The sequence below is a fragment of the Burkholderia sola genome, assembly GCF_905400185.1.
Lineage (GTDB): Bacteria > Pseudomonadota > Gammaproteobacteria > Burkholderiales > Burkholderiaceae > Burkholderia > Burkholderia sola.
Genome location: NZ_FR989676.1, coordinates 2,626,777 through 2,684,447, shown reverse-complemented (window position 1 = coordinate 2,684,447; position 57,671 = coordinate 2,626,777). Strand labels below are relative to the sequence as shown.

Genomic DNA, 57,671 nt, shown 5'->3' with positions numbered 1-57,671 from the left:
CCGAGCTGCTGAAGAATACCCAGCGTTTGCCGTCGCCCGCATCCGCCACGCCGATGCCGTGCATGAAGCGCCGCGGGTCGCCGGTGTCCTGCGGCGACGGGGCGCTCGACACGGTGACCGTATGCACGGCCGGCGCGCCGGCGAGGGCCGGCGAGCCTGCGCCGACGCCGCCCGCGCCGCAGAGCACGGTCGCGGCCAGCCGCATGACCGCCTGTCCCGCGCGCGTTCGCCGCGTCATTCGACGGTCACCGATTTCGCGAGGTTGCGCGGCTTGTCGACGTCGGCGCCGCGCGCGCAGCCGACGTGATACGCGAGCAGTTGCAGCGGGATCACGTTGACGATCGGCGACAGCAGGTCGCCCGATTCGCGCACGCGGATCAGGTGCGTGTCGCGGTCGGCGTCGATCTCGAGCTGATTGCCGGCCAGCACGTAGAGCCGGCCGCCGCGCGCGCGCACCTCGGCCATGTTGGACTTCAGCTTCTGGAACAGGCGGTCGTCCGGCGCGATCGTGACGACCGGCATCGCGCTCGTGACGAGCGCGAGCGGCCCGTGCTTCAGCTCGCCGGCCGCATAGCCTTCCGCGTGGATGTACGACACTTCCTTGAGCTTCAGCGCGCCTTCCAGCGCGATCGGGAAATGGATGCCGCGGCCGAGGAACAGCGCATTCTCGGTGCGCGCGAATTTCGCGGCCCAGCCCATGATCTGCGTTTCCAGCGCGAGCGCGTGGCCGATGCGGTCCGGTAGCGCGCGCAACTGCTTCAGGTGCGCCGCGACTTGCGCGGCATCGAGCCGGCCGCGCAGTTGCGCGAGCGTCAGCGTCAGCACGAACAGCGCGACGAGCTGCGTGGTGAACGCCTTGGTCGACGCGACGCCGAGTTCGATGCCGGCCCGCGTCAGGAACCGCAGCGGCGCGTTGCGCGCGATCGTGCTGGTCGCGACGTTGCAGATCGCCAACGACAGTGCCTGGCCCATCGCGCGTGCCTGTTCGATCGCGCCGATGGTGTCGGCCGTTTCGCCCGACTGCGAGATGCCGACGACGAGCGTGCGCGGATCGGCCACCGTATCGCGGTAGCGGAATTCGCTGGCGATCTCGACCTGGGCGGGCACGCCCGCGATGCTTTCCAGCCAGTATTTCGCGGTCAGGCCCGCGTAGTAGCTGGTGCCGCAGCCGAGCAGCAGCACGCTTCTGACCCGCGACAGCAGCGCACGCGTGCCTTCCGTCGCGTCGAACAGCGCCGGCGAGATCGTGTCGATGCCGTCGAGCGTGCTGTCGATCGCCTTCGGCTGCTCGAAGATTTCCTTCTGCATGAAATGCTGGTACGGGCCGAGCGCGGCGTCGTCCGCGCGCGCCTTCACTTCGCACAGCGGGCGCCGCGCGTCCTGCCCGCCCGCGTCGACCACGGCGATGCGCTCCGGCGTGATCAGCGCGACGTCGCCGTCCTCCAGGTACACGAAGCGGTCGGTCAGGTCGCCGAGCGCCGCGCAGTCGGACGCGAGGTAGTTCTGCTCGGCGCCGATGCCGATCACGAGCGGCGAGCCGGCGCGCGCGGCGACGAGGCGCTGCGGCTCGCGCGCGCCGAGCACTGCGATCGCGTACGCGCCGTGCAGCCGTTTGACGGCGCGCACCACCGCGTCGAACAGGTCGTCGCGATAGAAACTGTGGATCAGGTGCGCGATGACCTCGGTGTCGGTCTGTCCGCGAAACGTGTAGCCGCGTTGCTTCAGTTCGGCGCGTAGCGTGTCGTGGTTCTCGATGATTCCGTTGTGCACGACGGCGATCGTGTCGCCCGACATGATCGGGTGTGCGTTCATTTCAGACGGCGCGCCGTGCGTCGCCCAGCGCGTATGCGCGATGCAGGTCTGTGCTTCGAGACCGAGCGTCAGCACGCGATCCTGCAGATCCGTCACGCGTCGCAGCGTGCGTTCGCTGCGCAGGCGGCCGTCGCCCTGCACGGCGATGCCGCACGAATCGTAGCCGCGATATTCGAGCCGGCTCAGCGCATTGACCAGTTGCGGCACCTGATTGTTCAGGCCGCTTGCTCCGACGATTCCGCACATGATTCACCTCGTCTCCATGAAGTTTTCCGGCTGGCGCGCGACGCGCGCCGGCGCGATGTCAGAAGCGGCGCCGCGTCGCGCGGCAGGCGTCGCGCCCGGCGCGGCACGTCTCCGGCGGGCTATTCGCGGGGCTGCGGCCCGGCATGGGCGACCCATTCGATGCCCGAAATCGACCCGTTCGCATCGTGCGACGCGACGAGAATGCGCGTCGTGCGCCGCGCGCCGCGCCGGCGCTCGCTCGCGAACGCGGTCGGCGGCACGGAGCGCACCTTCACGCTGGCCGAGCGCCGCATCATCTTCGATACGCGTAACCGATAGGCGAATGGATGCACGACGCGTCCCGCGATCAGCCACATGACGATCGTGCCGGCGATCAGCGCGATGCTCGTCACGTAGAACACGATCTGTTCGATCGGCATCTCGGCCTCGTTGAACGGCAACAGGTAGCGATACGTGTAGATGCAGATCGATGCCCATACGCCCCCGACCAGCGCGGGCCGCACGAGGCGGAACCACGCGACGAGCACGGGCCCGACGATGCTGCCGCGTTCGGCGATCATGTCGCGCGGTGCGCGCAGGGAAAGGTCAATAATCGGCGCGTTCTTCATGTTGAATGCCTCGGTCGGGACTGACCCAAACGGCGCGCTTGCCGCGGCCCCGCAGTACGACGGCGGGCAGGGCGACGACAGTGGTGATCATGCTGATCAGCCAGAACGCGACGGGGTACCAGATGGTGTCAAGGAAGTACATCAGGAGTTTTTCGTCGTAACGACGGTCGATCATGCTGCCGATGATCAGCTGCAGGATGCAGGTCGCGACCAGCAGCATCCCGTGCCAGTGCGGCACCACGGACACATGCCAGTTCGGCGGAAGCGGGTAGACGACGTCGATCAGCGCGAGCAGCAGGATGAACGACATCGAGTACGCCCATGCGATGCCGATCAGGTACTCGACGAACAGCGGCCACATCATCATTTGCGTCGGCCGCATCAGCGTGCCCGCGTACTTGAGCAGCACCTGGATGCCGCCCTTCGACCAGCGCAGCCGCTGCCGGTAGAGCCCCTTGATCGTCTCGGGCATCAGGATCCAGCTGAGCGCGTGCGGCTCGTACACGACGCGCCAGTCGCGGCACTGCAGCTTCCAGCTGATGTCGATGTCCTCGGTCAGCATGTCCGAGCTCCAGTAGCCGACGTCGGCGAGCGCGGTCTTGCGGAACATCGTGATCACGCCCGACACCGTGAAGATGCGGCCGTACACCTGCTGCGTGCGCTTGATCAGCCCGACGATCGACGAGAACTCGCCGACCTGCATGCGGCCGAGCAGCGACGTGCGCGTGCGGATGCGCGGGTTGCCGGTCACCGCGCCGACGCCCGGGTCGGTCAGGAAGTGCTCGAGCATCCAGCCGATCGCGTCGTGCGCGAGCAGCGCGTCGCCGTCGATGCACAGCAGGTACTCCGCGTTCGACACGGCCGCCGCGGTCGTGAGCCCGACCGCCTTGCCTTCGTTGCGCGCGTGATGGATCACGAGCAGCCGCGGAATCTCGACGGCCAGCTCGTTGAGGATCTCGCCGGTGCGATCCTTGCTGCCGTCGTTGACCGCGATGATGTCGTAGTTCGGATACTGCATCCCGTTCAGATGCGCGATCACGCTGCGCGCGTTCGCGGCTTCGTTGAAGCAGGGCACGACGATCGAGACCTTCGGGATGCCACTCGACGCGATCGTGCGCGTCGACAGCTCGCGGCCCTCCTCGAGCAGGAAGTAGTGCACGACGCCGCCGATCATCCACAGATACGACATGAAGAACGGATAGTAGAAGACGAAATCCTGCAGGCGCTGGATGAGGCTATGGGAGGTCATGGCGTCTTGGTTCCCTGCGCGTGCTGCATCTGCATCAGCGCGTTGATCGAGGTCGGGTCGAGGCGCGACTTCAGCGACATCACGTCGCGCATCGCGTCGAGCTCCGGCTGGCCGTTCAGGAAGTTGTCGGGGTAGTAGCCGAAATTCACGGCGCCCTCGCTGCGCAGCCGCCGCATCTGAGCAAGCAGCGTGCTGGCGGGCACGGCCTTCTGCGCGTGCCAGTCGTACGACTGCAGTTCGAACACGGTGCGCTGCAGCCCGCGCTGCTTCGTGCGCACCGCCTTCACGAGTTCGTCCAGCCAGCCTTCCGGGTCCTTCGCCTGCTCCATGTATGGCATCGCCATCAGCGCGACGTAGTCGTAGGCGGCGAGGAAATCGTCGTAGTTCTGCGCATACCATGCTTCCGATTCGGGCTTGAGCACCGGCATCGCGAAGATGTTGCGCGCGGTCAGCACGTCGCCGACGTTCTGGTGAGCCAGCACGATCTGCTCGAGCTGCCGGGTCATGTCGATCAGGTGGCGCGTCTTCTGGCGCGTCCAGCGCTTCATCAGGTCGGGGTTCTCGCGAATCTTGCCGACGTCGGCCGGCAGCCCCCATTGGGAATAGGTGCGCAGCGCATGCCGGCCCGCGTCCTCGTAATCGTCGAGCGCCGCGTCGTCGCCGAACAGGATGCCGCTGAACGACGCATGCTTGCTGAGATCCTCGTAGATCTGCTGGATCATCAGTCGCGCATCGGGATCGAACGGGCTCAGCCGGAACACGCGCGTGCCGTTCTCGCGGGCCGGCGCGCCGCCGAATGCCGTGACGGCCTCGAGGCTGCGCTGCTTGTCGGCAGGCGGCCGGAACGCGAGCACCGGCATCCATGCATACACCTGCACGTTGGCGCGCGTATTGAGTTGCCACGCGGCACGCGAGAACAGGTCGGAACGCATCGGCAGGTGCCGGTTCGGGAAATACACCGCTTCGGCCACGCCGGTGCCCTTCGGGTCCGCGTACGCCTGCAGGTACACCGATTTCGGCTGCATCCGGTAGATGCGCTCGATCAGCTTGCCGAGATTCGCTTCCTGTCGCGCTGGATCGGGATCGTAGACCTGGTCGAGGTCGACCTGCACGGTGCGCTCGGGCACGTCGACGTCGCCGCGGTTCGACGCCGGTTCGCGCATCGAGCGCTCGAACCCGCCGATGTCGACGTCGTACATCATCAGGATCCGTCTCAGCCGGTCGAGCGGCACGTCCGGCGTATTCGGGCCGGCGTCGAGGCTGAACTGGATGTCCATGCCGAGCGACGTCGAGATCTGGCGCACGGGCTGGTTTTCCGCGCCGTACGGCCACACCATCGAGCGTGCGACGATGCCGGTGCGTTCGCGGATCTGCCGCACGCACGTCTGCAGGTCGTCGTGCACGCGCGCGTGGAACTCGGCGTCGGTCTCATAGCGCTTCTGGTCTTGCAGATAGAGGTGCGACGTGGTCGCCGGCAACTCGTTGCCTTGCGGATTGGCGATCGCGCCGTGATGGAGATTGTGCGTGTGGCAGCCGAGCTCGACGAATTCCGACTGCCCGAGCTTCTTCACCTCGTCCCACGACAGGAAGTAGTCGCGCGGCACCTGAACCTTGTCGCTGATGCGGATCGGCGTATCCGGCGGCGTGTCGATCCATGCGGTGACGAGGCCCATCACGGCCGGATACTTGAAGCGCTCGAGCAGCGGCAGCACTTTCGTATAGTGGCTGCGGAAGCCGTCGTCGAACGTGAGCAGCACCGAGCGCGGCGGCAGCGGCTTGCCGCCGTGCCGCGACGCCTCGATCTGCTTGACCGTGATCGTGTGGTAGTTGTTGGTCTGCAGCCACGAGAAGATCGCGGTCAGCGTGCCGGTGTCGACCGCGAACGGATCGATGATGGCCGTCGGCGACGAAAACGACGCCATCAGGTTGTCGCGCACGTCGTGCATGCAGATCACGCGGAACGTCTTGCCGTCGGCCGGATCGGACGGCGGCAGCAGGTCGATCATCTTGGCGCCGGTCACGCCCGGAAACAGCGAACAGGCGGCAAACGTGCCGAGGCATCCGCACATGAAGGTCCGTCTGGATTGCAGCATTGCCCGATCTCCTTGCTAGAACGGCAGGTTGAGCGACAGGAAGCCGGTTTCGGAGCGCTCGCGCTGGCCGTCGTATGCGTGACTGCTGACCTCGACGCCGTAGCTCAGCGTGATGTCGTGCTTGAACGTCCACGCGTGCTCGAGGCGCGCGCTCCACAGCGGGCTGGTGCCGAAGCCGCGCTCGTTGTACACGCCGCCCGACACCGACACGCGCTGTTGCAGCCCCACGTCCCCCTTCTTGAACAGCGTCAGCTGATGCATCACGGTCGCGGCGGCCGCGTAGTCGCGACCGGGGCTGAAGTAGGGCGCGTCCCGGCGCGTGTTGCTGTCGGTACCGAGGTTCAGCGAGACGTTGACGAGCTGGTTCGCAGCCGTGTACACGCGCTGCGTGGCGGTCGCCGCGATCTCCTGGTGGAAGTTCGAATCGCTGTAGCGGCTCACGCCGTAGCTCAGCCTGACCTGGCGTCGGTCGTTCTGGCGATACACGACCTCGACGTTCGCGGAGCGGCCCCAGATGTGCGCGGCATACGCCTTCCACGGCAGCGAGTTGTCGTTGGTGTCGAGCCCGGCGCTGACCGTCCAGTAGTCGTTCAGCGCGTACGCGATCGTCCCGCGGCCGCCGGTTCGACCGTCCCCGCCCATCGAGCGCGTGACTTCGCCCAGCACCGTGAGCGGCCCATGCCGGTAGTCGCCGCCGATGCCCGTGCGCGTGCGGCTGAGGTTGCCGTCGTCGGTCTGCGCGAAACCGTAGAACGTGTGCGAAAACACGCGCCAGTTGTCGCCGAACGGTTGCGAATACACATAGCTGTCCGACGTGAAGCTGTTGTTGGCCAGTGCGCTGTTGCCGTGCTCGAAGCTCAGGTCGGTCGTGAACACCGGGCTGCGGTACGCTTTGTAGTCGCGCTTGAAGCCGCGCACGGCGCCGCTGTCCGGGAACGTGTTGCCGAGCGTCTGGTCGACGGTCTTCGCGGTCGCGTAGTCGTCCGCCACGAGCGACGCGCGGCCGAGGCCCGCGAGCATCTCGACGCTGTCCGGGTGATCGGTCAGCGACGCGCGATACATCGAGATCGCCTGGCGCGGATGCGACTGGCCCGATACGGCGTCGGCGTGCGCGGCGCGGATCTCCGCGTTGAACGGCACCTGCTTCTCGAGTTCTTCGAGCGCGGCAATCCCCTGGTCGACGTGTCCGGTGAAGATCAGGTACTGCGCGCGCAGCCGGTAGTAGCGCAGATAGTCGCTTTCTCCGGGACCGACGTTGGTCACCTGCTTGACCGGCGGCAGCGACTTCTCCATGTCGTCGAGCACCTGTTTCGCTTCGGGCGCACGCGCCTGGTCGACGTACGACCAGAACAGCCCTTCGCGCAGCTCGATCGGCTGCGTGCGGGCGCCGTACTGGAAGCCGCGGGTCGCGCGATCCGTCGGCGACGCGGTCGCCTGCTGCAGCGCACGCGCGTAGACGGCGTTCGCCTTGGCCGGCTCGCTCAGGTACAGGTAGGCGTCGCCGACGGCCGCCAGCGCGTCGATAGAGATCTCCGCATTCGACGGAATCGTCTCGAACGTCGCGACGGCCGGCTTCATGTCGCCGCGTGCCGCAAGGGCGACGACCCGATCGCCCGCGAGCGCCGTGCGGACCGGCGTGTACTCGGGTGTGGCCGGCATCCGCTTGTCGAGGTCGTCGGCCGCGCGCAGCGCGTTGTCGAGCCCGTCGAAGCGGTCCGAACTCGTCATCGAACGTGACTTGTCGCGTCCGCCGCGAACCTGCTGGCGAATCGACAGTTCTTCGAGTTGCGCGATGTCGACGGCGGAGAACGCATCGGGGCGGGCCTTCGCTTCGTCGAGCGCCTTGACCGCGCCGCCGCTCGTCGCGAGGCCGAACACGTCGTTGCGGACCGTCGCGACGTCGGCGGTGCGCAGATTCGGCGCCTGGACGTCGGGCCCTTGCGATCGCTGGATTGGCTCGCCGGGAAGTTGCGCGCCGGGTGACTGTGAATTCGGTTGCGGGGACGACGGCGGCTCGGCGCCGGATGGCTGGGTCATGGGCGTGGGCGAATTCGGCATCGGCGTGCCGGACGCCTGCGCGGTGAGCGTCGGCGTAGTCGGTGGCGTGGGCGGTGTGGGCGGTGCGGCGGTCGCGGTTTGGGCGGGCGGCTGCGGTGCATCCGACGTCTGCGCGCGTGGCGCCGACGTATCCGGCGGCGCGGTGTCGACGAATGCCTGCGCAAGCAGCATCGGCGCATTCGACGATGGCCCGCTCGGCTGCGGCGCGTCGGGGTCCACCACGACCGTGGTCGGCATCGCCGGGTTCGATCCCTGCGCGATCTGCATCGACGTATCCGACGCCTGCGCGATCGGCGTCGGCGCTTGAGGGGGCTGCGTACCGGAACCCTGGGCGACCTGCGGCTGCGCGTCGCCTTCGCCGGCAAGGCATGGGCCGGACGCGACGAGCAGGCACAGCAGCGGCGCATGCAGGAGGATCCTCCGGGTCGGCGGAACGACGGTGGTGCATTGTTGTTGACGATTGTTAGCCACGGTGTCTCCTCACTTTGAAACGATCACATCGGTTGCACGCCCGACGGCGCGCGTCGCCGGCCGTCATGCCGCCGGGCGGCAAGGCCCGGCGACATCCGGCCCGCTCACAAGCGGTTGCGGATCGCTTGTCCAAGCAGCGCGCGCGATTCGCTGTTCTTCGGATCGATGGCGAGTGCACGGCTCGCGTTTTGCTCCACACAGCTCCATTCGTCGATCTGTGCGCACCAGCGCGCCTTGGCCAGCGCGCGGGCGCCTTCCAGCTCTTCGTGTGTGACGCTGGTCGCTTCCATGTGCGACGTGCCGGCGAGATACGATTGCGGTTGCTGTTTCGGCACGGGGTCGGGGTGTTTTCTCGTGCGCGCCAGCGCCTGTGAACGGGATGTCCGGTGCGCGTCGCCGGCGCGCGCCGTGCGCCTGGCGGCCGACGCGGCGTGCGGCTCGGCCGCGAGCTTCGTCGCCGGCACATGCGCGGGGCGCATGGGTTTCACGTCGGAACGGGCCGTCGTTTGCGGCGGTACGGGCGGTTCGGCTGCGGCCGACATGGCCGGCGTCGCCGAGGCAGACGGCGGAATCGGCCCGGCCTGCGCGACCGTCGCCGTCGAGCCCGCGGGCGCCGCGGTGCCGGACGCGCCGCCCGTTGCCGCCACGATGAACTCGCGGTACTTGCCGGCGGCGTTTTCGATCACGCCGGCGATATCGTGCGTCACGCTCGCATGGCCGATCCTTGCGTCTCGCTCGACATACGCGAAGGCACCGAAGATCGCGGCAAATGCGGCGACGCTGAGCGCCGCATTCTTTCCCGGACCCCACGAGGGTTTCGGCTCACGGGCGGGCGAGTCGTCCGGTCGTTCTGCACGAGGCATTCAAGGCTCCTTGATTCGATACGTTCGACGAATGACGCGATCGGCGCGACGCTCACCATCGCAACTGCGTCGTGAGCGTGCCCGTCTCGACGATCGCGAACTGGGTTGCTCCCTGATAGGTTCCTTCGACCCGGTAGCTCGCATCCGGCACGCTGAACAGGCAGCGCGATCCCGATGCATTGAATTCGACGAGCACGCGCCCATGCCGGCGCAGGCGCACTTGCACGTTGGAGAGCGGCTGTCCGGTGCTCTCCGACAGGAAAGACACGCCCAGGTTGTACGGGCGTCCGTCAGGCGGAAGCGGCGCGGTACCGTCGATCCGCGCGTCACCGCAGATATACGAAATCACGTACCGGTTCGCCCCCGGCCCGGACGCCGGCGACGAAGCCGCCGGTGTCTGGGCCATGACGTTCATGCAGAGCGTGGAAAGCACGGCGCTCAGGAAAGGGCGAGCATGTTGTCGAAGCGAGGGTGACATTGCAATCTCCCGTCCAGACGCGATGACGCGCATCGACGCCGAGTCGAATTTGCCAACGTTCTTTTTGCGACACGCTATTGATACACGATGGTTTTTGAACCAACAACTGCGTGTGGCCCGAATGGGACGAAGGGAAAGATCCTATCTAAACAGGATAAGGACGGATTGGTGAGGATTTCTTAATTCTGAATAAAGTCGAGAATTCCGAACATGGAAATTGCTCGTCGGTAGCGATGATCGAGCACGCTTTGAATCACGTCGGAGGTATCGACTTTCGTGCCGAAAAATAACGACTGATAAAAGAAACTATTGCACCTGTATTCAAGGCGAATCGATGAAGGTCCGAGTACAGGTCGTGGATTGTGAAATGAGGGTGCGACGTTTTTGATCATCCCGGCAGTTACAGGTAAATGGAAACTTGTGTAACAAGGTATTTCTGTCTGGAAAATCTCGCTGAATATTCTTACTTAATACCGAAAACAGTAAAAAATACGATGTGAATTCGCAAACGTTTGCGCTTTTCCGCAGATCGATTACAGGTCTGCAAGGGATTTTATGGCGTCGGACGGGATTATCGATTGCTATTGAAACCACGCGCATTCGCGCCGTGGATGCTCACGGCGCGAATGCGCGATCAGCGGCTGCCGCCCGCGCTTCGCCGCGCGCTGCGCATCGCCGGCGCGGCCGCCTCTTCGGTGCCGATCGCGCCGTCGAGCGCCGTGCGCGGCCGGTTCATGATGTAGGCCCACAGCTGTTCGGCCGCGAGCCCGCGCTTGCGCGCCGATCGATACAGGCGGATTTCGAGTTCGGTGATCCAGTCGCCGGCGCCCGCGCACACGAGCGTGCCGTCCACGAGCTCCTTCGCGACACAGCTTTCCGGGAGCCAGCCGATGCCGTGCCCGGCCACGACCATGCCTTTCAGCGCCTCGGACATGTGCGTCTCGAAACACCGGTGCAGCACGTACGGCTCGGTCGCGTTCAGCAGCAGCATCTCGACGATGTTGCCGAGAAACGCGCCCGACGAATACGCGAGCAGCGGCAGCGGCGCGTCGGGCGTGCCGGGCAGCTGGAACACCGGCTTGCCGCGCGCATCGGGCGACGACACCGGCAGGATCCGCTCGACGCCGAGGCTGACGAACGGGAAGTGGTTCGGATCGAGCACGATCGGCAACTGCGGGTGGTGATAGCCGAGCAGCAGGTCGCATTCGCCTTCGACCAGTTGCTGCACGCCCTCCGGCACGTTCACCGCATTGACGCGGGCCGTGACGTGGCCGACCTCGCTATTGAGCTGCTTGAGCCATTCGGGAAACAGCGTGAACACGAGCGTGTGCGCGACGGCGAAGCGCACGACCTGGTCGCTCGCCGCGAACTGGTCGTAGCCGTTCACGAGATTGCGCGCCGCATACATGCTGCGCAGGATGTCCGCGGCGAGCCCACGGAACATCTGGCCGGCCGGCGTCAGCGCGACCGGGTTGATGCTCCGGTCGACCAGCTTCGCGTCCATCCAGGTTTCAAGCGCGGCGATTCGTCTGCTGAATGCCGACTGCGTCAGGTGCCGGTGACGCGCGGCCCGGGAAAAGCTCTTGGTATCCGCCAGGCTCAGGAAATCTTCCAGCCACTTTGCTTCCATTTCGATCTTCGCTTTTTATAGTCGGGCGCCTGAAAGGCGGCGCCGTCTGCTGCACCAACGTTCTAGCGTACCGCGCATCGCGCCGGTCGGGCCGATGTTTTTTTTCGATCGGTGTCAGTCGAAATATGCATGGGCGTTGTCGGCGGGATTACGGCTGCATAGCGTTGAGGGGCCGGACCGGTTAACCGGACAGTTCACCGCGTCGGACTGTCCCGGCCGCCCGGACGGCACTTCCCCAGGGCCGGCTGCGCCGTGTGCGTGCCGGCCCGCCCCGTTCACGGTCGTTCCGGGGGCCCGGCTCGCCGTTTTTGGTGCAGTGCAGATTGCACATTCGTGACACGCGGGGGAACTATGTTCGTCGGACGCGGCGCAGCATCGGCCGTGTGCGCTCGCGGCGCACCGCCAGCGCCCGTCGCGCCCGACGTTGCACCGTTATGGTGCGCAATGCCGCGCAGGCGTGCCTGCACGGCGCAAAACAGGGGGATATCGAAGGGATCGAGCAAGGCACGTTCCTTGCAAAGCAATCAGTACGCCGGTCCGGCATGCGCAATGCCGGGGAAAACGATCGATGGAGAGAAGATCGATGAAGCCATTCGATGAAATGCTGCAATCCGGCGACATGGTGAGGGCGCCTTACGCGCGCCTGAAACAATGGCTCGACACGCAGGATCCTGCGAGCCTCGCCCAGAAGGCCCACGACGCGGAAGGCGTGTTCCGCAAGACAGGCATCACGTTCGCCGTCTACGGCGACGCGGAAGCCGCCGAGCGGCTGATTCCGTTCGATATCGTCCCGCGCATCATCTCGGGTTCGGAATGGAGCCGGCTGTCGCTCGGCATCGAGCAGCGCGTGATGGCGCTGAACGCGTTCCTCGACGACATCTACCACCGCCAGGAAATCGTGCGCGCGGGCATCGTGCCGAAGCACCTGATCGCGCACAACGAGGCGTTCATCCCGGAGATGATCGACTTCCGGCCGCCCGGCAACGTTTACACGCACATCATCGGCGTCGACATCGTGCGCACCGGCGAGAACGCGTTCTACGTGCTGGAAGACAACGCGCGCACGCCGTCCGGCGTGTCGTACATGCTGGAAAATCGCGAAACGATGATGCAGCTTTTCCCCGAGCTGTTCCAGCAGGTGAAGGTGCGCCCGGTCGAAACCTATCCGCAGATGTTGCGCCAGTCGCTCGCGGCCGTGTGCCCGCCGGGCGGCAACGCCGACAACCCGACCATCGCGGTGCTCACGCCCGGCATCCACAATTCCGCGTACTACGAGCATTCGTTCCTCGCCGACCAGATGGGCGTGCACCTCGTCGAGGGCAGCGACCTGCAGGTGATCGACGGCCGCGTCGCGATGCGCACGACCGAAGGTTTCCAGCCGATCGACGTGCTGTACCGCCGCGTCGACGACGCGTTCCTCGATCCGCTCACGTTCCGCCCCGACTCGGTGCTCGGCGTGGCCGGCATCATGGACGTGTACCGCGCGGGCAACATCACGATCGCGAATGCGCCCGGCACCGGCATCGCCGACGACAAGGCGATCTACTCGTACATGCCGGAAATCGTCGAGTTCTACACGGGCCGCAAGGCGCTGCTGGAGAACGTGCCGACCTGGCGCTGCGGCGAGGCCGACAGCCTGAAGTACGTGCTCGCGCATCTCGACGAACTGGTCGTGAAGGAGGTGCACGGCTCGGGCGGCTACGGGATGCTGGTCGGGCCGTGCGCGTCGAAGGCCGAACTCGAGGCATTTTCCGCGAAGCTGCGCGCGCGTCCCGCGAACTACATCGCGCAACCGACGCTCGCACTGTCCACGACGCCGATCCTGACCGACGCCGGCCTCGCGCCGCGCCACGTCGACCTGCGACCGTTTGTGCTGGTGTCGGACCGGATCCGCATCACGCCCGGCGGGCTCACGCGCGTCGCGCTGCAGGAAGGATCGCTGGTCGTCAACTCGAGCCAGGGCGGCGGCACCAAGGACACCTGGGTGCTGGCCGACTGAGCCGGGCACGACCGCGCGCGCCGGAGTCGGCGCGCGAACCGAACGAAGACGGAGTGGACACGAGATGCTTCTGGGACGTACTGCAAGCGGTCTCTACTGGATGTACCGCTATATCGAGCGCGCGGAGAATATCGCGCGCATCGTCGATGCCGGGCTGCGGATGGCGCTCACGCGCACGGCCGACGCGCCGGCCGAATGGTCGTCGGTGCTCGTCAGCTCGGGCGCGGACGACGGCTATCGGGAGAAATACGACGCGTATGCGGCCGATACCGTGACCGACTACCTGCTGCGCGACCGCGACAACCCGTCGAGCGTGCTGTCGTGCATCGAGGCCGCGCGCTCGAACGCGCGGATGGTGCGCACGGCGCTCACGCGCGAGGCGTGGGAAAGCGTGAACGGCGCGTGGCTCGCGCTGCGCCGCGCGTTCGCGCAGCCGGTGCCGGAAAGCGAGCTGCCGGCCGTGCTCGACCAGGTGAAACGCGAAACCGCGCTGATTCTCGGCAGCTTCTACAGCACGATGCTGCGCAACGAGATCTTCGATTTCGCGCAGATCGGCGCATTCATCGAACGCGCGGACAACACCGCGCGGATCATCGACGTGAAATACCACCTGCTGCTGCCGTCGGTATCGCACGTCGGCACGATCCTCGACAACTACCAATGGGAGACGATCCTGCGCTGCGTGGCCGCGCATCGCTCGTACCGCTGGGTGTACGACGTGCAGTACAAGCCGCTGAACATTGCCGACTACCTGATCCTGAACGGCCGCATGCCGCGTTCGCTGCGCTATTGCTACGGGCGCGTCGTATCGAGCCTGAACCTGCTCGCGAAGGATTACGGCGTGACACACCCATGTCACGACACGGCCACGAAGATCCTGCAAATGCTGTCCGATACGTCGGTCGAGCGAATCTTCAAGAGCGGCCTGCACGAGTTCCTGACCGACTTCATCGGCCGTAACAACAGCCTCGGGCTCGAAATCGCCCAGGCTTACAACTTCGACTGAGACTTGCCATGCGACTCGCCATCCGACACATTTCGCGTTATCAGTTCGACGATCAGGCCACCCACGCGCTGCAACGGTTGCGGCTGCGCCCGCAGTCGGGCCCCGGGCAGACGGTGCGCGCGTGGCAGGTCACGATCGACGGCGTCGAGCCGACGCTGTCTTACGCCGACGGGCTCGGCAACCGGATCGACCTCGTGCGCCACGATCGCGGCGCGAAGGCCGAGATCGTCGTCGTGGCGGCCGGCGTCGTCGAGACGCAGGACCGCTCGGGCATTATCGGGAATCCTGAAGGCTATGCGCCGCCGTGGATCTTCGAGCGCGAAACAGTGCTCACGAAGGCCGGCGACACCGTGCGCGCGCTGACCGACGCGCTGCCGATCGAGCCGCACGGCCTCGACGCTTTGCACTGGCTGATGACGGAAGTGCACGGCCGCATCGCGTACGCGCCGAACCTGGCCGCCGACGCGCCCGTCGATGCGGAAACCGCGCTGCAAAGCGGCGAGGGCACGAGCCGCGACCATGCGCACGCGTTCATCGCGGCCGCCCGCGTGCTGAAGATCCCTGCGCGCTACATCTCGGGCTACGTGCTGGCCGACAGCGCGATGCAGCGCATCGCCGATGCGAAGCAGAATGGGACCGACGTCGAGGACGAGGAAGCGCTCGCGCTGCAGAGCGGCGACGGGATGCAGCAGGTGCTCGGCGCATCGCATGCCGCGCAATCGCAATCGCAAGGGCAATCGCAGTCGCAATCCCAGGGGCAGCCGCACGCGGCGCTCGGCGCGCAGCCGCAAGCCACGGCGCTGATGCAGCAGCCGGCCGGCCATGCGTGGGCGGAGGCCTATGTCGAAGGGCTCGGCTGGGTCGGTTTCGACCCGTTCATGAACCGTTGCCCGGACGAACGCTACGTGCGCATCGCGGTCGGCCTCGACCATCGCGACGCGCAGCCGGTGACGGGGCTCGGCGCGACGGCCGTCGGCGTCGAGATCAGCGTCGTGCAGACGCCGGAACTCGTCTGACCCGCGGCGCGCCTTCGCCGCATCCGCCATGCCGGGCCGCCGCGTCGCAAACGACGCGGCGTGCGCGGCCGGCCCAACCCGACTCGAGCTCCCATGTCCATCCACGTCGCGCTGCATCACACCACCCGCTATCGCTACGACCGGCTCGTCAACCTCGGCCCGCAGGTCGTGCGACTGCGGCCCGCGCCGCATTGCCGGACCCCGATCCTCGCGTATTCGATGACGGTCGAGCCCGCGCAGCACTTCATCAACTGGCAGCAGGATCCGTTCTCGAACTATCTCGCGCGGCTCGTGTTTCCGGAGCGCACCGAGCACTTCGAGATCACGATCGATCTCGTCGCCGAGATGTCGGTGTACAACCCGTTCGACTTCTTTCTCGAAGCGAGCGCGGAGCAATACCCGTTCAGCTATGACGACGCGCTGAAGACCGAACTCGCGCCGTATCTCGCGTGCGACCCGCAGACGAGCGCCGCGCCGCTGTTTCGCGCGTATCTCGACGGCGTCGACCGCACGCCGGCCGGCACCGTGAACTTCCTCGTCGCGCTGAACCAGCAGCTTCAGCGCGACATCGGTTATCTGGTGCGGATGGAGCCGGGCGTGCAGACGCCCGTGCAGACGCTCGAACTCGCGTCGGGCTCGTGCCGCGACAGCGCGTGGCTGCTCGTGCAGCTGTGCCGCCATCTCGGCATCGCCGCGCGCTTCGTGTCCGGCTACCTGATCCAACTGACCCCCGACGTGAAATCGCTCGACGGCCCGAGCGGCACGTCGGTCGATTTCACCGACCTGCATGCATGGTGCGAGGTCTATCTGCCGGGCGCCGGCTGGATCGGCTTCGATCCGACGTCGGGCCTGCTCGCCGGGGAAGGGCATATTCCGCTTGCGTGCACGCCGCAGCCGACGAGCGCCGCGCCGGTCGAAGGGCTGATCGACGAGTGCGAGGTGTCGTTCGAGCACGAGATGAGCGTGACGCGCGTGTACGAATCGCCGCGCGTGACGAAGCCGTACACCGAATCGCAGTGGGAGGCCGTGCTCGCGCTCGGCACGCAGGTCGACGGCGCGCTGGCCGCCGGCGACGTGCGGCTCACGCAGGGCGGCGAGCCGACCTTCGTGTCGATCGACGATCGCGACGGCGCCGAGTGGAACACCGACGCGCTCGGCCCGACCAAGCGCGGCTATGCGACCGAACTCGTGCAGCGGCTGCGCGCCGAATACGGCGACGGCGGCTTCCTGCATTTCGGGCAGGGCAAGTGGTACCCGGGCGAGCAACTGCCGCGCTGGGCGCTGTCGATCTTCTGGCGCGCAGACGGTCAGCCCGTGTGGCACGATCCGTCGCTGTTCGCCGACGAGCGCGAACCGTCGTCGTACACCACCGACGACGCGAAGCGCTTCATCGATGCACTCGCTGCGCGGTTGAGCCTGAGCGGCGAATTCATCCAGCCTGGCTACGAGGACGTCTGGTATTACTTGTGGCGCGAGCGCCGGCTGCCCGTCAACGTCGATCCGTTCGATGCGCGCCTCGACGACGAGCTCGAACGCGCGCGGCTGCGCAAGGTTTTCGAGCAGCAGCTCGACAGCGTGGTCGGCTACGTGCTGCCGGTCAAGCGCACGGACGACGCGCCGGGCCTCGACGGGCCGCGCTGGCAGACGGGCCCGTGGTTCTTCCGCGACGAGCGGATGTATCTCGTGCCGGGCGATTCGCCGATGGGCTATCGGCTGCCGCTCGATTCGCTGCCGTGGGCGGCGCGCGCCGACTATCCGTACCTTGTCGAGCGCGATCCGTTCGCGCCGCGCGACGTGCTGCCGGACGCCGCCGCCATTCGCGCCCGTTACGCGGGCCCGGCCGACGCGCCGCGCTATCTGGCCGGCGTGCATCGCGAAGCGTCCGCGCAGACCGTGATGCAGTGGCGCGACGACGGCACGGCCGCGAGCGGCCGACCGGACGCCGCGGATCCGCATCGCCGGCCCGAGCGCTTCGAATCGGCCGCGTGGATCACGCGCACCGCGCTGTGCGTCGAAGTGCGCAACGGCATCCTGTACCTGTTCATGCCGCCGCTCGCCGCGCTCGAGGATTATCTCGACCTGCTCGGCGCGATCGAGCTGACCGCCCACGCACTCGGCGTGAAGCTCGTGCTCGAAGGCTATCCGCCGCCGCGCGACGCACGGCTGAAGCTGCTGCAGGTGACACCGGATCCCGGCGTGATCGAGGTGAACATCCATCCGGCCGCGAGCTTCGACGAGCTCGTCGACCACACCGAATTCCTGTACGACGCCGCGTGGCAATCGCGGCTGTGCAGCGAGAAGTTCATGGTCGACGGGCGGCACGTCGGCACGGGCGGCGGCAACCACTTCGTGCTCGGCGGCGCGACGCCGGCCGACAGCCCGTTCCTGCGCCGCCCCGATCTGCTCGCGAGCCTGATCGCGTACTGGCACAACCATCCGTCGCTGTCGTACCTGTTCTCGGGGCTGTTCATCGGGCCGACGAGCCAGGCGCCGCGTGTCGACGAGGCGCGCAACGACCAGCTTTACGAGCTCGACATCGCGTTCGCGGAGATCCAGCGCAACAAGCTGCTGTTCGGGCAGGACATGCCGCCGTGGCTCGTCGACCGCGTGCTGCGCAACCTGCTGATCGACGTGACGGGCAACACGCACCGCAGCGAGTTCTGCATCGACAAGCTGTATTCGCCCGATTCGTCCACCGGCCGGCTCGGCCTGCTCGAACTGCGCGCGTTCGAGATGCCGCCGCATGCGCGGATGAGCATCGTGCAGCAACTGCTGCTGCGCGCGCTGGTCGCGCGCTTCTGGGCCGCGCCGTACACGACGCCGCTCACGCGCTGGGGCACCGCGATGCACGACCGGTTCATGCTGCCGGAATTTCTTCAGATGGATTTCGACGACGTGCTGGCCGAGCTGCGCGACGCCGGTTTCGCGTTCGATCCGGCGTGGTTCGCCCCGCACTTCGAATTCCGGTTTCCGCTGTTCGGGCAGATCGCGGTGAACGGGATGGAACTGTCGCTGCGCGGGGCGCTGGAACCGTGGCACGTGATGGGCGAGGAAGGCGCGCCCGGCGGCACGGTGCGCTACGTCGATTCGTCGGTCGAACGGCTCGAAGTGCGTGTGACGGGGCTGAACGACAACCGGCACGTCGTGACCGTCAACGGCCGCGCGCTGCCGCTGCAGCCGACCGGCACCGTCGGCGAATACGTCGCGGGCGTGCGCTACAAGGCGTGGTCGCCGCCGTCGGCGCTGCATCCGACCATCGGCGTGCACGCGCCGCTCACGTTCGACATCGTCGATACGTGGCTGCAACGCTCGCTCGGCGGCTGCCGGTATCACGTCGCGCATCCGGGCGGCCGCAACTACGCGACGTTCCCGATCAATGCGTACGAAGCGGAGAGCCGCCGGCTCGCACGCTTCGTCGAGATCGGGCACACGCCGGGGCGGATGGAGGTCGCGGCTGCCGCGCCGAGCCGCGAATTCCCGTTCACGCTCGACTTGCGGCGGCCGTGATCGATCGATGACAGGGCGGACGACGATGCGCGGTTCGCGACCGCCCGGCGCATCGGCCGGTCGCGGCCCCGCCGGAATGCTAGGATGCGGGCAGAATGCGGTTCCGCACTGCGGCTTGCCGCCTGAATGGCGGCGCGCATGCGCGGCCGCACCCTGACGACGGAACGACATCGTGCCGCCCATTGACCTCGACCATCTCGCCGCCCTCGACGCGATGCCCACGCTTTTCGATACCGGCGCGCAGCCGGACGCCGCCGAACTGGCCGCCGCGCTCGCGGCGCCGGCCGCCGCCGGCCGCTACGACGAACTGCGCGGCAGCGCGGCCGGCCTGCACGCGCCTGCGCTGGCGCCCGCGTGGCGCAGCTTCTTCACGTCGATCGGCAGCGACGGCGTGGCCGACCTCGACCGCCGCGCCGACGCGCTGCACCGGCGCATGCGCGAGAACGGCCTGTTCTACCAGTTGCACGAGCAGCGCGCCGGCGACGGCGCGGTCGGCCCGTGGTCGCTCGACCTGCTGCCGCTGATCGTCACGCCCGAGGACTGGGTCGGGATCGAGCGTGGCGTGCTGCAGCGCGTGCGGCTGCTCAATGCGACGCTGGCCGACCTGTACGGGCCGCAGACGATCCTGCAGCGCGGGCTGCTGCCGCCCGCGCTCGTGACCGGCCACCCCGGGTATCTGCGTGCGATGCGCGGCGCGCGCGTGCCGGGCGATACGTGGCTGCACGTCGTCGCGTTCGATCTCGCGCGCGGCCCGGACGGCCAATGGCGGATCGTCGCGCAGCACACGCAGGGCCCGGCCGGGCTCGGCTACCTGCTCGAGAACCGGCTGATCGTGTCGCGGCTCTTTCCGCGCGGGTTTCGCGGGCTGCGCGTGCAGCGGCTTGCGTCCGCGTACCGCGCGCTGCTGCAGAGCATGCAGTCGCTCAGCCCTGCCGCGAAGAGTTCGCGGATCGTGCTGCTGACGCCGGGGCCGCACAGCGCGACCTATTTCGAGCATGCGTATCTCGCGCGCTATCTCGGCCTCACGCTCGTCGAAGGCGGCGACCTGACCGCGCGCGACAACCGCGTGTTCCTGAAGACGCTGAGCGGGCTCGAACCGGTGCACGGCATCCTGCGGCGCGTCGACGATGCGTGGCTCGATCCGCTCGAACTGCGGCCCGATTCGATGCTCGGCGTGCCGGGGCTGTTGCAGGCCGTGCGCGCGGGCAACGTGCTGCTCGCGAACGCGCCGGGCTCGGGCTTCCTCGAGTCGCCGGCGATGCTCGGCTTCATGCCGCGTCTCGCGGAAGCGCTGCTCGGCGAAACGCTGACGCTGCCGGCCGTGCATTCGTGGTGGTGCGGCGAGGCGGCCGCGTGCGACGACGCGCTGCCGCAGCTCGCGCGCGGCATCGTGAAGGCATCCTATCCACCCGACGTGCAGGAAGGCGGTGCATTCGAACCGGTGATCGGCGCGCGGCTCACGCAGGCGCAACTGGCGGAATGGCGCGCGCGGATTCTCGCGCAGCCCGAACACTACACGGTGCAGGCCGACCTGCCGCTGTCGCAGGCGCCGACCTGGCCGCGGCCCGACGCGCCCGACGGCAACGACAGCGCGCGCATCGTGCCGAAGCCGCTGCTGCTGCGCGTGTTCGCGCTCGCCGACGGCGCGCAGCGCTGGCGGCTTCTGCCGGGCGGGCTGTCGCGGGTCGGCACGCGCGACGCGCTGTTCAACGCGCCGATGCCGCGCGGCGGCAGCACCGTCGACACGTGGGTGATGACCGAGGGCATCGTCGATTCGACGACGCTGCTGCAGACGCATCTCGGTCCCGACGACCTCGTCGAGCGGCCGCGCGCGATCGCGAGCCGCGCGGCCGAGAACCTGTTCTGGCTCGGCCGCTACACCGAGCGCGCGACCAACCTGATGCGCCTCGCGCGCGCCGCGCTCGAACGGCTGCGCGGCGAAGACGACGTCGACAGTCCCGCGCATCTGGAACTGATCGACACGTTGTGCCGGGACACCGGGCTGATCGCGGCCGATGCGCCGCACGCCGTCGATGCGCCGCGCGCGTTCCAGCATGAGCTGGCGACGTCGCTGACGCGCGGCGCCGACCGCACGTCGGGGATCGCGTCGTGCCTGTTCGGCATGCGCGGCGCGGCTGCCGCGATCCGCGAACGGCTGTCGAGCGATCAGTGGCGGCTGATCGACGACGCGACCCAACTGTTCGCCGACAGCGCAGGACAGCAGGAAGCGGAGGAGCAGGTCGGCAACGACGCGCTGCAGTTGCTCGAGCGCCTCGGCCTGCTGCTCGGCGCGATCACCGGTGCGCAGACCGACAACATGACGCGCGACGACGGCTGGCGATTGCTGTCGATCGGCCGGCAGATCGACCGGCTCGACTTCCTGTGCAGCGTACTGAAGTTCGCGTTCGACGAAGGCGCCGTGCATCGGCAGGACGGCTTCGAGCTCGTGCTCGAACTGTTCGACAGCACGATCACGTTCCGCTCGCGCTTCCAGCGCGGCTTCGACGTCGCGCCGCTGCTGTCGCTCGTCGTGCTCGATACCGACAACCCGCGCTCGCTCGGCTGGGTCGTGCAGGCGCTGCGCGGCCGGCTGACGAAGGTCGAACGCGGCGAAGGCTATGCGCTGTCGGAACTGGCCGAGACGGTTCCGGACATCCCCGCGTGGTCGCTGCACGAGCTGTGCGAGACCGCCGAAGACGGCCGACACGACAAGCTGCTCGCCGCGCTCGACACGACGGTAAAGACCGTCTGGGAGCTGTCGAACCGGATCGGCGAGCGCTATTTCAGCCACGTGCGCGAGGCGGGCAGGACGCTATGGTGACGACGAAAGGCGCACCGAAAACCCCGGCTGGTTCCGGCAACGCACGGCAGGCGCCGCCCTCGGCTCCGGCCGCGACGGGTGCGCCGGCCGCCGTCGCACCGGGCCGGTTGCTGCGTGTCACGCACGACACCGAATACCGTTATGCGGCGCGCGTCGAATCCGCGCAGCACCAGGCACGCCTGCAACCGCTCGCGACGCCGCGCCAGCAGGTGCTGTCGTTCTCGCTCGACATCGAACCCGCACCGGAATCGGTTTGTACCGAAGTCGACGCGTTCGGCAATGCACGTGCGTCGTTCGCGCTGAACCTGCCGCACGACACGTTGCTGGTGCGCAGCCGCAGCACCGTGCGCGTGACGCCGCCCGTGTGGTCGCTCGGCGCGCGCGGCGCGCCGCCGCCTGCGATCGCGAACCCGGACGCCGCGCATGCCACCGCATGGGAGGCCGTGCGCGACCGCCTGCGGTTTCGCGCGGGGCAGCCTTACGACCCGGCGAGCGAATTCGTGTTCGCGTCGCCGCACGTGGCGTGCGACCCGGAACTCGCCGCATACGCGGCCGCGAGCTTCACGTCGCAACGGCCGCTCGTGCAGGCGGCATGGGACCTGATGCGGCGCGTGCATGCCGATTTCGCGTACACGCCGAACAGCACCGACATCACGACGTCGGCGCTCGACGCGCTGCGGTTGCGCAAGGGCGTGTGCCAGGATTTCGCGCACGTGATGATCGGCGCGCTGCGCTCGCTCGGGCTGGCCGCGCGTTACGTCAGCGGCTACCTGCTCACGCAGCCGCCGCCGGGCCAGCCGCGGCTGATCGGCGCCGACGCTTCGCATGCGTGGGTCGAGGTTTACGACCCCGCGTGGCCCGAGGACAACGGATGGCTGCAACTCGATCCCACCAACGATCGTGCGCCCGGCGACGACTACGTGATGCTGTCGGTCGGCCGCGATTATGCCGACGTGACGCCGCTGCGCGGCGTGATCCGCGGCGGCGGCGCGGATCAGGAGCTGAAGGTCGGCGTGACGGTCGAGCCGCTCGATGCCGATTGACGCGGGTTCGCCGATCGGAGCGGTCGTTTGTTGATCGCGTGTCTGCAGACGCGTACGTTCGTGACGGCTGCGAACCGGACGGTCCATGCGCGCGGCTCGGAAGACACTTCGTACTCGACCGTGAGACATGACCGGAAAGTCACGTGTCATTCTGTTCGATTGAGTCGGACGAGTTCAATTCTGTAGGAAAAGAGAAAACTGCACTTGTGCGCTGGTGCCCGGATTTCCGATGATCCGGATCTGCGTTCACGTCGCGTCAGCCTGAACGGCTGGCGGCGGAACGGCAGCAAAACACCAAATCGCGCGCAGGAGCCAGGGTGACGCAGCTTTATCCGGATCATCGATCGGCGATGGATGAACCCGTCGCACGGTCGATCGATGCCACCGAGTCGGACAGCACCGGAACGCCACGCAAGCCTCCACCGATTGTCGTCGGCCGAGGCGACGGGGTGTCGATGTGGACGAAAGACACTCGGCTGATCTGCATCAAGCAAATGCCGTTGCCCGGTATCGTCATCTTCGTCCATGGCGTGAACTCCGAAGGCGAATGGTTCGAAGCCGCCGAGCAGGGGCTGTGCGATGGCCTGAATCGCCGGCTCGGCCGGCTGGACGATCAATTGATGTATCACGGCATCGACGCCGGGCAATTGGTGCCGGCGAAGTACACGGAAAGCGTGACGCCGGATGGGTTTGTGAATCCGAAGCTGCTTGCGGACAACTACGTCAAGCCTGATCCGTCGTTCTCGCCCGTCATTCATTTCCGATGGGGCTATCGGGCAACCGCCGCAGAGCTGAAAGAGTACGGCGACAAGATTTTCCTGAACGAGAAGGACTATTGGGGCGGTGGTCCGTTCACGAACGGCTGCGCGAGCCTGCCCGATCTCTGGCACGGCGGCCTCGACGACCGCGCGGCCGGGTGGCTGACCGTCCAGGGGATCAACCCGACCAACCGGCCGCTGTATCGCGCGCCGCCCCGCGCATATGGCGTGCTCGCGGCGTTGCGCCTTGCGAGGCTGATCGAGTCGATTCGCCGCATGCAGGCCGACGTGCCGATTACCGTCGTATGCCATAGCCAGGGCAACATCGTGGGCCTGACGGCGGCGTTCTTCGGCGATGCACTGCCCGATGTCGAAGATCCGTGGGGACGTAGCGGGCATTGCGTGGCGGATGCCTACGTACTGGCGAATGCGCCGTACAGCCTTGCGCGCGCAGACGGCCCGAATCCATCCGATACGTTCATGGATACCTGGTCGCAACGCGCGACCAGGGACGGCAGCGGTCGTCGCGGACGGCAGACCTACGCCGCGCGCACGAAAACGTTCGGCAAGTTTCTGTCGATCATCGGCACGCGCAAAACCTACGAACTGCCCGCCGGCAAGATCGATGAAGACATGGCCAACGAACGGGTATCACCGACCAGCAAGCGGTCTTATGCGGCACAAGAGGATCGGGCTCGCCACGGCCTGAACGAATCGACTTATGGTCGCGTCACCGCGTATTGCTGTCCACACGACCAGGTGATTTCGGCGGTCACGGTTCAAGGCATCGGCTGGCGCGGCATCGACGAGAACGAGCTGAACGATATCAGCGTCCCCGACGTGCTGACGCAGCGCGTCTTTGCCTCCGGCTTCCAGGTTGGCGTGCAGGAGCGCTATCACTATTGGGAAGATGACTGGCGGCATGGCAAAAAGGGAACGACGTCGGGATTTTGGTATCCGCCTTCGCCACCTGCCAAGTTCAACCTCATCGGTGCGCTCAAAGGGAACGAAAGTGTCTGGGGCGTGGCGGCTACGCTTGCAACCGCGCCGCTGATGTTTGTCGTGACCGGGTTCAGCTCGGCATTGAATATGTTCCGCGTGAACGCCGATCCGCCGGAGCGCTGGGCCGTGGTGGCGGACGCGCCGGCGCTCGACGAACCGTTCGCGCCGCAAGCGTTGCGTTTCGGCAAGCCCATCGAAACGAAGGACGGCAATGCGACAAGCGACTTCAACGAAGGCAACGATCCGCCGGCCGCATGGCGCGACGCAAGCAAGAGCGAGGCAGACAAGCGTGCGGACGATCCTTACGATCAGTACGAGGCGAAGAACGCGGACAGTGTCGCGCAAGGGACGGCAGAGAGCGAAGCCGGACAGCGTTACGAGGACCGCGCGCTGATGCGGATGGAGGCGCGGCGAACGCTGAATACGGAATGGCTCGATGGTAATGGCCACGTGATCGGCGAGGACGGCAAGAGCGAAATGCCGGAGGGCTACAAGGAATGGCGCGACAAGCAGATTGTCGATTGGCTCGATCGTGGCTCGACCAACAGCCCGACGAATCACTCCACGACGATGACCAATCCGAAGCACGCCGAAAAGGCGCTTGCGTACGATGTGGCGATCGGGGTTTCCTATCTGACGCCGGATCAACTCTACGACTTGCGGATCGAGGCGGATTGGCGGATGGGGGACGGCATTCCCAATGGCAATCCGAACAAGAAGTACTACGACTATTTTGCGTCAGGAACGCTCGATAGAACGCCCCTCGATGAATGGGTACGTGCCGAGAAAAGCGAAGGCAAGATTCCCTCCGCGATCGTGGACGAACGCGAAGGACAAGTCTATCTCAAGGTCGGGGGCGCGATTTGAAGATTCTGATTTCTACATGGCCTCGACGTGTCGCCGTTGCGGTCGCAGCGTGGATGATCGCAGCCGTACTGATGGCGCACGTTGAGCAACCCGACTCGACCCAATTCGAAATAGGAGATTGGATGAAGCGATTTGTAGTAGTGCCGAGTCTGATGGCACTCGTGGCGTTTCTGTTCACGACGGCCATGGTCCGTTCGGTGCATTCCGCACCCGCCCCTGAGCCGATAGCGAACGCAGTTCCCGCAGTCGAAGAGCCGGCGAAGCCATTCGTTGCGCAGGTAGTCGGCCTGATTTGGTTGAACCCGTTGCAACGCATGGACTACCCGACAGAATGGCAATTGCTGTGGACGCAAGGGCTTGCCGCACCGAACAAAAGCGATGACATGGTTCGAACCGATCCTAAATCCTTTGCGACGCTTCAATCAATTGGCGCACTGGTGTACGGTAATCGCGGTGAGGAGACATTCAAGGGATTCTATGCCAAGTACATTGATAAATTCATCCTGCTCATACGCACCCGTTATATTAGCAACGCAAAATATTTCTACACGGTGAAGCCCGAGAAGCAAATCGATTGGCGTGAACTCGCTGGTATCCGGGTCGAAATTGCCACTCCACTTCGCCTCGACGCGGCCTATGCCCGATCGCGCATGATCGATCGGATGATGAACTTCTTCGAGATCGGCCCGCCGTCACCCAAGACTTTGTGGAGCCGCGACACGCCTCCCGACGTACAAATCACGCAAGGCGGCCCCAACGCCGGCTTCACATCGCTGAACAACGCATTGGACTACTTGCAGGCGAATCCCGACAAGAGCGTCTGGGTGATGAACTGGGACGCACCCAACTTCCCGCCCACGGATGCACAGATCAACGAGAATCTGGTCGCGCTGTTCCTCGCCGGCCCAGCCTTCAAAACCGAGCGCGAACCGCTCGCCTGGATCGGCAAGGCCGCAACCGGCAATACGCATGATTTTCCGCAGAAGGTCGGCACGACCCGCGCCGTGCAGGCGTGGAAGGCGACCATCGACCAGGCGTCACGCAACGCAGGCGTCGCGGTCCCGGATCTCCATTACATCGTTCACGACGCAGGCAAGGGCAGCGATGCATCGTCGGCACGTCTTGCCTCGCTCTCCCGGACCTTGACCGAAACCCTCCCCGAATACGACCACTCGAAGCAGGCATTCAACACGGCCGCGCTACTCGGCGACATGGGAACCGGCAGCGCATTGACCGACGTCGCGCTCGCGATCGGTCGGATCAATCACTTCGGCGGCAATGCACTCGTCGCTGGCACGACCGATCCGGAGCATCCCGTCGCGGTCGTCGTCCTGCCGCCGTCGACGCTCACGCCGATCGATCCCGACAAGGACTGGTTCCGCGCACGCGGCGGCAACAATGCCTACTTGCCGTGGTGGGGGCGCCGACACGATACGAATTACGGCATGCAGGGCTATTCGTGGTGAGCTCCGCTTGTGCGACGACCGGCCGGTTTGGCACCCCCGATGCGCGTCCCACCAGGGCGCGAGACCCTGCCAACGCTTTAAGTCTTCGTTAATTCTGCACGCCTAGCATGGTGATGCCGGCGAACGGCTCGGACCCCGGTCCGGCGCGCCGGCGGCACGCGCGGGTGCGTCGACGTCACGGCGCCGCGCCGTCGCGCGTCGCCATTTCCCTGCAACGGCGGCAGATCATGATCAAAAACTTCGACTACACGCTCGGCAACGAGACGATCGAGCTTTGTGCGAGCTTCGGCGCGGGTCCGGCATTCCGCCGCGTGCTCGTGAGCCGTGCGGATTCGATGGAAACGCTCGTGGTGCTCGACGCGCGCGGGCTGTCGGGCCTGCTGAAGGTCGCGACCGAAGAACCGGAAGGGCTGCTCGACGACGCGATCCGCAAGGTCGGCGACGAACAGCTCGTCGAGCGGGCGATCAGCGGCCGGACGATCGTCGAAGCGGCGTTGTGATGGGGCGGCGCGTGAGCGTGCCGGCAGGCACGGCAACACGCGCCGCGTCGCGTGACGTCGCTCAGGCGGCGAACCGGTCCGTCGCCGCAACCAGCGCCTCCAGAATCCCCGGCTCGTTGTACGCGTGCCCGGCGCCGGGCACGATTTCGAACGTGGCGTCCGGCCACGCCTTCGACAACTCCCACGCGGTGCGCGCCGGCGTCGCGATGTCGTAGCGGCCCTGCACGATCACGCCAGGGATGCCGGCGAGACGATGCGCGTCGCGCAGCAACTGGCCTTCCTCGACGAAGCCCTTGTTCACGAAGTAGTGGTTTTCGATCCGCGCGAACGCGAGCGCATAGTGGCCGTCCGCGAAGTGCGCGGCGAGCGCGGAATCGGGCAGCAGCGTGATCGTGCGGCCCTCCCAGATGCTCCATGCGCGCGCGGCTTCGAGTTTCGCGGCTTCGTCGTCGCCGGTCAGCCGACGATGGTAGGCGGCCATCAGGTCGCCGCGCTCGGCTTCCGGAATCGGCGCGAGGAAGTCTTCCCAGTGATCGGGGAACAGCCACGACGCGCCGTCCTGGTAGTACCACAGCAATTCCGCGCGACGCATCGTGAAGATGCCGCGCACGATCAGCGCGCTCACGCGTTCCGGATGGGTTTCCGCATACGCGATCGCCAGTGCGCTGCCCCACGAGCCGCCGAACACGAGCCATTGATCGGCACCGACCATCTCGCGCAGGCGCTCGATATCGGCGACCAGATCCCACGTCGTGTTGTTCTCGAGGCTCGCGTGCGGCGTCGAGCGGCCGCAGCCGCGCTGATCGAACAGCAGGATGTCGTAGCGCTCGGGATCGAACAGGCGGCGATGGTCGGGACCGCAGCCGGCGCCGGGGCCGCCGTGCAGGAACACGGCGGGCTTGCCGGCCGGGTTGCCGCAGCGCTCCCAATAGATGCGATGGCCGTCGCCGGTGTCGAGGTGGCCGTGGGCGTAAGGTTCGATCGGTGGATACACAGGCAGACTCCGGGTGAGGGTCGACAGGAGGCGGACGAGGCGCGGACCGGTGCGCGGGCGGGGTACGGGACTGCGTGGATTGCTGCGCCGCAAAAGTCGTTGCGTGGGCATCGGACCGGCCGCCGCCGGACAAGGATTGTCATTATGCCCATTCGTCGCGCCGGACGTTGACCCGCCGGGAAGCAGCGTCGCCGGCGGTGTGAGTCACGCGGATTTTTGAAGTAATTTCATTCCGATATTTTTCATACAAAATCCGGCGACAGGTCGGCGGGCTGATCGGACGCCGACCCATTCCCGCTCCTTCACCGTGCCAACGGAAACCAGCCGATGAACCATCGCGTCACGCAGTTGACCGGGTTGCGCGCCGTCGCGGTCGCGATGGTCGTCGTCGGTCATGCCGAGCATGTGCTACCCGGCGGCTATACCGGCTGGTACGCGCCGTTGCGGCTGATCGCCGACGGCCGGCTCGGCGTGCTGATCTTCTTCGTGCTGAGCGGTTTCCTGATCACCAACGTGCTGCGCGCCGAGTTCGCGCGCACGGGCGGCATCGCGCTGACGTCGTTCTACGTGCGCCGTGCGCTGCGGATCTGGCCGGCCTGCTACGTGTATCTCGCGGCGGTGGCGATCGTCGCGTTCGCCGGCGGGTTCGATGTCGACCGCCGGCAGTGGCTCTATGCGGCGCTGCACCTGTGGAATTACTCGGCGTGGTTCGGGCTGACCGGGGACAACGCGCTGCATCCGGACGGCGCGTGGTACCTCGGCCATTTCTGGTCGCTCGCGCTCGAGGAGCAGTTCTACTGGTTCTGGCCGCTGCTGTTCGTGTTCGGCATCCGCCGCACCGGCACGCGCTGGCTGGCCGCGCTGATCCTGATCGTGCCGCTGGTCCGTGCGACCACGTATTTCCTCGCGCCCGCGCTGCGCGGCCAGCTCGGGATGATGCTGCATACGGGTATCGATCCGATCCTGATCGGCTGCTATGCGTCGCTCAACCGCGAACGGCTCGAAGCGTGGATCGGCTCGTGGCGCGGCGAGGCGCGCATCGTGACGGCGCTCGTGTTCGTCGTGCTGCTCGGCATGCCGCTCGCCGAACACCGGCTCGGCGGCTTCTGGAATGCGACGTACGGCGTGACGCTCGAAGCCGCGCTGATCGCGATCGTGATCGTCGTGCTGAATTTCCGCAGCGAGTTCTGGTGCGCGCGGTGGTTGCGCGCCGGGCCGGTGGTGTTCGTCGGCACGATCTCGTTCAGTCTTTATCTGTGGCAGCAGCCTTTTGCGAATCCGGATCTGCCGGTGCCGCATGGGTTTCCGCTGGGCATCGTATGGGCGCTGATTGCCGCGACCGCCAGCTATTTCCTCGTCGAAAAGCCGTTCCTGCGGCTGAAGGATCGCTATTCGGCGCGCGAGGCGCGACGCGTGCGGGACGACGCGTTGCGGAGGCCGGCGCCGACCGATGCGATCGGGCCGAAGGTGGTGGAATAGGTGGGCGGGGCGGTGATTCGCGTGGCCTTACTTGAAGCGCTTCTTCGAGGCGGGTGAATACCAGAAGTCGCGGAACATATCGATTCCATACGACTTGCCGTCGTATTTGACGATCGTGCGCATGGTACGTTTCCCGGTGGCCGAGCCATTGTCGTCGTCGCTTTCCATATCGGTGACGTGCGCCGTAATCGATAGATCCGCGAAACCGTTGTGAGACGTTTTCTCGACAGCAATCGTCATGTGCGCAGATTCACTACGCAAGTCGCTCGTGTCGGGGCCGCAAGCGGTGCCCGTGGTGGCTACCCAGCCATGGAGATTTGTACCGAACACCGGCCGGAGGCGGGCGCCGTCGCGAATCCACAGCGTCAGGTCGTTCTCGGGGTATGCGTCCACGCAACTTGGCCCGCGCGCGCTGCTGGTAAACACGACGCCGAACGCACGCACGTCGGGTGACAAACGGTAGGGCGCCGTGTCGATGCGGTAGCTGTTCTCGCCGATCTCAGTCGCCGCATCCTCTTCGACCACCGACCGATCGGCCGCCACGACCTTGCCGCCCTCGACGAGCGCGACGACCTGCAACTTGTCGCTTTCGTCCGGGTTCTTGCTCTTCGGAAGCGAATCGAACGCGACGGCCGCGATCGTCGTTTGCGGCGCGTTCGGCATGGCCTTGCACGACGACGCGACGACGAGCCGGTCCGCGTCGCGCGTGGCGATGCGTGCGCTCGCGATGCCGGCCCAGCGGGCGATGGCTGTGACGGTTTCGTCGCTGCAAGGCAGGCTGTCGGCGGCGTGGGCGAAGGGTGCGGCGGCGAGCGCCAGCAGCGGGGCGAAACGCAGAATTCTCATTGTCACGATCGGAAATGGTTCTTCGTAGATGTTCGTGGGTGTCGCCTACAGACTGCGGACATGGGCCTGTCAGAAATTTCGTGTTTAAGGCATAACATGCTCTCAAGGAGAGTGTATGCCTCGCAAACCGAAAGCCCAGCCGGTGGAGCTGCCGGCGATTCCGGCCGGATACAAATCCAATTTGTGAGGCGGCACAACCGCCCTCGCAGCGCCTCGGCCGCTCAATCAGTTCATGTCCCGTCGCGTTCGGCATTGCGAGGACGGGAAGGACCATCTGGTACCGCTACTGCTCGAACTCTCAGAGCCGCTCAAAGACAGGACCTGTCGCGTACGGTCTCCGATTATCCGTTAGGTCCGGTTCAGGCTAATACAAATGTCGCGGAGAGGAGCAAGGGCGACGCCTGCAGTGTGCGGTCGTCCTGACTTCCCGGGTCTCGTGACCTCGCATCGGCAAGATGCTTAGATTTCCCCCGCTTTTCTGCCGCTATGTAAAAGGAATGACTCTGACTTCGTAGCCAGCAGCCCCCCAAGTTTCCAATCACCGTCGCTGTTTCAAAGTTTCGAAAGATCAGGGGAAACCGAGAGAAGTCTACTTATGCGCCATGCCCGGCGGTATGCCGCGCACCAGAACTCGAAAACGAAATTTTTTGCGAAGTCATGCTGTTGCGCTGGCGGAATCGGCCGGGATGGGAGTCCTTGGATCATGTTCTCAATTACTGCTACCGCATGAACCATATTTGCGACTTCGCGCTTCCGACCAACGACAATCAACCAGGTCGAGCAACCAAACCAAAGCGCAAACAGTGTGGTGTTGCCGACCGTGGCGATCTGCGATCCATAGCGCTGGATGAATGACTGATGGCTGTTTTCTGAATCCAGATAGTGCTGATATGCGAACGGCCTAGCGGAGACGCCGGCAGCATTTGTTGAGACCATCACCTCGGGCGCCGAAGCCCCTTTGAAATAGAGAAGAAGCGTTCGCGAAGGCGCGAACGCTTCAGTGCGGTTGATGCTCTTCAGAGGAAGGGAGATTGAAAGCGTCCCATGCTTGACAGTCTGCGTGATATTCTTCTCGGCGTCGAAATCCTCCGCAGGACCATTTCCGATACGAAAGGTTTGTAGCACCGGCGGAGCGTCATCTCGCGCTGTCGCATCGATCTGAAGATCCACACTAGCGATATCGCGCGCGCTGAAATTCTGCAGATCGACTTTGACAAGGCTCAGAGCCTTAAGAGAGTTCCCCTTCTCATCTTTGTACAACAGCGTAACGCCAGGAATCTGAAAGAACCCCGTCACGTTGTTTTCTTTCACTATCTGGAAGTCAACATACCGCGTCGCTTGGTCACTCGCTGATGACGCTAGGTTCGCGTACATAGTCGAATAGTATGTGCCGATTGCGGCGAGCACGGCTGATAGGGCTATCGAGATCAGAAAAGTTGCCTTCGACTTCCATGAAGATGGCGCAACTGCGTTAGGCGTCGACATAACTGTCCCCAAACACGTTATTACGGCACGCCGCAAAAAATCTTTAGGGTGTTCCAACAGACGGCCTACTTGCGCCGGCTCGACTGTCGACGAATCACGGGTGGCTGTCGAACGTCCGCTTCTGGCAGCCGACTACCGGCAGCGTGTCCGGTGTCCCCCGAGATCTGCGAAGAATAAAAAAAGGCCCTCGCGGGCCTTTCGTCGACGAAGATGCGGACAACGCTTACCGCGTCAACTGGGTAAAACCATCCAGCAACCGCTCGACATCGGCCGCCTGAATCGCGCCCATCGTCGAGATCCGGAACAGTTCCTTCGACAGCCCGCCTTGCCCCGCATAAATCACGAAGCCACGCGCCTTCAGTCCGTCGTGCAGCGCTTCGTACGTTACACCTTGCGGCAGCCGATACGCACGCAGCACGACCGACGACGCACCTTCCGGCAGCACCAGCGGCATCCCGCGCGCCGCAAGCCCGGCCTGCGCCTGGTCGGCAAGCGCCTTGTAATGCGCATGCCGCGCGCGCCAGCCGCCAGCCTCGTCAAACTCGCGCAGCGCCTCGACGAGCGCGTAATACGCATGCACGGAAGGCGTAAACGGCGTATTCCGCTGATCCTGCAGCTTCGCAAGCCGCCCGAGATCGAGGTAGTAAGTCCGGCTCGCGGCTTTCACGAGCGCGCTGCGGCGCACGATCACGAACGCCGCGCCCGGCACGCCGTGCAGGCACTTGTTCGCGGTAGCGGCAACGGCGTCGATCACGCCACCGCCGAAATCGATCGCTTCCGCACCGAAGCTGCTGACGCCATCGACAAGCATCTTCACGCCACGCGCACGACAGACTTCGGCGATCGCATCGAGATCATTCAGCCGGCCGGTCGTCGTTTCATGATGAATCACGGCGACATGCGAGTACCCACCTGCATCGAGCTTCGCACCGATCTGCGCGAGATCCGGCGCCTGCATCCACTCATGCTTGAGCACGTCATGCGCGATGCCGTACTGCGTGGCGATCTGCGTGATCCGCTCGCCGTACACGCCGTTCTCGATCACGAGCAGCTTGCCGTCCTGCGGCACGAGCGCCGCGATCATGCTCTCGACGGCGGCCGTGCCTGAACCCGTCATCAGCACGGCAGCCCATTCGGCCGGATCGAGTTCGTACGCGGCGACGAGGCGCGCGCGCGCTTCATCCTGCAGGTCGAAGAATTCGCCTTCGCGATGGCACAGATCGGGTTGCAGCAGGCTGCGGCGCACGCGTTCGGTGAGCGTGACCGGGCCGGGGTTCAGCAGCAGCATCAATGGGCTCCTTCAACGTGGGCTTCGGTCTGCTCGGCGCCGATGTGCCGCATCAGACGGGTCTTGACCTCGACCGGCGTGACGGTCGGGCGGGGCAGGCCGTCGGGCACGCCCGTGCGGATCGCCACGCGAACGAACTGCGCACCGGATGGCCGGCCCCCCTCGCTGGTTGAGGCGAGCGTCGCATCGAGCACGTCGAGCGTATCGCCTTCGACCGCCGACGCGTAACCGCAAGCGGCCGCGACGCCCGCGAACGACACATGCTGCGACACCGTCGCCTGGCCGCCCGTCGATTCGTGCGCGCCATTGTCGAGCAGCACGTGCGTGAGGTTGGCCGGGCCGTAGGTGCCGAGCGTCGCGAACACGCCCATGCGCATCAGCGCGGCGCCGTCGCCGTCGACGGCCACCACGCGCAGGTCGGGGCGCGCGAGCGCGAGGCCGAGCGCGAGCGGCGTCACGCAGCCCATCGAGCCGACCATGTACAGCTGGTTCGGGCGATCGTCGAGCGCGTAGAGTTCGCGCCCGCAGAAACCGGTCGATGCGAGCACGACGGTCGAATCGACCGGCGTATGCGCGATCACGCGCTGCAGCGCGTCGTGACGGGTCGGCCACGCGTCGGCCGACGCGGCGCGCGACGACGATTGCGCGGCGACGTGCGCGCGCGGCTTCGCGGCCGGGTTCGCCTTCAGTTCATACGGCGCGACGCTGCCTTTCTGCATCACGAGCGCGTACGGGCGGCCCGTCGCGTCCATGTGCGCGATCGCGCGGTCGAGTGCCGGGCCGACCTGTTCGGGGTCGGTCGGGAACGTCTCCCACGGGATCTCCATCGTGTCGAGCATCGCCGGCGTGATCGGGCCCATCAGCGCATGCTGCGGCTCGTCGGCCACGCCCGGCTGGCCGCGCCACGTGACGATCAGCAACTGCGGCAGGCGGAACGTCCAGGTCAGCGACGTGAGCGGGCTCACCGCGTTGCCGAGCCCGGAGTTCTGCATCATCGCGATCCCGCGCTTGCCGCCGAGCGTCGCGCCCGCGATCAGCGCGACCGCGTCGCCTTCGTTCGCGGCCGACACGTAGTGCAGCGTCGGGTCCTGCAGCACGTAATTGATGAACGGCGTCAGGTACGAGCAGGGCACGCCCGCGTACCAGTCGAAGCCGCGTTCGCGCGCGGCCTCGACGAACTGGGCCGCTTCGATCATTGCGCGCCCCCGTTGCCGGTACCCGGTTCGGACAGCGGCGTCTGGCCGTGCGCGAAGTCGCCCGCGCGACGGAAGTCTTCCAGATCGTTGACGCCGCGCCAGTGGCCGTGCACGTACTGCACCTCGATCTTCTCGCCGGCGGCGATCAGCGCGTTCAGCAGCGACGGGATGTCGAGCGTGTCGAAATCAGGACGTGCCTGCAGCGTCGCGAGCATCGCCTTCAGGCGGTCGACACCGGCGCCGCGCACGTTCAGCAGACCGATCCAGCGGCCGTGCGGCGTGCTCGCGGCGACGTCGCTCGACACGCGTTGCAGATAGGTCTTCTGGCCGAACAGGCCGCGATCGTCGGCCGCCGAGCAGAGGGCGAAGTCGCGCACGCTCTGATTGGTCTCGGTGAGCGACGAATCGACCACCACGCTGAACTCGGCCTCGCTCTCCGCAAGGTCGCGCACGATGTAGCTGCGGAACAGCAGGTCGCCGTACGAGATCACGGTGTCGCCGGTCAGGCGTTCGGCCGCGCATGCGAGCGACGCGAGCTCGCCGGTCTGCGCGTGGCGCTCGTTGACGACGAGCTTGATGCCCGACGTATCGATCGCATCGGCGCGATAGCCGCCAACCACGGTGATGTCGTTCACGCCGTGCGTCTTGAAGCCGTCGACGAGCCAGCGCAGCAGCGGCTTGCCGGCGACCGGCAGCATGACCTTCGGCTTGTCTTCGGTCACGGCTTCGAGGCCCTTGCCGCGGCTCGCGGCGAGCACGATCGCGGCATTCGACGCGCGCGACGACGACGACAGGTAGATACGCTCGGCGGCCGAGTACTCGTCGGCGTCCTGCAGGCGGAAGATCTCGTTGACCGACGCAACCCGGTCCTCGACGTTGATCAGCGTTTCGCTTTCGTGGATCTCGCGCGCGGTCGCCTGCATCGCCGATGCCGACGCGCGGATCAGATGATTCGCCCAGATCACGGTGCTGATGCCGGCCTGGCGGAACACGTCGGTCGGCGTGCTGTAGTACTTGGTCGGCACGATCACGAGCGGCGCCTTGCCACTCCATTCGCGCGCGAACTGCAGGATCTCGTCCGGGCGCGACAGCTTGCTGTGGATCAGGATCGCGTCGGCGCCGGCTTCCGCGTACGCGTTCGCGCGGCGCAGCGCCTCGTCCATCCCCCAGCCTGCGATCAGCGCCTCGACGCGCGCGACGATCGAGAAGTCGGGATCGGTCTGCGAATCCTTGCCGGCCTTGATCTTGCCGCAGAATTCGTCGATTTCCGCGAGCGGCTGGCGCTCGCCGCCGATGAAGCTGTTGGTCTTCGGGAACTGCTTGTCCTCGATGCAGACGCCCGCGATACCGCGCTGTTCGAGCTTCTTCACGAGGCGGCGCACGTTGTTGAAGTTGCCGTAGCCGGTGTCGCCGTCGAGCAGGATCGGCAGGTCGCTCGCATCGGCCATGAACTCGAGCACGTCGACGACCTGGGTCCAGCTCGCTTCGTTGTTGTCGCGCACGCCGAACTGCGCGGAGATCGCGAGGCCCGACGCCCAGATGCCCTTGAAGCCGGCTTCGCGGACGATCCGCGCGGACAGGCCGTTGTGCGCTTCCATCAGGAATTCGAGATCGCTGCTCACGAGCATGCGGCGCAGGCGCGCGCTGCGCGATTCGGTGAAGTTGGGTTCGCGTGCGTTCATCGTGCGGCTCCGGCGGTGGTGCGTTGAATCAGGGGAAGAATGTCTTGCGTCGCGCGTGCGACGTCGTTCGGGAAGTCGATCTCGATCCACGGCGAGCCGGTGACGTCGGCGACGTCGAACGAATGGCCGCCTTCGAGCAGCAGGTCGCGCACGGCTTCCTCGTGCGGCATGTTCGCGCGGCCGCTGTCGACGTAGCCCGCGACGATCGTCGCGAGGCGGCGTGCGGTGCCTTCGGTGAAGCGGAAGAAGCCGACCGATTCGCCGATCGTGTCGTAGTCGAGGTCGACCGCGAGCTGCTTGCGCAGTTCGACCGGCACGCCGTTCTTCAGGCACAGCTTGACGGGTTCGTCGCCGGCCTCGAAGTCGCGGTCGATCAGCAGGCGGTCGACGGTCTTGTCGGCATCGGCCACCAGCGCGTGCAGGATGTTCTCGTCGTACAGCACGTCCGCGTCCATCAGCAGCACGTCGCCGCCGCGCGTCATCGCATCGGCGACGGTATGCACGGTCAGCACGCTGCCGAGGTCGTAGCGGTCGTTGATCACGATCTCGGCGGTGCGGCCGAGGCGCTTGAGCTCCTGTTCGACCTTCTCGTGCTGGAAGCCGAGCCCGAGCACGATGTCATCGACGCCCGCGGCGTCGAGCACGCGCAGATGGCGCTCGAGCAGCGACACGTCGTCGAAGCGCAGCAGGCACTTCGGGAACTGCGCCTCGGGCGGTTGTTGCAGGCGCAAGCCGAGGCCTGCCGCAAGAATGATGGCTCGCATGGGTTCTCCAACCAAAAAGCCGGCGATCTGAACGATCAGTCGGCGAGCGGCTGCGGCGCACGACGCCGCTGCCAGTTTCTTTCACTGAAATGCAGATAGAGCAGGCCGGGCAGGCCGAGCGCGAGTTCGCGCGCGCGCTTCGCGAGCGACAGCGCGAGCGCTGCGTCGGGCGGCAAGCCGACCAGCGGTGCGAGCAGCAGGTAGCCGCCTTCCTGCGCGCCGAGCGAGCCGGGGATCGCGAAGGCCGCCCCGCGAATCGCCTGGCCGACGCTTTCCAGCAGCAGCGCGTCGAGCCAGCTGACCGGGTGCCCGAGGAAGTGCAGCGCGAGCCACACTTCCGCGGTGCCGACGATCCAGCCGACGAGGCTCAATGCGAAGGTCTTCGCGACTTTCGCGCGATCGCGGTACAGCGCGCCGACCGCGTCGTCGATCGCGTCGGCGCGCGTGGCCAGCGACGACCAGTCGCGCGGACCGAGCAGCTTCGACGCGAGGCGCAGGCCGCGGCCGAACAGCCCGCGTCGCTGCGCCGCGTAGAACGCGACGGCGAGGGCGCCGAGCACGCCGGTGGCGATCAGCGCGGGCGTGCGCAGATACGCGACCGACTCGTGCGTCGCATACAGGCTGAACGCGGCGATGCCGATCAGCGCGAACGCCATCTGCGCGAGCGCCTGCATCGTCGTGCCGACGGTCATGGCGGCAGCCGCGTCGGCCATCCGCGTGCCGCGCTGCGCGAGGTAGCGCACCATCAGCACGGGGCCGCCGATCTGCCCGGCGGGCAGCAGGCTGTTTACCGATTCGCCGACCCAGCGCGCGCGCAGCGCGTTGCCGAGTTCGGCGCCCGGCTGCCCGCGGCGGAACATCACGGAGATCGCGACCGCGTCGATCGCGAGCGGCACGACGTGGAACGCCGCGACGAGCGCGAGGCCCCAGCCGGCCGCGAGGAGCGTGGACGCTACCGCGCCGACGCCCTGCCAGGCCAGCAGTGCGATGAAGAGTGCGGTCCCGAGGGACAGCAGGATGAGGCCCGCGCGTGTCATGACCCGCTCGTGCGTCGCGTGGCCAGTTGCTTGAACACCTGGCGGAAACCGAAATACGCGATCGCGTCCTTCATGTTCGAGATGAAGCGCTTCCACGGCCGCATGCCGGGGTTCGTCACGTATTCGAACGTGAGCGACACGCGCATCTCGTTCTGGCCGAGCGGCGTGATGCGGTGGCGCAGCTTGTCGCCGTCGAACAGCACGATGCCGCCGTCGGCGATCTGCACGGAGCCCGGTTGATCAGGCACGTCCGGGTTGCGCGTATGCAGCTCGTAGTCGAGCCGGCACGACGATTCGTCGATCACGCCGATCAGCAGCGTGTAGCGGCGGCCATCGTAGTACGACGTGTCGTAGTGCCAGCCGATGTGGTCGCCGGGCTTCGTGTAGTAATACAGCGCGTACGCGTGCGGATCGTCGTCCGGCGACAGCATCAGCTTGTCGCCGGTGATCTTTTCGAGGAAGGAGATGAGTGCCTTCGAGCGATACAGCTCGGCGATGTACGGCGCCTGCTCGTCGATCGTATGGCGGCTCACGCTGCCGCCCTGCTTGTGGCCGGGCAGGTAATTGCGGTTCAGGCCGGCCTGCATCGCGCGGGCCGCGTTCGCGAGCTTCGCGTGCGCGTCGGCCGGCAGGAAGGTGTCGAGGTAGAGGAACGAGCCCTGGCGCGTGTAGTCGCCGCGCAGGCGGTCGAGGTCGAGCTGGCCGACGCGGTCGGCCACGGTGCGATCGGGATCGGCCGCGGCCGCGCGCACGGGCGCGGGGCGTGCCGGGCTCAGCACGGAATCGTCGCGCGTGCTAGGAGTCATTTGGAAGCCTGGATTTCGGTTGGGTTCTGCGCGGCCGGGGTCTGCGGGAGGTTGCCGCGCCGCACGATGCGCCACCAGTCGATCACGACCCAGGCGGCGAACAGCGGGGCGCCGATCGACGCCGCGAGCAGGAACGGCTCGACGCCGTCGACGAGCGTCACGATCGGCAGCAGGTACAGCACGTCTTCGGTCTCGAAGCCGCCGGCGAACGCCTGCTTGGTGCCGGCCTTGCCGGCGATCGATTCGATCCGCATGCGCAGGAAGAAGATCAGCGCGACGGCCGCGCCGGCGACCGCGCCGAGCAGCACCGGCGACGCGGCCATCTGGCCGCCCTGGGCGACGATGCCGACGCCCATGCTGACGAACAGCGCGACCGTGACGAGCGCATCGGCCGCGAGGTCGTAAAAATGACCGATTTTGCTGGACTTGCCGCTGATGCGCGCGAGTTCGCCGTCGGTGTGGTCGACGAAGTTCGACAGCACGATCAGGAACGCGCCTGCATTGCCCCAGACGAAGCCGCCGTGCGCGAGGCACCAGGCGCCGGCGAGGCCGATCAGCAGGCGAAGGGTGGTGAGGTGATTCGGCGTGACCGGCGTATCGACGAGCGGCCGGACAAGCGAGCGCGCGAGCCGCGCATCCCAGGTGCGTGGCGGGGGCGGCTCGGGGCGTTTGACGGTTTTTCTTTGGTCCATCGGCGAAATATATACGGAATTGTAATTTGTTGCTTTTTATTCGATCAATGTCCTGACATGCGGGAGTGTTACCGCGTCTTGCAGGCATCGGCCGGTTCAAAAACGCACCCGCGAACGACGCGGCCGACCGGGCGGCCGGACCCGTCTTCCAGTGTGGTTCGCGTCGCGCGGCTGTCAAGGCCGGACGGGCCTCGCAGGCCGGCGAGGCGGTGTTTTTCGCGCCGCCCGGCCGGTGTCGCGCAGCCCATGCGACCTTGATCTCCGTCAGCGCCGGAAAAACCGCATCGGGCGACAATCGGCCGCGCCGGACGGGTCGCGGCGATGACCGAGCCGAACAGACCGGTCGATCGACGCGCGACGGCCGGCGATCGCGAACCGGCGATTCGCCCGATGCTTTCGTGCACCTTTCGTGGGTGTCCGGCGCGGGCGGATCGCCTGTCACAGAACGGTCGTTCGATACCCGGCAAATCCGGCAAGGATCTTTTGCATCCAGCGGACATTTCGCGGCGATCGCCTCTGCGATACTCCGACCGTGCCTGTGGTGCCGGGCCGCCCCTCGCGGCCCCAAGGGCTTCGCGTCGCTCAGGAGACACCCCCCGCGACGTCAACGACAGACCCAAGCGTCAGATAACCAGCCATGTCTTCTTCACGCATCCTCGCTCCCGCCCTGCGTTCGCTCGTCCGCACCGCCGACGAAGCCGCCGCGCTGATCCGCCCCGGCATGACCGTCGCCATGAGCGGCTTCACCGGGTCGGGCTATCCGAAGGCCGTGCCGGCCGCGCTGGCCGCCCACATTGACGCGGCGCACGCGCGCGGCGAGGACTTCCGGATCAACGTGCTGACGGGCGCATCGACCGCACCGGAACTCGACGGCGCGCTCGCCCGCACGAACGGCATCTCGATGCGGCTGCCGTACCAGTCCGACCCCACGCTGCGCGACAAGATCAACGGCGGCGAAGTCGATTACCAGGACGTCCACCTGAGCCACGTCGCGCAATACGCATGGTTCGGGCTGTACGGCGATCTCGACGTCGCGATCGTCGAAGTCGCGGGCATCCGCGAGGACGGGCTGCTGATTCCGTCCGCGTCGATCGGCAACAACAAGACCTGGCTCGAGCGCGCGAAGCATGTGATCCTCGAAGTGAATGCGCGGCAGCCGCTCGGCCTCGACGGGATGCACGACATCTATTACGGCACCGCGCTGCCGCCGCACCGCAAGCCGATTCCGCTGACGAAGAGCGACGACCGGATCGGCGAGCCGTACCTGTGCTGCCCGGCCGACAAGATCGTCGCGATCGTCGAGACCGACGCGCCCGATCGCAGCAATGCATTCTCCGCGCCGGATGCGACGTCCAAGCAGATCGCGCTGCAGCTGATCGACTTCCTGCGTCACGAAGTGAAGCGCGGCCGCCTGCCGGAAAACCTGCTGCCGCTGCAGTCGGGCGTCGGCAACATCACGAACGCGGTGCTCGCGGAACTCAGCTCGGCCGGCTTCTCGAACCTGACCGCCTACACCGAGGTGATCCAGGACGGCATGCTCGACCTGCTCGACGACGGCACGCTGAGCTTCGCGTCGGCCACCGCGCTGTCGCTGAGCCCCGCCGCCGTGCAGCGTTTCGCCGACGAAATCGCGACGTTCCGCGAGAAGATCGTGCTGCGCCCGCAGGAGATCAGCAACCATCCGGAACTCGTGCGCCGGCTCGGCTGCATCGCGATGAACGGGATGATCGAGGCCGACATCTACGGCAACGTGAATTCCACGCACGTGATGGGCACGAAGATCCAGAACGGCATCGGCGGCTCGGGCGACTTCGCGCGCAACGGCTACCTGTCGTGCTTCATGTCGGCGAGTACTGCGAAGGGCGGCGCGATCTCGCGGATCGTGCCGATGGCGAGCCACGTCGACCATACCGAGCACGACGTCGCGGTCGTCGTCACCGAACAGGGGCTGGCCGACCTGCGCGGCCTGTCGCCGAAGCAGCGCGCGCGCAAGATCATCGCGACCTGCGCGCACCCGGACTACCGGCCGATGCTCGAGGACTACTTCGAGCGCGCGTCGCGCGAGAGCTTCGGCAAGCACACGCCGCATCTGCTCGCCGAAGCGCTGTCGTGGCACGAGCGCTACGTGCGCACCGGGTCGATGAAGGCCTGACGGGGCTTGGGACGGGCGCAGGCGGGCCCGTCAATCCATCGCCGCATGCGCGACGTCGACGCTCGCCGCTTTCTGCGGCGGGCGGATCAGCAGCAACAGCGGGATCATCAGCAACGTCGCGACGCGCGAGATCTTTCCGCAGATGCTGGAGGTGGGCGATACCGCCGCCGATGACGGGCTGCGCGGCTTCACGCCCGACGAGCGCGGTACGCTGGTGCGGCTCGGTACGCCGGCGCGCGGGTCAACCGGCCAGCGCCGCGAGCGTGTACGCCGCAAGGTAGAGCCCCGCGCCGTACGACAGATGCGTGACGAGGCTGCGCCGGCGCGCGACGCCCGGCCGCGGCGTGCGCGACGCCGCCATGCCGAAACCGAACGCCGGATGCATCACGAAGAACGGCGCGGCCACGCTCGCGAGCCCTGCCACGAGGGCGGGGAGCAGCGTCGGCGCGTCGATCCACGCCGGGCCGGCGATCAGCACGGGCAGTGCCGCGAACGCGATGCCGATCGCGTAATGCGCGACCCATCCGAGCACGCGTTCGCCGGGCACGGGCGCGGCGGCGACGATCGACGCATGCCGGAACCGGCCGTGCGTCATGTGGCCGAGCCAACGGCCGACCAGCGCGTAGTCGAGCGACGGAATGCCGAACGCACGCCGCCGGAACAGCGTCCACAGATCCATCACGAGCGTGGCGCCCGCGCCGATCAACAGCAGTTTGAGGAGGGCATCGGGCGTGCTCATCGCGCCCCTCCACAGCGGGCGGTGATGGCGATGCGGTACAGCGGAATACGACGCGGTTTCAACGGTTTCATGACGGTTGGGGCTTGTCTTCGTGGAGTCGGGCGACTATCTTGCAACTTCAAGTTAACTTGAGGTCAAGCATGAGCCGACTGGACATTGCAGACGTCGCGCGGCGCACGGGATTGCCCGCGTCGACGCTGCGCTACTACGAGGAAAAGGGACTGATCGTTCCGATCGGCCGGCACGGGCTGCGGCGGCAATACGACGAGTCGGTGCTGGAGCGCCTGGCGCTGATCGCGCTCGGGCGGGAGGCCGGGTTCTCGCTCGACGACATCCTCGCGATGGTCGGCGCGGAGGGCCGGCCCGCGATCGACCGCGCGAAGCTCGACGGCAAGGCCGACGAGCTCGATCGCACGATCCGCCGTCTCGGCGCGGTACGCGACGCGCTGCGGCATGCGGCCGTGTGCCCGGCCGCGAACCATCTCGAATGCCCGTCGTTCCAGAAGCTGCTGCGCATTGCCGTGCATCGTCATCCGGCGCGCCGCGCGAAGGCGGAAGGTGCGTAGGCGGCGAGCCTGCGCGAAGCGGGCGGTGCGGTAGCGGTGCGGCAGGAGAGGCTACGTGGCGACGTAACGGGTTCGACCCGTCGAATCGCGAAAAGGCGACGCGGCCTGTGCCGCCTTCGACATCAGCGAAACCGCCGACGCCTGCATCACCCTGCGTAATACACGCGGCATTCCATCTCGCGCCCGCGCACGATCCGCTTGCCGGCAAGCGCGCCGTACGTTCCGGTGAACACGGTGCGCTGGTGCTCGCACTGCACGGCGTCGTAGAAGTAGAGCGACACCCAGTCGGTCGGGCGCCCGGCTTCCGGCGTGCGCATGGCCGCATGCTGGCTCAGCACCGTGAAATGCCAGCCGCCCTTGGTCATGTGCATCACGGGCGGCGGCACGTAACCGTCCGCGTTCAGGCGCCGGTGCGCGAGCGTCGGCAGCACGCCAGCGGCCGCCTTGTTGCGGTACTGGCGATCGATGTAAAGCAGCAGTTCGACGGGCGGCTCCGTGCCGGGGCCGGCATGTCGCATATGGCCTTGCCAGCGCCGGCGGCGGCTCAGCACGTCGTCGAGCGCGGCGCGGATGCCGACCGCGCGTCGCGGGCCGACGCCCGCGATCGTTTCGAGCTGGCCGTTGCGGGCCGCGCGTTCGAGCTCCTCCAGCGTGTCGATGTGCAGTGCGTCGTGAATGCGCAGCGCGAGCGCGTGGCCGATGCCCGGCACCGCTTCGAAGGCGGACGCGCGTTCCGCGTCGCCGCGCAAGCGGTCGAGCTGGCGCCAACGTCCCGTGACCAGCAACTCGGCGATCGCCTGCGCGACGCCCGCGCCGATGTCGGGCAGCGCGCCGAGCGCCTCGACGCCGCCGGTTTCGAACACGCCTCGAATGTCGCGGTCGAGCGCGCCGACCGTATCGGCCGCCGCGCGGTACGCGGCGACCCGATACGGGTTCGCGCCCTGGTCGACGAGCCACTGCGAGGCCTCGCGCAGGCAGGCCGCGACAGTCCGGTTTTCCTCGTACGTCTGGCTGACGGTCGACTGCATGGCAAGAGACCCGGAAAGCACAAACGGAATGGACGCGGCGAGCGACGCGCCGGTCGGCTGTCAACCATTGTCGCGACGCGCGATGAAGAAAACTTGATGCGCGTCAATGGCAAACGTAACACAGGCGCGCGGCGCACGGTCGTGCCGGAGTGCGGCATGACCGTGCGCCGCGCGCGATGCGGTTACGCGTCGAGAAACGACTGCGCGTTCTCGGCCTCGGCGGCCGTACGCAGCGCGGCGAGCGCCCGTTTCTCGATCTGCCGCACGCGCTCCCGCGACATCCCCGCATCCTGCGCGATCGCGTCGTAGGTGTCGGGCTCGGCGCCGCCGAGGCCGAACCGCCGGCGCAGCACGTCGGCCTCGGTCGGCGTGACCGAACGCAGCAGCGCCCGTACGCATTCGCGCATGCGCGTGTCGGCCAGTTGCTCGAACGGGCTGGCCGATGCCTGATCCTCGATCAGCTCCACGAGGCCGGTGTCCGCGTCGGGCAGCGGCGTGTCGAGCGAGACCGGCTCGGCGGGGAGTGCGAGCACCGCGCGCAGCTTGCCTTCGTCGAGGCCGGTTTCGGCCGCGAGCTCGGCCGGCGTGGCCCGCCGGCCGGTGCGCTGCCGAAAGCGCAGCGCATGCCGCTGCACGCGCTGGTACTGGTCGCCGACGTGCACCGGCACGCGGATCGTGCGCGAACGATCCGCGACCGCGCGCGCGATCGCCTGGCGAATCCACCAGGTCGCATAGGTCGAGAACTTGAACCCGCGCCGGTATTCGAATTTCTCGATCGCGCGCATCAGGCCGAGGCAACCGTCCTGCACGAGGTCGGACAGGTCGACGCCGCGGTTCAGGTACTTGCGCGCGATCGACAGCACGAGCCGCAGGTTCGCCTCGAGCATCGCACGCGTCGCGTCGCGGACCTTCTGCTGGCCGTCGCTCAGCGCGGCTGCGAGGGCGCGCCGCGCGACCGCGTCGAAGCCCGCGGCGTCGGTCGCCGACGGATCATCGCGGGCGGTGGCGAGTGCGCGCACGGCACGACTTGCGTCGTCGACGGCCGGCGCGACCCACGCGAGCGAACCCAGCAGGGTCGCCACGTGGTTGCGCGCGTCACGGTAGTCGGCCGAACGGCTGCCATGCGTATGCAACGCGTCGCGCAATGCCGACACCGCTGCGTGCAGCGCGTCGTAGCGGGCGGGCGCGGACGTTTCGCGATCCTCTTCATCGGGCGATCCGGTTGCACCCGTCGCGCGATGGCGCTCGAGCAGCGCGTCGACCGCGGGCGGATAGCCGGCAATCGCATGCAGTATCTGATGGCGGCCCGTCTCGATCTCGCGGGCGAGCACGATTTCGCCTTCGCGCGTGAGCAGCGGCACCGCGTGCATGCGCCGCATGTACAGCGCGAGCGGATCGGTCGACGCGCTCGTGCCGCGCGCGAGGTCGCCGAGCATGGCGCGGCCTTCGTCGAGCGCGTCGCGATCGACCTCGACCGGCGCCGCGCCGGCGAACGGTGCAGGCACGGCCGGCTCGTCGAGTACCGCGATGCCGATGTCGGCCAGCGCGGCGCGCACGACCTCGAGCGCGTCGGGGCTGTCGCTTTGGGGCGGCAGCGCGTCGACGAGGTCGGCGTGCGTCAGATAACCCTGCTCGCCGGCAAGGGCCAGCAGCTGGATGATCGGATCGAGCGGTGTGTCCGCCCGGGGAGTGGGGCGTGGCGTAGTCATGTCGATGGCGGCGCGAGCCGCGTTCCTGTCAGGGCGGGCCGAAGCTCGCCGGTTTGCGGTTGCCGGTGGACCGCGGACGCCCGTCCGCGCCGGTCAGCCCGACATCGTCCAAGTTGAGGGCATTTGCGCCAACTTCAACGCCGGCGCCGCGGACGGGCCAGCACGCGGCGTGCCCGCGCGGCCGTCCGGCGCAGGAAACAAAAAGTAACCGATCATACGCGCGGAAATCTGCAGGGGACGTAAGCTAGAGTCAGGCGCGCGCCCGGCGGCGGCGCGCGGATTCTGCCGGAGTACGAGATGAACCCGATTTCCGCCGCGAGGCCCGCCGTCGTCGCGCTGGCCGCATTGACGCTGGGCGGCTGCTACTACACGAGCCCGTACGGTTATGCACCTTATTACGCGCCGGTGCCCGCCACGGTGACGCAGCGCGAGATCCTGGCCGCACCGGCTGCGTCCGGTCCGGCCGCGTCGACCGTGCCGCAGGCGCAGGTCGACGCCGGCACGGCGGTGCCCATGTACGTCGCCCCGGCCTACGTGCCGCCACCGTATCCGTATTACTACCCGGCGTACTACTCCGGCTGGTACGGGCCGCCCGTGACGATCGGCTTCTGGGGCCGCTGGGGCGGCGGATACTGGGGCGGGCGCGGCGGGTACTGGCATCGTCCGTGGGGCGGCGGGCATTGGGGTGGCGGTCACTGGGGTGGCGGCCATCGGCACTGACCGGCGCGCGGCGGCGCGGGAGAGCATCATGAGGAACACGATTGTCCGAAGTCTGTGCATCGTCCTGGCTGGCCTCGCGGCCGCGCCGGGCGTCGCCGATGCGCAGAGCAGCGCTTACACGAATTCGCCGGCCGAGCTGTATGCGGGGCCGGCGCCCGATTACCCGGTGGTCGCGCAGATTCCGCCCGGCACCGCGCTGGGCGTATTCGGCTGCCTGAGCGACTACACGTGGTGCGACGTCGCGCTGCCGGGCGTGCGCGGCTGGATCGATGCGCAACTGCTCGACTATCCGTATCAAGGCAGCTACGTGCCGTTGCTCGAGTACGGCGCGATCATCGGCGTGCCGGTGACCGGATTCGCGATCGGCGCGTACTGGGATCGTTATTACCGGCACCGCCCGTGGTATCCGGACCGCGACCGCTGGGCGCGCCGTCCGGAGCCGAGGCTCGGCCCCGGAGGCATGCCGCCGGCGCAAGGGCGTCCGCAACCGGGCGCGCCGATGCAGGTCGCGCCGGGCGGCCCGCCGCCCGTGCATGACACGCGGCCGTCGGCGACGCGCGGCGGCTGGAACGGTGCGAACCGGATGCCGGCGCCGGCCGCGCCAACGCCGATGCCGGGCGGGATGGGCAATGCGCGTCCGGCGAGCCCGGCGCCCGCGCCAACGCCGATGCCGGGTGGGGTGGGCAATGCGCGTCCGGCGAGCCCGGCGCCAACGCCGATGCCGGGCGGAGCGGGCAACGCGCGTCCGGCCGGCCCGCCGCCGGCCGTGCTCCGGCCGCCGCCCGCGCCGGGCGGCGAGGCCCGCACGATGCCGCCGCCGGTGCGGCAGGGAGCCGGAGGTGGTGGCGGTTATGCGCAGCCGCAGGGCGGCGGAAACGGTGGCGGTAACCGCGGCGGCGGTGGCGGCGGCCCGGACGAACGCCGGCACTGACCGCGCCGGTGCCGCGGGTGCTCCGGCACCGGACGAAAAAAAGCCGCTCCGGAGAGCGGCTTCGGGATCAGGCAAGCGGGGGCGAGGTCACGCGCTACCGGTCGCTCGCAGCCCGCTGCGTCAGTCGTCGAGCAACGACAGATCGCGCACCGCGCCCTTGTCGGCCGACATGACCAGCTTCGCGTAGGCCTTCAGCGCCGCGGACACCTTGCGCGGACGCGACTGCGCGGGCTTCCAGCCCTTCGCGTTCTGCTCCTCGCGGCGGCGCGCCAGTTCCTCGTCCGATACCAGCACGTCGATCGTGCGGTTCGGAATGTCGATGCGGATCCGGTCGCCGTCGCGCACGAGGCCGATCGCGCCGCCCGCTGCCGCTTCCGGCGAGCAATGGCCGATCGACAAACCCGACGTACCGCCCGAGAAACGGCCGTCCGTCAGCAGCGCGCACGCCTTGCCGAGCCCCTTCGACTTGATGTAGCTGGTCGGGTAGAGCATTTCCTGCATGCCCGGGCCGCCCTTCGGGCCTTCGTAGCGCACGATCACCACGTCGCCGGCCTTGACCTTGTCGTTCAGGATGTTCTCGACCGCTTCGTCCTGCGATTCGGTCACGTGCGCCGAGCCTTCGAACACGAGGATGCTCTCGTCGACGCCGGCCGTCTTCACCACGCAGCCGTCGAGCGCGATGTTGCCCGTCAGCACCGCGAGGCCGCCTTCCTTCGAGAACGCATGCTCGTACGAGCGGATGCAGCCTTCGGCGCGGTCGAGGTCGAGGCTCGGCCAGCGCGTGTTCTGGCTGAACGCGACTTGCGTCGGAATCCCGGCCGGGCCGGCCTGGTAGAACGTGCGGACCGCTTCGTCCTGCGTGCGGACGATGTCCCACTGGTCGAGCGCATCCTTCAGCGTCGGCGCGTGCACGGTCGGCACGTCGGTGTGCAGCTTGCCGGCGCGGTCGAGTTCGCCGAGGATCGCCATGATGCCGCCTGCGCGGTGCACGTCCTCGATGTGGTACTTGTTCGTGTTCGGCGCGACCTTGCACAGCTGCGGCACGATGCGCGACAGCCGGTCGATGTCCTTCATCGTGAAGTCGATGCCGGCTTCCCGCGCGATCGCGAGCAAGTGCAGGATCGTGTTGGTCGAGCCGCCCATCGCGATGTCGAGCGTCATCGCGTTCTCGAACGCCTTGAAGCCGACCGCGCGCGGCAGCACGCGTTCGTCGTCCTGCTCGTAGTGCTGGCGCGTCAGTTCGACGATGCGGCGGCCGGCGCGCTTGAACAGTTGTTCGCGGTCGGCGTGCGTGGCGACCACCGTGCCGTTGCCGGGCAGCGACAGGCCGAGCGCTTCGGTCAGGCAGTTCATCGAGTTCGCGGTGAACATGCCCGAGCACGAACCGCAGGTCGGGCACGCCGAGCGTTCGACTTCGGCGACGTCGGCGTCCGAATACGACTGGTCGGCCGCGATCACCATCGCGTCGACGAGGTCGAGCTTCTTCAGTTCGATGGCCTTGGTGACCGGGTTCGCGAGGCGCGTCTTGCCGGCTTCCATCGGGCCGCCCGACACGAAGATCACCGGAATGTTCAGGCGCATCGCGGCCATCAGCATCCCCGGCGTGATCTTGTCGCAGTTCGAGATGCACACCATCGCGTCCGCGCAGTGCGCGTTCACCATGTATTCGACCGAGTCGGCGATGATGTCGCGGCTCGGCAGCGAATAGAGCATGCCGTCGTGGCCCATCGCGATGCCGTCGTCGACCGCGATCGTGTTGAATTCCTTCGCGACGCCGCCCGCGGCTTCGATCTCGCGCGCGACGAGCTGGCCGAGATCCTTCAGGTGCACGTGCCCGGGCACGAATTGCGTGAACGAGTTGACGACCGCGACGATCGGTTTCGAGAAATCGTCGTCTTTCATGCCGGTGGCGCGCCACAGCGAGCGCGCACCTGCCATGTTGCGGCCGGCGGTGGAGGTTTTGGAACGGTAAGTGGGCATGGTGATGGCTGAAGAAATATCGCGGGAAAAGGGTGGAGGCTCGGGGAATAAAGGCCTCTCTCGCGCCCGTGCGAACAACCTCTTGAGCTGCGCCCTGGGCAAACTCCGCGATTATCCCACAGCCGCCGGGCGGGCGGCGCCGGCGGGAGCGGGCGGCGCGGGCGGTGCAGCGGACAGCGGCCGACTGCGCCGACTGCGCGAGTCCTACCAGACCCGGCAAACACGAAGCCCGACGCAGGCCATCGCCGGCGCAACCGGGCGGCGGCTCCGTCGCCCGTTCCGCCGACGATGAAGCCGCGCCGCTCGATCGCGCATCAATCGAGCAACGTCAGGATCTCGTCGTACAGCGGCTTCGGAATCCGCACCCCATTCGCGATGCTGCGCGCGCGGGCGTCGAAGCGCCGTTGCGACGGCAGCCGCGCGCCCTGCGCGACGATCGATTCGAACATCCGCTCGCCGCGCGCGAGCCCCGCGTCGAGATCGTCGCCGAGAAACACGTTCGGATCGAACGCGATCACGAGTTCGCCGTGGCACGGCGTCGCGCCGACGCCTTCGTCGAAGTCCATCGATTCCCGGCTCGTCATGTCGCCGATCAGCGCGCCGCCGAGCAGCTCGACCATCGCCGCGAGCGCCGACCCCTTGTGGCCGCCGAACGTGCGCATCGCGCCTTGCAGCGCGGCCTTCGGGTCGGTGGTCGGCTGGCCGTCCGCGTCGATCGCCCAGTGCGCCGGAATCGCCTTGCCCTGTTTCGCGTGCAGCTCAATGTCGCCGCGCGCGATCGCGCTCGTCGCGAAATCGAACACGAACGGCTCGCCGCCCGGGCGCGGCCACGCGAACGCGATCGGGTTGGTGCCGAACACGGGCTCGCGGCCGCCTTCCGGCGCCACCCAGCTATGGCTCGGGTTCATCGCGATGCCGACCAGCCCTTCGGCGGCGATCGCCTCGACCTCCGGCCACAGCGCGGAGAAGTGATAGCAGTGGTTGATCGCCATCGCGGCGATGCCGTGCTGCTTCGCCATCTCGACCAGCACGGGCAGCCCGGTCTCGAAGCTCAGCAGCGAGAAGCCGCGATGCGCGTCGACCGCGACGACCGACGACGACAGCCGGCGCAACGTCGGCACGGCCTGCGGATCGACCTTGCCTTTCTTCAGCGACCGCACGCAGACGAGCAGCCGGTACACGCCGTGCGAATGGCATTCGTCGCGCTGGCCCTGCGTGATCACGTTGGCGATGGCGCGCGCATGCGCGTCGGACATCCCGTTGTGCGTCAGCACGCGCAGCGCGAGCGCGTGGACTTCGTCGAGCGACAGCACGACTTCGGCGGTGCGCTCAGCCATGGTTCACCTCGCGCGGGGCGGGCACGCCGTCGATGCGTTGCGGCACGTGCAGCGGATTGCTGCTGCGGAGCGCGTCCGGCAGCAGCGCGTCCGGCACGTCCTGGTACGACACGGGGCGCAGGAAGCGCTCGATCGCGCGTGCGCCGACCGACGTCGTGCGCGTGTCGGACGTCGCCGGGAACGGGCCGCCGTGCACCATCGCATGGCCGACTTCGACGCCCGTGCCGAAGCCGTTGACGAGAATGCGGCCGGCCTTGCGTTCGAGCGTCGGGCGCAGCGCGGCGAACAGCGCCGCGTCGCCGTCGGCGAGATGCGCGGCGATCGTCAACTGGCCTTCGAGCGATTTCAGCACGCGATGCAGCGTGTCGGCGTCCGCGCAGCGCACGATCAGCGACGCGGGGCCGAACACTTCGTCGCGCAGTTCGGGGTGCGCGATGAACGCGTCGGCGGAGGTCGCGAACAGCGCCGCGCGGGCCTGATGGCGGCCGCCTTCGACGCCTTCGGCCAGCCGTTCGACGGCCGAGTGATCGCGCAGCGCCGCGACGCCTTGCGCATAGCTCGCGTGGATGGCCGGTGTCAGCATCGTTTGCGCGGCGACGGCGCGCACGGCATCGGCCGCTGCGGCTTCGAACGCGCGCAGCGCGGGGCCGTCGACCGCGAGCACGAGGCCCGGATTCGTGCAGAACTGCCCGGCGCCGAGCGTGAGCGACGCGACGAACTGCGATGCGATGGTGTCGTGACGCGCATCGAGCGCGGCCGGAAACAGCAGCACCGGGTTGATCGAGCTCATTTCCGCATAGACCGGAATCGGTTCGGCTCGCGCCGCAGCGATATGCATCAGCGCCACGCCGCCACGGCGCGAGCCGGTGAAGCCGACGGCCTTGATGCGCGGATCGGCGACGAGCGCCTGGCCGATCTCGCGCGATGCGTCGAACAGCAGCGAGAACACGCCGGCCGGCATCCCGCATTCGCGCGCGGCCTGCTGGATCGCGCGGCCGACGAGCTCCGACGTGCCCGGATGCGCGGAATGCGCCTTGACGATCACCGGGCAGCCGGCCGCCAGCGCCGACGCCGTGTCGCCGCCGGCCACCGAGAACGCGAGCGGGAAGTTCGACGCGCCGAACACGGCGACGGGCCCGAGCGCAACGTTGCGCAGCCGCAGGTCGACGCGCGGCAGCGGCTTGCGCTCGGGGCGTGCCGGGTCGATCCGCGCGTCGAGAAAGCCGCCGTCCCGCACGAGCGACGCGAACAGCGCGAGCTGGCCGACCGTACGGCCGCGTTCGCCCTCGATGCGCGCGCGCGGCAGTCCCGTTTCGACGATGCAGCGCTCGATCAGGTCGTCGCCGAGCGCGATGATGTGGCGGCCGATCGCGTCGAGGAACGCGGCGCGTGCTTCGAGCGACGTCTCGCGATAGGTGTCGAACGCGTCGTCGGCGAGTGCGCACGCCGTTTCCAGATCGTGCAGGCTCGCGCCGCCGAAGGCCGGTTCGAGCGGCTCGCCGGTGGCGGCGGCGAGCGCGTGGAGGGTGCCGTTCTGTCCGGCGACGGCCGACTGGCCGATCAGGAGCTGACCTGTGAGTTGCATGGTTTTCCTCGAAAAAAGCAGGGCCGGGCGTGGGGCGCCCGGCCAATGGAAGGGGAAAGGGTGCGGGCGCGTCAGTCCTCGTCGTCGTCGAGTTGCAGCTTGTCGGCGCGCACGCCGGTGTTCGCGCCCCAGTAGTAGATGACGAGCGCGACGGCCGCGACGACGACCGTGTCGTACGGATGCGCGAGCCGGCCCGTGCCGCCGAAGCCGCCGAGATACGACAGCACGATCATCGCCGCATAGAACGCGATCAGCCACGCGGACGAACGCACCTGCTCGGCGAGGCTCAGGTGCGCGGTCGGCACCCAGCGGCGGCACGCGAGATAGACGACGAACATCGCGATTTGCAGCCCGAGCAGCCAGGACACCGTGCTCCAGCCCGACCAGTAGACGATCAGCGCGGCGATCACGAACGACGCGGGGCCGGTGAGGCCGAACGCGCTGGCGCGGAACGGCCGCGGCAGGTCGGGCGCGGTGCGGCGCAGCGCGGCGACCGACACGGGCGCGACCGCATAGCTCAACACCAGCGCGGCCGACACGATGTTGATCAGCGCTTCCCACGACGGGAACGGCAGCGTCCAGAAGATCGCGAGGCCGAACGTGAGCCACAGGCCCGCGCGCGGGATGCCCGACGCTTCGTCGACGCGCGTGAACACCTTGAAGAACGTGCCCGTTTTCGCCCAGCCGTAGACCACGCGCGGCGTCGCGTTCATGTAGATGTTGCCGCAGCCGCTCGGCGAGATCATCGCGTCGGCGACGACCATCACCGCGAGCCAGCCGACGCCGAGCGCGAGCGCGATGTCGCGGTACGGCAGCGAGAACGCCTTGTTCACGTCGTGCCAGCCGGCGGCGAGCATGTCGGCGGGAATGCTGCCGATGAACGCGAGTTGCAGCAGCACGTAGATCAGCGTCGACAGCAGGATCGACAGGATCAGCGCGATCGGGATCGTGCGCTGCGGATTGCGCACCTCGCTCGCGACCGACACGATCGGCGTGAGCCCCAGATACGCGAAGATAATGCCGCCCGCGGACACGGCCATCTCGATGCCCGGCATGCCGAACGGCGCGAAGCCGTGCACGGTCAGGTTCGCAGGCCTGAAGAACGTGAACAGCACGCCGATCACCGCGAGCGGCACGATGAACTTGAAGATGCTGATGATGTTGTTCGCCTTCGCGAACGTCTTCACGCTCGAATAGTTCAAGTAAAAGAAGAAGCAGAGCAGCGCGGCCTGCACGAGCCAGCCGAGCGTGGTCGGGTCGCTCGATCCTTCGACCGTCAGGCCCGGAAACCACGCGGCCGCGTACTGGCGCGCGGCGACGACTTCGATTGCGATCAGGCTCGAGAACGCGATCAGCGTGATGAAGCCCATCAGGTAGCCGAGCAGCGGGCCGTGCGAGAACACCGGGTAGCGCACCACGCCGCCCGCGCGCGGCAGCGCGGCGCCGAGTTCGCAGTAGACGATGCCGAGCAGCAGCACCGCGAAGCCGCCGAGCAGCCACGAGAAGATGCCGGCCGGGCCCGCGATCGTCGACACGTGACTCGCGGCGAACAGCCACCCCGAACCGAAAATGGCGCCGAGACCGATGAACGTGAGATCGGTCAGCGACAGCTGTTTCTTGAACTTGCCGTGACCCGCGCCGGGGTGCGCGGAACGGGAAAGCGGGACAGACGGGTGTGCATTGCCTTGGCCTGGCATGGGCGTGTCTCCTGGAGGGAATATCGGCACAGGCTTGAGGTGCGCCGCGCTCCGACGGAGCAGCCGCGCCTGCCTGTCGGCCGGCAACGCCCGGTTCGAGCGACCGGGGCGGGCTGCGGGACATTCACGCGCGGCGCGGGCTGGCGCCGGGAGCGAACGGGCCCGCAGGCCATGCCGGACCGGAGACGGCGGCACGCAGGCGAAATGCCCGCGCACCGCCGCCGCAGAGGCGTCGATCAGAGACCGACGTCGGGCAGCGCCGGGCGCGTGTCGAGCGCCTTCGCGACGATGGCCTTCACTTCCGCGAGCGTCTCGCCTTGCAGCGCGAGGCGCGGCGGACGCGTGACCGCGCTACCGCGGCCGACGAGTTCTTCGCACAGCTTGATGCACTGCACGAGGTCCGGGCGTGCGTCGAGGTGCAGCAGCGGCATGAACCAGCGATACAGCGCGAGCGCTTCGTCGAAGCGCTTTTGCTTCGCGAGGCGGAACAGCGTCTCGCCTTCCTTCGGGAACGCGTTCGACATGCCCGATACCCAGCCTTCGGCGCCGACCGCGATGCTCTCGACCACGACGTCGTCGAGGCCCGCGAACAGCACGAAGCGATCGCCGACCGCGTTGCGCAGGTCGATGAAGCGGCGCGTATCGCCCGACGAATCCTTGAAGCAGACGATGTTCTCGCAGTCCTGCAGCGCGATCAGCACGTCGGGCGTCACGTCGTTCTTGTAGATCGGCGGGTTGTTGTAGACCATCACCGGCAGGTCGGTGCTCGTTGCGACCGCGCGGAAGTGCGCGGCGGTTTCGTGCGGCTTCGCCGAGTAGACGAGCGCGGGCATCACCATCACGCCGTCGACGCCGACGCGCTGCGCTTCGCGCACCGTGTTGCGCGCGAATTCGGTCGTGAATTCGGCGATGCCGGCGATCACCGGAATCTTGCCGCCGGCCGCGTCGCGTGCGGCCTCGATCACCTGGAGTTTCTCGCTCGTCGACAGCGACGTGTTTTCGCCGACCGTGCCGCAGACCACGAGGCCCGACACGCCGTCGTTCACCAGGTTCTTGACCACGCGGTGCGTGGCGTCGATGTCGAGGGAAAAGTCCGGCTTGAACTGGGTGCTGACGGCCGGGAAAACCCCGGTCCACTGAATGGCTTTGCGGCTCACTGAAATCTCCTACGTTCGTATCGGTCGGCCGACGGGTGTGTCGGTGTGGCAACCAGTATCGCCGCGCAAACGTCCATCACGCTTGAGTCGTATCGCGGAGCAAAATGACGAAATCGGCACAGCGGCCGGCAGGGGCGCGAAGGGCGCGTCGCACTATGCCGATTTCGTCGTCGTCCTCATCGAAAAGCCACAAGCGGACGGACGCGCGACGGAGGAAGCTATGCTCCTTTCCCCACTTCGGACAGCTCATGATGAAGCGCATCCAGATCATCGATTCGCACACGGGCGGCGAACCCACTCGGCTCGTCGTGTCCGGCTTTCCGTCGCTCGGCAACGGCACGATGGCCGAGCGCCGCGACGTGCTCGCGCGCGAGCACGACCGTTATCGCACCGCGTGCATCCTCGAGCCGCGCGGCAGCGACGTGCTGGTCGGCGCGCTGTTGTGCGACCCGGTGTCGGCGGACGCGGCAGCCGGCGTGATCTTCTTCAACAATAGCGGCTATCTCGGGATGTGCGGGCACGGCACGATCGGCGTCGTGCGCACGCTGCATCACATGGGGCGCATCGCACCCGGCGTGCACCGGATCGAGACGCCGGTCGGCACCGTCGAGGCGACGCTGCACGACGACCTGTCGGTCAGCGTGCGCAACGTGCCCGCGTATCGCCATGCGCAGGGCGTCGCGCTCGACGTGCCGGGATACGGCCCCGTGAAGGGCGACGTCGCGTGGGGCGGCAACTGGTTCTTCCTGATCAGCGACCACGGGCAGCGCGTCGCCGGCGACAACGTCGCGGCGCTCACCGCGTATGCGTCGGCCGTGCGCGAAGGGCTCGAACGCGCGGGCATCACCGGTGCGAACGGCGGCGAGATCGATCACATCGAGCTGTTCGCCGACGATCCCGCGCACGACAGCCGCAGCTTCGTGCTATGTCCGGGCCTTGCCTACGACCGTTCGCCGTGCGGCACCGGCACCAGCGCGAAGCTCGCGTGCCTCGCGGCCGACGGCAAGCTCGCGCCCGGCGTCGTGTGGCGGCAGGCGAGCGTGATCGGCAGTGTGTTCCACGCAAGCTACGAGTTGGCCGACGGCGGCATCGTGCCGACGATTCGCGGCAGCGCGCACCTGAGCGCGGAAGCGACGCTGCTGATCGACGAAGACGATCCGTTCGGCTGGGGCATCGGGTCGTGAGCGAAACGAAGACCGACGTCGTCGTGATCGGCGCCGGCATCGTCGGCGCGGCGTGCGCGCACGAACTCGCGCAGCGCGGGCTGCGCGTGCTAGTCGTCGACGACGCGAGCGGCGGCGCGACCGGCGCGGGCATGGGGCACCTCGTCGCGATGGACGACAACGCGGCCGAGCTCGCGCTGAGCCATTACTCGATCGGACTGTGGCGCGCGTTGAGTGGCGAGATGCCCGACGGCTGCGCATACCGCAACTGCGGCACGCTGTGGCTCGCGGCCGATGCGCACGAAATGGATCTGGCGCGCGCGAAGCAGGCGACGCTCGCTGCCCACGGCGTGGCCGGGGAGCTGATCGACGCGGCGGCGCTCGCGCGACTGGAGCCGATGCTGCGCGCGGGCCTCGGCGGCGCGCTGAGGATTCCGGGCGACGCGATCCTCTATGCGCCCGTCACCGCGAACTGGCTGCTGCAGCGCGCGCCGCGCATCACGTTGCGCCGCGAGCGGGCCGTCGCGATCGACGGCCCTAGCGTGACGCTCGCGAGCGGGGACGTGCTGCGCGCGGAGCGTGTGGTCGTCGCGAATGGCGTCGCGGCGCGTACGCTGCTGCCCGAACTGCCGCTGCGCCCGAAAAAGGGCCATCTGCTGATTACCGACCGTTATCCGGGCCACGTGTCGCACCAGCTCGTCGAGCTCGGCTATGCGGCGAGCGCGCACGCAAGCGACGGCACGTCCGTCGCGTTCAACGTGCAGCCGCGGCCGACCGGCCAGCTGCTGATCGGCTCGTCGCGCCAGTTCGACACCGAGGACGCGCAGGTGGAGCCGCCGGTGCTCGCGCGGATGCTGCGCCGCGCGGTCGGCTATCTGCCGGATCTGGCCGACCTGAACGGCATCCGCGCATGGACCGGCTTCCGCTCCGCGAGCCCCGACGGCCTGCCGCTGCTCGGCGAGCACCCGGCGCGGCCGGGCGTGTGGCTCGCGGTCGGGCATGAAGGGCTCGGCGTGACGACCGCGCCGGGCAGCGCGCGGCTCGTCGCCGCGCTGATGGCCGGCGAGCGGCCGACCATCGATATCGAACCGTATTTGCCGGGACGCTTCCTGAGCGCGTCCCTCGTCACCGGAGCGCTGACATGA

General features: G+C 67.4%; 44 protein-coding genes and 2 pseudogenes (1 of these 46 running past the window's edge). 17 read left to right on the top strand and 29 right to left on the bottom strand.

Translation table 11 applies throughout. The annotated features are described in order from the left end of the window. The 9 genes from KR541_RS28380 to KR541_RS28340 form a co-directional block, all read right to left on the bottom strand. Positions 1-238, bottom strand: partial view of a hypothetical protein gene (locus tag KR541_RS28380; protein WP_050018019.1) — the 5' end (the start) only. It extends 1,028 nt beyond the left edge of the window; the window shows 238 of its 1,266 coding nt (coding positions 1-238); the start codon lies at positions 236-238; its stop codon lies beyond the left edge, outside the window. Next, the gene (gene glmS, locus KR541_RS28375; RefSeq protein WP_050018020.1) at positions 235-2,058 is read right to left on the bottom strand and encodes a glutamine--fructose-6-phosphate transaminase (isomerizing); all 1,824 of its coding nucleotides are present in this window, start codon (positions 2,056-2,058) and stop codon (positions 235-237) included. The genes KR541_RS28380 and glmS overlap by 4 nt, the downstream gene beginning before the upstream one ends. 119 nt (positions 2,059-2,177) lie before the next feature. Beyond that, positions 2,178-2,666, bottom strand: a complete 489-nt coding sequence (locus KR541_RS28370; RefSeq protein WP_050018021.1) for a hypothetical protein — start codon at positions 2,664-2,666, stop codon at positions 2,178-2,180. Next, complete coding sequence (gene pgaC / locus KR541_RS28365; protein ID WP_050018022.1) at positions 2,644-3,915, bottom strand: poly-beta-1,6-N-acetyl-D-glucosamine synthase; 1,272 nt, start codon at positions 3,913-3,915, stop codon at positions 2,644-2,646. Before pgaC ends, KR541_RS28370 begins: the two co-directional genes overlap by 23 nt. Beyond that, positions 3,912-6,005, bottom strand: coding sequence for a poly-beta-1,6-N-acetyl-D-glucosamine N-deacetylase PgaB (pgaB, locus tag KR541_RS28360; RefSeq protein WP_050018033.1), 2,094 nt, complete (start codon positions 6,003-6,005; stop codon positions 3,912-3,914). Before pgaB ends, pgaC begins: the two co-directional genes overlap by 4 nt. Before the next feature lie 18 nt (positions 6,006-6,023). Then, a complete protein-coding gene (gene pgaA / locus KR541_RS28355) occupies positions 6,024-8,537 on the bottom strand; it encodes a poly-beta-1,6 N-acetyl-D-glucosamine export porin PgaA (RefSeq protein ID WP_216089944.1) in 2,514 nt (837 codons plus the stop codon). Between the two features lie 104 nt (positions 8,538-8,641). Beyond that, complete coding sequence (locus tag KR541_RS28350; protein WP_050018024.1) at positions 8,642-9,400, bottom strand: hypothetical protein; 759 nt, start codon at positions 9,398-9,400, stop codon at positions 8,642-8,644. Between the two features lie 52 nt (positions 9,401-9,452). Then, positions 9,453-9,878: a hypothetical protein gene (locus KR541_RS28345; RefSeq protein ID WP_050018025.1), complete on the bottom strand. Its 426-nt coding sequence runs from the start codon at positions 9,876-9,878 to the stop codon at positions 9,453-9,455. A 634-nt stretch (positions 9,879-10,512) separates the two neighbouring features. After that, the gene (locus tag KR541_RS28340; protein ID WP_050018026.1) at positions 10,513-11,508 is read right to left on the bottom strand and encodes a LysR substrate-binding domain-containing protein; all 996 of its coding nucleotides are present in this window, start codon (positions 11,506-11,508) and stop codon (positions 10,513-10,515) included. Between the two features lie 583 nt (positions 11,509-12,091). Here KR541_RS28340 and KR541_RS28335 point away from each other — a divergent pair. The 9 genes from KR541_RS28335 to KR541_RS28295 all read left to right on the top strand — a co-directional run bounded on the left by KR541_RS28335 (position 12,092) and on the right by KR541_RS28295 (position 27,493). Continuing rightward, entirely contained in the window at positions 12,092-13,507 is a 1,416-nt protein-coding gene (locus tag KR541_RS28335) for a circularly permuted type 2 ATP-grasp protein (RefSeq protein ID WP_050018027.1), read from the top strand. A gap of 64 nt (positions 13,508-13,571) precedes the next feature. Then, positions 13,572-14,513, top strand: coding sequence for an alpha-E domain-containing protein (locus KR541_RS28330; protein WP_050018028.1), 942 nt, complete (start codon positions 13,572-13,574; stop codon positions 14,511-14,513). Positions 14,514-14,521: 8 nt separating this feature from the next. After that, complete coding sequence (locus tag KR541_RS28325) at positions 14,522-15,529, top strand: transglutaminase family protein (protein WP_216089943.1); 1,008 nt, start codon at positions 14,522-14,524, stop codon at positions 15,527-15,529. Between the two features lie 93 nt (positions 15,530-15,622). Then, positions 15,623-19,036 carry a transglutaminase family protein gene (locus tag KR541_RS28320; protein ID WP_216089942.1) on the top strand — a complete coding sequence of 1,138 codons (3,414 nt, stop codon included), beginning with the start codon at positions 15,623-15,625 and terminating at the stop codon, positions 19,034-19,036. A gap of 214 nt (positions 19,037-19,250) precedes the next feature. Continuing rightward, positions 19,251-21,857, top strand: a complete 2,607-nt coding sequence (locus KR541_RS28315; RefSeq protein WP_216090016.1) for a circularly permuted type 2 ATP-grasp protein — start codon at positions 19,251-19,253, stop codon at positions 21,855-21,857. After that, the gene (locus tag KR541_RS28310) at positions 21,851-22,900 is read left to right on the top strand and encodes a transglutaminase family protein (protein ID WP_204384226.1); all 1,050 of its coding nucleotides are present in this window, start codon (positions 21,851-21,853) and stop codon (positions 22,898-22,900) included. Before KR541_RS28315 ends, KR541_RS28310 begins: the two co-directional genes overlap by 7 nt. 455 nt (positions 22,901-23,355) lie before the next feature. Beyond that, positions 23,356-25,527: a T6SS effector phospholipase Tle3 domain-containing protein gene (locus KR541_RS28305; RefSeq protein ID WP_216090015.1), complete on the top strand. Its 2,172-nt coding sequence runs from the start codon at positions 23,356-23,358 to the stop codon at positions 25,525-25,527. Between the two features lie 122 nt (positions 25,528-25,649). Further along, a complete protein-coding gene (locus tag KR541_RS28300; protein WP_124630335.1) occupies positions 25,650-26,993 on the top strand; it encodes a virulence factor in 1,344 nt (447 codons plus the stop codon). A gap of 227 nt (positions 26,994-27,220) precedes the next feature. Further along, entirely contained in the window at positions 27,221-27,493 is a 273-nt protein-coding gene (locus KR541_RS28295; RefSeq protein ID WP_089469567.1) for a hypothetical protein, read from the top strand. A 61-nt stretch (positions 27,494-27,554) separates the two neighbouring features. On the opposite strand, the gene pip is transcribed toward KR541_RS28295, so the two are convergent. Beyond that, positions 27,555-28,487 carry a prolyl aminopeptidase gene (gene pip, locus KR541_RS28290; protein WP_089489268.1) on the bottom strand — a complete coding sequence of 311 codons (933 nt, stop codon included), beginning with the start codon at positions 28,485-28,487 and terminating at the stop codon, positions 27,555-27,557. A 327-nt stretch (positions 28,488-28,814) separates the two neighbouring features. Between pip and KR541_RS28285 the strand changes: the two genes are divergently transcribed. After that, on the top strand, positions 28,815-29,966 hold the full coding sequence (locus tag KR541_RS28285) for an acyltransferase family protein (protein ID WP_050010752.1): 1,152 nt from the start codon (positions 28,815-28,817) through the stop codon (positions 29,964-29,966). A 27-nt stretch (positions 29,967-29,993) separates the two neighbouring features. Here the strand turns inward: KR541_RS28285 and KR541_RS28280 are convergent, their stop codons facing one another. The 10 genes from KR541_RS28280 to KR541_RS28235 all read right to left on the bottom strand — a co-directional run bounded on the left by KR541_RS28280 (position 29,994) and on the right by KR541_RS28235 (position 40,166). Next, a complete protein-coding gene (locus tag KR541_RS28280) occupies positions 29,994-30,812 on the bottom strand; it encodes a PA3715 family protein (protein ID WP_216089941.1) in 819 nt (272 codons plus the stop codon). A gap of 552 nt (positions 30,813-31,364) precedes the next feature. After that, a complete protein-coding gene (locus tag KR541_RS28275) occupies positions 31,365-32,297 on the bottom strand; it encodes a hypothetical protein (protein WP_148093088.1) in 933 nt (310 codons plus the stop codon). Positions 32,298-32,520: 223 nt separating this feature from the next. Then, complete coding sequence (locus KR541_RS28270; RefSeq protein ID WP_050010756.1) at positions 32,521-33,585, bottom strand: 2-aminoethylphosphonate aminotransferase; 1,065 nt, start codon at positions 33,583-33,585, stop codon at positions 32,521-32,523. Next, positions 33,585-34,781: a phosphonopyruvate decarboxylase gene (aepY, locus tag KR541_RS28265; RefSeq protein ID WP_089489270.1), complete on the bottom strand. Its 1,197-nt coding sequence runs from the start codon at positions 34,779-34,781 to the stop codon at positions 33,585-33,587. Before aepY ends, KR541_RS28270 begins: the two co-directional genes overlap by 1 nt. Then, positions 34,778-36,463 carry a phosphoenolpyruvate mutase gene (aepX, locus tag KR541_RS28260; RefSeq protein WP_216089940.1) on the bottom strand — a complete coding sequence of 562 codons (1,686 nt, stop codon included), beginning with the start codon at positions 36,461-36,463 and terminating at the stop codon, positions 34,778-34,780. Before aepX ends, aepY begins: the two co-directional genes overlap by 4 nt. Then, the gene (locus KR541_RS28255) at positions 36,460-37,227 is read right to left on the bottom strand and encodes a phosphocholine cytidylyltransferase family protein (protein WP_050010761.1); all 768 of its coding nucleotides are present in this window, start codon (positions 37,225-37,227) and stop codon (positions 36,460-36,462) included. The genes aepX and KR541_RS28255 overlap by 4 nt, the downstream gene beginning before the upstream one ends. Before the next feature lie 35 nt (positions 37,228-37,262). Then, the gene (locus KR541_RS28250; protein WP_050010763.1) at positions 37,263-38,264 is read right to left on the bottom strand and encodes an HpnL family protein; all 1,002 of its coding nucleotides are present in this window, start codon (positions 38,262-38,264) and stop codon (positions 37,263-37,265) included. Beyond that, entirely contained in the window at positions 38,261-39,070 is an 810-nt protein-coding gene (locus tag KR541_RS28245) for a HalD/BesD family halogenase (protein WP_050010765.1), read from the bottom strand. Before KR541_RS28245 ends, KR541_RS28250 begins: the two co-directional genes overlap by 4 nt. Continuing rightward, positions 39,067-39,762: a CDP-alcohol phosphatidyltransferase family protein gene (locus KR541_RS28240; protein WP_050010767.1), complete on the bottom strand. Its 696-nt coding sequence runs from the start codon at positions 39,760-39,762 to the stop codon at positions 39,067-39,069. The genes KR541_RS28245 and KR541_RS28240 overlap by 4 nt, the downstream gene beginning before the upstream one ends. A 68-nt stretch (positions 39,763-39,830) precedes the next feature. Then, on the bottom strand, positions 39,831-40,166 hold the full coding sequence (locus KR541_RS28235; protein WP_252996689.1) for a hypothetical protein: 336 nt from the start codon (positions 40,164-40,166) through the stop codon (positions 39,831-39,833). Positions 40,167-40,399: 233 nt separating this feature from the next. On the opposite strand from KR541_RS28235, the gene scpC reads away from it, so the two are divergent. Beyond that, positions 40,400-41,914, top strand: a complete 1,515-nt coding sequence (gene scpC / locus KR541_RS28230) for a succinyl-CoA:acetate CoA-transferase ScpC (RefSeq protein WP_124630330.1) — start codon at positions 40,400-40,402, stop codon at positions 41,912-41,914. Positions 41,915-41,944: 30 nt separating this feature from the next. On the opposite strand, the pseudogene KR541_RS28225 reads toward scpC, so the two are convergent. Next, positions 41,945-42,049 (bottom strand): annotated as a pseudogene (locus KR541_RS28225) (multidrug transporter); the annotation flags it as partial. Between KR541_RS28225 and KR541_RS37080 the strand changes: the two are divergent. Beyond that, positions 42,036-42,137, top strand: a pseudogene (locus tag KR541_RS37080) (MarR family transcriptional regulator); the annotation flags it as partial. The pseudogenes KR541_RS28225 and KR541_RS37080 sit on opposite strands and share 14 nt — an antisense overlap. Before the next feature lie 18 nt (positions 42,138-42,155). Here KR541_RS37080 and KR541_RS28220 read toward each other — a convergent pair. Then, positions 42,156-42,653: a DUF2938 domain-containing protein gene (locus KR541_RS28220; protein WP_124630329.1), complete on the bottom strand. Its 498-nt coding sequence runs from the start codon at positions 42,651-42,653 to the stop codon at positions 42,156-42,158. A 140-nt stretch (positions 42,654-42,793) separates the two neighbouring features. On the opposite strand from KR541_RS28220, the gene KR541_RS28215 reads away from it, so the two are divergent. Beyond that, entirely contained in the window at positions 42,794-43,219 is a 426-nt protein-coding gene (locus KR541_RS28215; RefSeq protein WP_216089939.1) for a helix-turn-helix domain-containing protein, read from the top strand. A 146-nt stretch (positions 43,220-43,365) separates the two neighbouring features. Here KR541_RS28215 and KR541_RS28210 read toward each other — a convergent pair whose 3' ends face one another. Together KR541_RS28210 and KR541_RS28205 are read right to left on the bottom strand one after the other, a co-directional pair. Then, positions 43,366-44,247 (bottom strand): helix-hairpin-helix domain-containing protein, encoded by an 882-nt coding sequence (locus KR541_RS28210; RefSeq protein ID WP_050010774.1) that lies wholly within the window; start codon positions 44,245-44,247, stop codon positions 43,366-43,368. A 182-nt stretch (positions 44,248-44,429) separates the two neighbouring features. Continuing rightward, complete coding sequence (locus KR541_RS28205; RefSeq protein ID WP_050010776.1) at positions 44,430-45,956, bottom strand: sigma-70 family RNA polymerase sigma factor; 1,527 nt, start codon at positions 45,954-45,956, stop codon at positions 44,430-44,432. A gap of 297 nt (positions 45,957-46,253) precedes the next feature. On the opposite strand from KR541_RS28205, the gene KR541_RS28200 reads away from it, so the two are divergent. Both KR541_RS28200 and KR541_RS28195 read left to right on the top strand, forming a co-directional pair. Beyond that, positions 46,254-46,676, top strand: a complete 423-nt coding sequence (locus KR541_RS28200) for a hypothetical protein (RefSeq protein ID WP_050010778.1) — start codon at positions 46,254-46,256, stop codon at positions 46,674-46,676. 28 nt (positions 46,677-46,704) lie between these two features. After that, the gene (locus KR541_RS28195) at positions 46,705-47,607 is read left to right on the top strand and encodes an SH3 domain-containing protein (RefSeq protein WP_050011077.1); all 903 of its coding nucleotides are present in this window, start codon (positions 46,705-46,707) and stop codon (positions 47,605-47,607) included. Positions 47,608-47,727: 120 nt separating this feature from the next. Here KR541_RS28195 and ilvD read toward each other — a convergent pair whose 3' ends face one another. From ilvD to KR541_RS28170, 5 genes are all read right to left on the bottom strand, one after another. Continuing rightward, positions 47,728-49,587, bottom strand: a complete 1,860-nt coding sequence (ilvD, locus tag KR541_RS28190; RefSeq protein ID WP_050010780.1) for a dihydroxy-acid dehydratase — start codon at positions 49,585-49,587, stop codon at positions 47,728-47,730. Between the two features lie 314 nt (positions 49,588-49,901). Next, positions 49,902-50,924: an Ldh family oxidoreductase gene (locus tag KR541_RS28185; protein ID WP_050010782.1), complete on the bottom strand. Its 1,023-nt coding sequence runs from the start codon at positions 50,922-50,924 to the stop codon at positions 49,902-49,904. After that, a complete protein-coding gene (locus tag KR541_RS28180; protein ID WP_124638535.1) occupies positions 50,917-52,509 on the bottom strand; it encodes an aldehyde dehydrogenase (NADP(+)) in 1,593 nt (530 codons plus the stop codon). Before KR541_RS28180 ends, KR541_RS28185 begins: the two co-directional genes overlap by 8 nt. 71 nt (positions 52,510-52,580) lie before the next feature. Beyond that, entirely contained in the window at positions 52,581-54,206 is a 1,626-nt protein-coding gene (locus KR541_RS28175; protein ID WP_216089938.1) for an APC family permease, read from the bottom strand. A 236-nt stretch (positions 54,207-54,442) separates the two neighbouring features. Next, entirely contained in the window at positions 54,443-55,363 is a 921-nt protein-coding gene (locus KR541_RS28170) for a dihydrodipicolinate synthase family protein (RefSeq protein WP_089489277.1), read from the bottom strand. 251 nt (positions 55,364-55,614) lie between these two features. Here KR541_RS28170 and KR541_RS28165 point away from each other — a divergent pair, with 251 nt between their 5' ends. Both KR541_RS28165 and KR541_RS28160 read left to right on the top strand, forming a co-directional pair. After that, positions 55,615-56,547, top strand: a complete 933-nt coding sequence (locus KR541_RS28165) for a 4-hydroxyproline epimerase (protein WP_050011078.1) — start codon at positions 55,615-55,617, stop codon at positions 56,545-56,547. Continuing rightward, positions 56,544-57,671 carry an NAD(P)/FAD-dependent oxidoreductase gene (locus KR541_RS28160; protein WP_050010792.1) on the top strand — a complete coding sequence of 376 codons (1,128 nt, stop codon included), beginning with the start codon at positions 56,544-56,546 and terminating at the stop codon, positions 57,669-57,671. Before KR541_RS28165 ends, KR541_RS28160 begins: the two co-directional genes overlap by 4 nt.

Bases quoted from the DNA above. Each gene is read 5' to 3' on its own strand.
- KR541_RS28345 (WP_050018025.1), bottom strand. From the start codon at position 9,878: ATGTCACCCTCGCTTCGACAACATGCTCGCCCTTTCCTGAGCGCCGTG.
- KR541_RS28180 (WP_124638535.1), bottom strand. From the start codon at position 52,509: ATGCAACTCACAGGTCAGCTCCTGATCGGCCAGTCGGCCGTCGCCGGA.
- KR541_RS28295 (WP_089469567.1), top strand. From the start codon at position 27,221: ATGATCAAAAACTTCGACTACACGCTCGGCAACGAGACGATCGAGCTT.
- KR541_RS28240 (WP_050010767.1), bottom strand. From the start codon at position 39,762: ATGGACCAAAGAAAAACCGTCAAACGCCCCGAGCCGCCCCCGCCACGC.
- KR541_RS28280 (WP_216089941.1), bottom strand. From the start codon at position 30,812: ATGAGAATTCTGCGTTTCGCCCCGCTGCTGGCGCTCGCCGCCGCACCC.
- KR541_RS28315 (WP_216090016.1), top strand. From the start codon at position 19,251: ATGCCCACGCTTTTCGATACCGGCGCGCAGCCGGACGCCGCCGAACTG.
- KR541_RS28175 (WP_216089938.1), bottom strand. From the start codon at position 54,206: ATGCCAGGCCAAGGCAATGCACACCCGTCTGTCCCGCTTTCCCGTTCC.
- KR541_RS28275 (WP_148093088.1), bottom strand. From the start codon at position 32,297: ATGTCGACGCCTAACGCAGTTGCGCCATCTTCATGGAAGTCGAAGGCA.
- KR541_RS28250 (WP_050010763.1), bottom strand. From the start codon at position 38,264: ATGACACGCGCGGGCCTCATCCTGCTGTCCCTCGGGACCGCACTCTTC.
- KR541_RS28335 (WP_050018027.1), top strand. From the start codon at position 12,092: ATGAAGCCATTCGATGAAATGCTGCAATCCGGCGACATGGTGAGGGCG.
- KR541_RS28350 (WP_050018024.1), bottom strand. From the start codon at position 9,400: ATGCCTCGTGCAGAACGACCGGACGACTCGCCCGCCCGTGAGCCGAAA.
- KR541_RS28245 (WP_050010765.1), bottom strand. From the start codon at position 39,070: ATGACTCCTAGCACGCGCGACGATTCCGTGCTGAGCCCGGCACGCCCC.
- KR541_RS28285 (WP_050010752.1), top strand. From the start codon at position 28,815: ATGAACCATCGCGTCACGCAGTTGACCGGGTTGCGCGCCGTCGCGGTC.
- KR541_RS28210 (WP_050010774.1), bottom strand. From the start codon at position 44,247: ATGCAGTCGACCGTCAGCCAGACGTACGAGGAAAACCGGACTGTCGCG.
- KR541_RS28330 (WP_050018028.1), top strand. From the start codon at position 13,572: ATGCTTCTGGGACGTACTGCAAGCGGTCTCTACTGGATGTACCGCTAT.
- KR541_RS28320 (WP_216089942.1), top strand. From the start codon at position 15,623: ATGTCCATCCACGTCGCGCTGCATCACACCACCCGCTATCGCTACGAC.
- KR541_RS28215 (WP_216089939.1), top strand. From the start codon at position 42,794: ATGAGCCGACTGGACATTGCAGACGTCGCGCGGCGCACGGGATTGCCC.
- KR541_RS28310 (WP_204384226.1), top strand. From the start codon at position 21,851: ATGGTGACGACGAAAGGCGCACCGAAAACCCCGGCTGGTTCCGGCAAC.
- aepX (WP_216089940.1), bottom strand. From the start codon at position 36,463: ATGAACGCACGCGAACCCAACTTCACCGAATCGCGCAGCGCGCGCCTG.
- KR541_RS28305 (WP_216090015.1), top strand. From the start codon at position 23,356: ATGTGGACGAAAGACACTCGGCTGATCTGCATCAAGCAAATGCCGTTG.
- KR541_RS28205 (WP_050010776.1), bottom strand. From the start codon at position 45,956: ATGACTACGCCACGCCCCACTCCCCGGGCGGACACACCGCTCGATCCG.
- glmS (WP_050018020.1), bottom strand. From the start codon at position 2,058: ATGTGCGGAATCGTCGGAGCAAGCGGCCTGAACAATCAGGTGCCGCAA.
- KR541_RS28325 (WP_216089943.1), top strand. From the start codon at position 14,522: ATGCGACTCGCCATCCGACACATTTCGCGTTATCAGTTCGACGATCAG.
- KR541_RS28185 (WP_050010782.1), bottom strand. From the start codon at position 50,924: ATGGCTGAGCGCACCGCCGAAGTCGTGCTGTCGCTCGACGAAGTCCAC.
- KR541_RS28300 (WP_124630335.1), top strand. From the start codon at position 25,650: ATGAAGCGATTTGTAGTAGTGCCGAGTCTGATGGCACTCGTGGCGTTT.
- KR541_RS28195 (WP_050011077.1), top strand. From the start codon at position 46,705: ATGAGGAACACGATTGTCCGAAGTCTGTGCATCGTCCTGGCTGGCCTC.
- KR541_RS28270 (WP_050010756.1), bottom strand. From the start codon at position 33,585: ATGCTGCTGCTGAACCCCGGCCCGGTCACGCTCACCGAACGCGTGCGC.
- KR541_RS28220 (WP_124630329.1), bottom strand. From the start codon at position 42,653: ATGAGCACGCCCGATGCCCTCCTCAAACTGCTGTTGATCGGCGCGGGC.
- pgaC (WP_050018022.1), bottom strand. From the start codon at position 3,915: ATGACCTCCCATAGCCTCATCCAGCGCCTGCAGGATTTCGTCTTCTAC.
- ilvD (WP_050010780.1), bottom strand. From the start codon at position 49,587: ATGCCCACTTACCGTTCCAAAACCTCCACCGCCGGCCGCAACATGGCA.
- scpC (WP_124630330.1), top strand. From the start codon at position 40,400: ATGTCTTCTTCACGCATCCTCGCTCCCGCCCTGCGTTCGCTCGTCCGC.
- aepY (WP_089489270.1), bottom strand. From the start codon at position 34,781: ATGATCGAAGCGGCCCAGTTCGTCGAGGCCGCGCGCGAACGCGGCTTC.
- KR541_RS28370 (WP_050018021.1), bottom strand. From the start codon at position 2,666: ATGAAGAACGCGCCGATTATTGACCTTTCCCTGCGCGCACCGCGCGAC.
- KR541_RS28200 (WP_050010778.1), top strand. From the start codon at position 46,254: ATGAACCCGATTTCCGCCGCGAGGCCCGCCGTCGTCGCGCTGGCCGCA.
- KR541_RS28255 (WP_050010761.1), bottom strand. From the start codon at position 37,227: ATGCGAGCCATCATTCTTGCGGCAGGCCTCGGCTTGCGCCTGCAACAA.
- KR541_RS28165 (WP_050011078.1), top strand. From the start codon at position 55,615: ATGAAGCGCATCCAGATCATCGATTCGCACACGGGCGGCGAACCCACT.
- KR541_RS28340 (WP_050018026.1), bottom strand. From the start codon at position 11,508: ATGGAAGCAAAGTGGCTGGAAGATTTCCTGAGCCTGGCGGATACCAAG.